The following is a 55,871-nucleotide window of genomic DNA, read 5'->3' as shown; positions in this document are numbered from 1 at the left end:
GCGGGCCAGCTCCACCGCCCGCGCGCCGTCGCCCGCCTCGCCGACCACCTCGAAGCCGTCCTCGGTGTCCAGCAGCAACCGGAACCCGGCGCGCACCAGCGCCTGGTCGTCGGCCAGCACCACCCTGATCACGCGACCCCCTTCCGCGCCGCGCCCAGCGGCAGCACCGCCCTGACCTCGAACCCGCCGCCCGCCACCGGCCCCGCCCGCAGCGTGCCGCCCAGCGCCTCCACCCGCTCCCGCATCCCCGCCAGCCCGCTGCCCGAACCGACCGGGGCGGTGGCGGCGCTCCCGTTGTCGACCACCGACAGCACCAGCCCCTCGTCCGTCCGGTCGAACCCGATCGTGATGGCGGTGGCGTCCGGCGCGTACCGCAGGGCGTTGGTCAGCGCCTCCTGCACCACCCGGTAGGCCGCCGCGTCGACCGGCGCGGGCAGCTCGCCGGGCTCCCCCACCACCCGCGCCCTGGCCACCGGCGCGACCAGGTCGTCCAGCCTGCGCAGCGAGGGGACGGGGGCGGCGCCCTCGCCGGAGCGCAGCATCCCCAGCGTGGCGCGCAGGTCGGCCAGCGCGTGCCCGCTGGCCTCCTTGATCGCCCGCAGCGCCTTGACCGCCTCCTCCGGCCGCCGGTCGGCCACGTGCGCGGCCACCCCGGCCTGGACGTTGATCATCGCCAGGCTGTGCGCCACCACGTCGTGCACCTCCCGCGCGATCCGCAGCCGCTCCTGCGCCACCTGCTGCCCGCGCCGCTCGACCGCCCGCTGGTGGCGCAGCGACAGCACCGCCAGCGCGGGCGCGGCCATGAGCGGGCCCCAGTGGCCGGTGGCGTAGTACAGCCAGGTCGACCCGCCCGTCACCGCGATCACCGCGACGGGAAAGCGCTTGCGCCACAGCAGCGGGACGAACGTCGCGACGAACCAGAGCGGGCCCAACCACGCCATGCTGCGACCGTACGGCAGCGCGCGGCGGGTCGCGTCCGCCCGGGAGCGGCAGTCCCGCGTACGCGCGGGAGCGCGAGTGGCAAAATTACTTCGTGAAGCTCACCAAATATGTGCACGCCTGCGTCACCCTGGAGAAGCGGGGCACCACCATCGCCGTGGACCCCGGTCTGCTCACCCCTGACGCGGCCGAGGTCGTGGCGGGCGCGGACGCCGTGCTGATCACCCACGACCACTTCGACCACTTCGCCGAGGAGCTCATCGCCCAGGCCGTGGCCGCCCGCCCCGAACTGCGGGTCTTCGGCCCGGCGTCGGTGGCGGCCAAGCTCGGCGACCGGGCCACCGCGGTGGCCGCGGGCCAGTCGTTCACCATCGGCGACTTCGAGGTGGAGGTGCACGGCGAGCACCACGCGCTCATCCACCCGGACATCCCGACGATCGACAACGTCGGCTACCTGGTCGACGGCTCGCTCTACCACCCCGGCGACGCCTACCACGTCCCCGACGGCGAGGTGGAGACGCTGCTGCTGCCCACCAGCGGGCCGTGGACCAAGGTCGCCGAGGCCGTCGACTACGTCCGGGCGGTCAAGCCGCGGCGGCTGATCCAGATCCACGAGCTGATGCTCAGCGACCTGGGGCAGCAGAGCTTGGCGCGGTTCCTCGGCGAGGGCGGCCTGCCCGGCGTCGGGCCCGGCGGACTGACCGGCATCCCGCTGACCATCCTCCCGGCAGGCGACAGCCTCGACCTCTGATCCACCTGAGCAGGTGAAGTAGTTCACCCGGTGGCATTACGGAGCTTGATCAGAACCCGCCGAAAGCGAAAGTCTCGCGCCCATGCACCCCAGGAAGACCGCCGCGGCAGCCGCGAGCGCGCCGCGCCCCGGCACCTGAGGCCCCGGACAGGAGCGGTCCCGACCCCCTCCCCCTCGGGCCGGGACCGCTCCTCTGTGTTGGATGGCCGCTGCTCCGCAGCCGGCGGCTCGGCCGCCTGGAAGTCGGCCCATCGGCACGCGTTTCGCGGAAGATCGAAGAGCGTGATCTTCCGCGAAAGGCATGCCGACAGACCGACGCGGCCTCGCGTGGTGGTCGCCGGGGGCGGTACGAGAAGGGGGCGGCTGGATTCAGCTCAGGAGCAGGAGTGCGCTGATCACGAGCATCACGGCGGCGGTGGCGCCGTGGACGCCGTAGGCGGCGGCCTTGGGGCCGTCGCTGCGCCGCACGATCAGCGCGTCGCCGATCGGGATGCCGCTGGCGGCCAGCATGAACCAGCCCAGCAGCTGGGGTGTCCCGGCGACCAGCAGGATGAACGTGAACAGGCCGGAGGCGATGTCGCGCACGGCCTTGACGGCCAGCCACGACCGGAAGGTCGGGTCCTGGACGGGCGTGTCGGGGATGCCGAAGCCGCCCGCGAACCGCGGGTTCAGCAGGCCGAGCGCCCCGATGACGGTGATGCCCAGGCCGATCAGCCCGGCGAGCACGGTGGCGGTGGTGGTGAGCACGACTGCTTCCTCCCCAGTAGCGGCGACCGCTGTCCTAGCGGCGCTAGATGTTGTGCCAACGATAACCATGCCATCGACAGGATGTCTAGCGTTGCTAGGATCGGCGCGTGTCCGCCATCGAGAAGCGCCGTGAGCGCGAACGCGCCCAGCGCCACCAGCTGATCATCGCCGCGGCCCGCGAGCTCGCCGAGGCCGAGGGCTGGGACGCGGTGACGACGCGGCGGCTCGCCGAGCGCGTCGAGTACAGCCAGCCCGTGCTCTACAGCCACTTCAGCGGCAAGGACGCCATCGTCCGGGCGGTCGCGCTCGACGGCTTCGTCGAGCTGTCCACCCACCTGCGACGTGCCCGGCTGGCCAACCCCGAACCCCCGCACGCCCTGCGCGCCACCGGCCGCGCCTACCTGGCCTTCGCCGCCGAGCGGCCCGCGCTCTACCAGGCCATGTTCGTCATGCCGACCGACGTGAAGTTCGCGCACGCCGAAACCCCGCCCCCGCTGCGCGCGTGCTTCGAGGAGTTCGTCAGCTGCTTCCGCCCGGACAACGCGCGGCGCGAGCTGTTCGCCGAAGTCGTCTGGAGCGCGCTGCACGGCACAGCCGTCCTGGCGGACAGCGGCCGCATCCCCCCGGAGGGCCAGGAGGAGCGGCTCGACCTGCTCGTCACCCGGTTCGCCGACGCCCCCGGCTGAACCGGCCCGGCTGAACCGGTCCGGCTGAACCGGCCCGGCCGCTACCGGCCCACGGCGTAGCCCTGGGCGCCGCGCGGGTTGGCGCCCGCGCGCAGCAGCCCGGTGCGGGCGTCCCTGGCCACCGCGGACATCCGGCCCAGCGCCCACGGGCCCGCGTCGACCACCGCGTGGCCCCGGTCGCGCAGCTCGTCCAAGCCGGTCAGCCGCGACTCGGCGACCAGCTCGCCCGGCGTCCACGCGCGCGGGTAGAAGGAGCTGGGGAAGGCGTTCGAGTGCCACATCGGCGAGTCGATGGCCGCCTGGAGGTCCAGTCCGCCCACGGTGTGCGCGAGCCAGAAGCCGAGCTGCCACTGGTCCTGCTGGTCCCCGCCGGGCGTGCCGAACGCCAGCGCGGGCTCGCCGTCGCGCAGCGCCAGCGACGGCGACAGCGTGATGCGCGGGCGCTTGCCCGGCGCCAGCGAGTTGGGCAGTCCCTCGTCCAGCCAGAACATCTGCGCCCGGCTGCCGAGGCAGAACCCCAGCGACGGGATGGCGGGCGAGGACTGCAGCCAGCCGCCGGAGGGCGTGGCCGAGACGATGTTGCCCCAGCGGTCCACCACGTCCACGTGCACGGTGTCGCCCTTGGTGGTGCCGGTCCGCGACACGGTCGGCTCGCCCAGCGCGCCGCCCAGGTCGCCCAGCGGCCGAGGACCGCGGGTGATGTGCTGGGCCAGCACCGCCGCCACGCCGCCGGGGGTGCCGGGGCGCAGCTCCAGCGACGCCTCCTCGGTCACCAGCTTGCGGCGCTCCTCGGCGTACTCGCGGGACAGCAGCACGTCCAGCGGCACGTCGCCGGTGTCGCCGTACCACGCCTCGCGGTCGGCGAACGCCAGCTTCGCGCACTCCACGGCCAGGTGCACGGTCTCCGCGGTGGGCACGCCGTCGACGTAGGACAGCCGGTCGGCGAAGCCCTCCAGCAGCCGCAGCTGCTGCGCCAGCACCGGCCCCTGCGTCCACGCGCCCGGCTTGACCAGCGCCCACTCGCCGAAGTCCACCACCAGCGGGTCCTCGTAGCTCGCCTGCCAGGACGCCATGTCCTCGCCGGTCAGCACGCCCGCGTGGTCGCGGCCGGAGTCGTCGCGGAAGGCGTTGCGGGCGAAATCGTCGACCTGCGCCGCGACGAAGCCCTGCGACCAGGCCCGCCGGGCCGACTCGATCTGCGCCTCGCGGTCGGCGCCCGCCGCCTCCCCCGCCGCCAGCAGCCACTCCCAGGTCTCGGCCAGCTTGGGGTTGCGGAACCGCTCGCCGGGCTTGGGCGGCTTGCCGCCGGGCAGCCACAGCGCGGCCGAGGAGGGCCAGTGGTCGCGGAACAGGTCCGCGACCGTCCCGATGGTCGCCGAGACCCGCTCCAGCAGGGGGAACCCGTCGCGCGCGTAGCCGATGGCGTAGCCCAGCACGTCGCGCAGCGACTTGGTGCCGTAGTCGCGCAGCAGGGTCAGCCAGGCGTCCCACGCGCCGGGGACGGTCGCCGCGAGCAGGCCGCTGCCGGGCACCAGGTCCAGGCCGAGGCCGCGGTAGTGCCCGATGGTGGCCCCGGCGGGCGCGACTCCCTGCCCGCACAGCACGCGCGGCGCGGACTCGCCCGCCGCGGCGAACACGACCGGCACCTCGCCGCCCGGCCCGTTCAGGTGCGGCTCGACCACTTGCAGCACGAAACCGACCGCGACGGCCGCGTCGAACGCGTTGCCGCCGTCCTCCAGCACGGCCATGCCGGTGCTGGAGGCGAGCCAGTGGGTGGAGGCGACCATGCCGTGCGTGCCGACGAGTTCAGGACGGGTGGTGAACACGCGGACAACTTACGTCGCCGAACGACGTTTGGTTACCCCCGGCTAACTAAAACACACCCGTCCGCCGTGTGCGCAGCGTGAACGTGGGTAGTCCCCTGGTCGTAGGCGGAAACCCCACCTGCGGCGGACGCGGGCGCACCCCGCAGGGAGGCACTGTTCAAGCTATGGAACTCGTCGTGTTCGCGATGCTGTTCGTCGGACTGGCGCTGCTGGCGGCCGTGCCGTTGGTCGCAATGCTGCACCTCTCCGAGCGCAGGGGCCTGAACGACCGTTAACCTCCTGACCCGCACTGGGTCTTCAGGAGGATTGATGCAGATCTCGGGTACCGCGGCGATCGTCACCGGCGGCGCGTCCGGGCTGGGCGCGGCGACGGCCCGCGCGCTGGCCGAGCGCGGCGCGCGGGTGTTCGCCCTGGACATCTCGATCGACAGCGCCCCCGAGGTGCCGGGCGTGACCTACCTGGCCGCCGACGTGACCTCGGAGGAGGACGTCCAGGCGGCGGTGGACACCGCGGCCGACTCCGGCGTGCCGCTGCGCGTCGCGGTGAACTGCGCGGGCATCGGCCCGTCGACCCGCACGGTGGGCAAGTCCGGCCCGCACCCGCTGGACCTGTACCGCAAGGTCATCGACATCAACCTGGTCGGCACCTTCAACGTGATGCGGCTGGCCGCGGCGGCGATGGGCCGGACCGAGCCGCTGGAGCACGGGCAGCGCGGCGTCATCGTCAACACCGCCTCCATCGCCGCGTACGACGGCCAGATCGGCCAGGTCGCCTACGCCGCGTCCAAGGCCGCGGTGGTCGGCATGACCCTGCCCGCCGCGCGCGACCTGTCCTCGGTGGGCGTGCGGGTGATGACCATCGCGCCCGGCATCGTCGACACCCCGATGCTGGCCACCGTGTCGGAGGAGTTCCGGGCGGGCCTGGCCGCCGGGGTGCCGTTCCCGAAGCGGCTGGCGCAGCCGGAGGAGTACGCCCGGCTGGCCGTGGCCATCGTCGAGCACGACTACCTCAACGGCGAGGTCATCCGCATGGACGGCGCCCTCCGGATGGCACCGCGCTAGGCACCCGCTCCGCGGTCGTGCGGCCGGTCGTGCCGGGCTCTCCCGTGGAGTCGGGCACGGCCGACCCGTCAGCCGAGCACTGAGACCTGCTTGAACTCGGGTAGCATCCGGACCGCTTCACCGGGTTCAGCGTTCCGCGATCGCGCGGCGAATCCGCGACGCCTGAACGGCAGACCGGAAGCGGCCCATCACTGCAGGGCCCGTCACGTCGCAGGCGTCGAGCAAGGAACACGCACGGCACCACCCGCTTTCGCCGTCGCGGCGACGAAGGCTCTCGGCGTGCCAGGGAGTCGGCCACTTCGACTTGGCGGGCAGCGCAGCGGAACGCGCGAGGGCTGCCACCCGATCTGGTGATCCGCTATGGGTGGCCGTGACCGGGTTCCACCGGGCGCCGTATCCTCTCCCGGTCACCGCGATCGTCTCCCTTCTTGACGAAACAGCCATGCGATGACCATCGCAACCGCTGCCAGCACCATGGCCGGAATACCCTTCGCCGCAGGTGCGCCTCGCCGCGTCTCGACAATTTTGACGTCCTCGCCTCGCGCGGCATCGGGATGATGAGCGTGTATCTCGCGCAGCACTTCTTCGATCTTGGCCATCTGCTGCTGAGACGGATTCCTCCTGCTCAGCACCACCTGGAACAGCACGAAGGTCACCGCGGCACCGACCAGACCGGCGCCGACATTGGCGAAGGCACCGGCCAGGAAGGCGGGCGTGGTCTGGTTGTCCATCCGGGCGAAGACGAACCCGATAATTCCGGCGACAATCCCGGCTCCGAAAGTGACAGCCAGCAGCAAGGAATTAGTCTCCGCTTCTCTCTCCGCCGCGATGGCGTGTCCCCGTTGCCAGCTGGCGACGGCGAACAGAAGCATGAAGACGATCACGGCTAAAGCGTTGACGCCGAGTTCGAGCCCTTCGCTCACGGAGACAGGTTTACTCTTGACGAATCTCGAATGCACGTACCGCACTTCTGCGCCGTACTCTATCCGGGCCCACTTGTTCGATCCGTCGACCTCCTCACCGTCGACAACGTCGCGCAGCACCACTTGGCGGTTGCGGGTGAACTCCTCGCTCGACTCGCAACCGGTGAACGGGCACGTCCGGACATTCGCGGTTCCGGACAGGTAACCAACCGACTTTCCGTCGACGGACGTGATCGAATCGGAGAAACCTTGGTAGATCGCGAACGCGGAGATCGCGGAGCCGGTGACGAGCACGATGCTCAGCGCCTTCCAAGCTCGCGCCTTGAAGTTGGACAACGGCACTCCTTCGCACGCGACCGGCATGGCGAGGGCTGATGTTTTCAGCTGCTGCGGTCCGAAGTCGTGGGCCCTTCGGACGACATGCGCGGCGTTGACGGGTGGAGCGACATCACGATCCGCCCCCTCCCCCAGCCAGGAGCGATCACGGCGGTGACTGGCGATGACGCATGACGCGGGGTCATCGGGCCTCGGCACCAGGACCGACGCAGGAGAACGACGCAGGAGAACGCTGACCGCGGAGCTCAGAACGAGCCGGCCAACACGTGACGTTCGCAGTCCTGGTGGAGGTGCTAGAGGTCGCCCGCGTAGGGGAGGGTGGCCATGGCGTCGGAGGTCATCCACTCGCGGAGGGTGCGGGTGGCCAGGACGTCGTCCTCGTTGTACTCCAGCAGCCGCCGCCGCTGGGCCGGGTCCGGCGGCTGCCCGTCCATGCCCACCGCGTCGCGGTACCAGCGCATCGAGTTCTCGCCGCCCGCCTCCGGGTCGCGCCAGGTGAAGCCCGCCACCGGGGCGATGGTCTTGAGGCCCTTGCCGTGCGCGCACAGGAACTGCCGCTGCACGATGCCGAACAGGTCCACCCACGAGTCGGAGCTGATGAACTCCTTGACCTGCCCCACCGACGGGATGCCGGGTCTGCCCTTGAAGCGCTCGGCCGACGCCAGCAGCCAGCGGTTCTCCGCCAGCTCGTTGTAGCAGTAGGCGCGGAAGGTCAGGCCGCGCTCCTCCGCGCGCCGCCGGACCTCCGACAGCCAGCCCCAGAACTCGGCGAACGAGCGGGCCTCGTCGTCGCAGGGCAGCTTGTCCCAGGTGGCGAAGGCGCGGTAGCCGGGCTCCTGGCCGATGTCGGCCCCGGAGAGCAGGCAGCCCCACAGGTAGGCGCCCAGGTCGCCGAAGCTCTCCATGTCCACGTCGACCTCGACGTCGGCGCGCGGCACGTCCATGCGCTCCACCCGGCGCACCACGGTCAGGTCGCGCAGCCACGCCCGCGCCAGCACCACGGCGTCCTCGTGCGGCATCCCGACCAGCGGGGTGACCGGCTTGGCCGGGTCCAGCGCGGCGAGCTCGTCCACCGACCCGACGCCCACCCCGCGCAGCGCCACGGCGTCCTCGCCGCGCACCACCAGGCTCACGTCGCGGTCCTGCTTGAGGTCGTTCTCGCACACCGGCCACCAAGGGCAGCTGCGGCACTCCACGATCCTGGTCGGCCTGGCCAGCGCCGGTCCGCCGGTGGCCGCCGCGGCGGCCACCGCCAGCCGGTCGGAGAAGCGGGCGTCGTACTCGGCCAGCGCGGTCCGGCCGCCCGGCCAGGCCGGGGACTCCAGGTCGTGCCAAACCACCACGTCGGCGTCCATGCCGATCACGCCGCCGGTCGCGCGGCCGGGCAGCGCGTGGCCCGCGGCCTGGAGCTGGCGCTGCGCGTGGGCCAGCCGGAGCTGGTCGCGCGGCTGCGGGCGGACCTTGCGCGCCGGGTCCGTGCGCGCGGCGGTCAACCTCGGGGTGAGCAGCGGGGACGTGCGCGCGCCCTGGCCGGGATCGGAGACCTTGTGCCGGACCACGAGCACCGGCACGTACCCGGCGGGCTCCTTGACCAGCAGGTCGATGCCGCCGCGCCTGCCGCCCAGCGGGTCGCGCGGCAGCGCCGCGCCCCAGATGAAGGGCACGCCCGCGCGCATCGCCTCCTCGGTGATCCGCTCGCGGTCGGCGCCGGGCACGTCGGTGGGCACCGCCAGCAGGTCCGCGCCGACCACCCCGGCCAGCGCGGTCATCACCGCGCGGCGGTGGTCGGTGGCGTCGGCCTTGCGCTGCTGACCGGTCGGGTCGGGCGCGGCCCTGGGGACCTCGCGCATGGCCGGGTCGTGTTCGAGGTGCACCCGCCGCCGGCAACGAGTGACCACACCGGCGTCGAGCTGCACCTGGGAAGTCACCGGAGCAGGGTATGTCTTCGGCGATGCGCTTGTACCGGCAACCTGGTCGACCGCGATCGATCTTTTGCCGGACGGCCTCTACTGTTCGTCCCGGAGGTGGGTGGAGATGGCGCGCAGGAAGGGCGGCGGGCTCACCCCGTCGAAGGCGAAGAACCTGGTGAGCGTGGCCAAGGTGGTGGTCCCCGCGCTCATCCCGGTGCTCGCGCCGTTCGCGGCCAGGGCGGCGGCCGCGGTGGGCGACCGGGTCGACCACTTCCGGGCCCGCAGGCTGGGCGTCCCGGTCGACGAGCTGACCCGCTACTCCGGCCGGGGCGCGCGGCTGCACGCCCGCGCCGCCGGGTTCGCCGAGGCGCTGGAGCAGCTGCGGGCCGCCGACCGCGAGTACGTGGCGGCCACCGAGACCCGGCTGCACCAGCTGGTCGCCGCGGTGCGGGCGGCCGAGCGGATGCCCGCGGCGCGGCGCAAGGCCGCGCACCGCGCCGTCTCGACCGACCTGGACGCGCTGGAGGCGGAGCTGCTGCGCCGCCTCGGGGTGCCCCCTAGCGCTTGAGCTCCCGCACCGCGCGCCGGGCCGCCTCCTCGGGGCCGAGCCGGGCGGTGACCTCCTCCATCACCTCGGCCACCCGGTCCTCCCGGCGCACCAGCGGGTCGCTGCGCAGGTCGCGCGCCAGCGACACGCACAGCCCCACCATGACCAGGGCGAACGGGCAGGCGGCGATGACGGTCAGGTTCTGCAGGCCGGTCAGCGCGTTGGAGCCGCCCACCAGCAGCATCACCGCGGCCACCGCGCCGGTGAGCACGCCCCAGAACACCACCACGCCCTTGGCGGGCTTGATCGAGCCGCGCTGCGACAGGGTGCCCATCACCACCGACGCGGCGTCCGCGCCGGAGATGAAGAACACGCCCACCAGGACCATCACCAGCACGACCGCGACCCCGGCCAGCGGGAAGTGGTCGAGCAGGGCGAACAGCTGGCCCTCCGGGGTGGACCGGCCCGCCAGGTCCACCCCGTCGCGCTGCAGCGAGATGGCGGTGCCGCCGAAGATCGCGAACCACACCAGGCTGACCGCGCTGGGCACGCCGATCACGCCCGCCACGAACTGGCGGATCGTGCGGCCCCGGCTGATCCGCGCGATGAACATGCCGACGAACGGCGTCCAGGAGATCCACCACGCCCAGTAGAAGACCGTCCAGCCCGCCAGCCAGGTCTCGGTCGGGTCGCCGCCGGAGGCGGCGGTGCGGCCCGCCATGTCGGCCAGGTCGCGGAAGTACTGGCCGATCGAGGCGGGCACCAGGTTGAGGATGAACACGGTCGGGCCGATGACGAACACGAACACCGCCAGCACCACGGCCAGCACCATGTTCGTGTTGGACAGCCACTGGATGCCCTTGGCCACGCCGGACACCGCGGACACCACGAACGCCGCGGTCAGCACCGCGATGACGCCCACCAGCACGGCGTTGCCCACCTCGCCCGCCCAGCCCGCGACCTCGAGGCCGCTGCCGATCTGCAGCGCGCCCAGGCCCAGCGAGGCGGCCGAGCCGAACAGCGTGGCGAACACGGCCAGCACGTCGATGGCCCGGCCCGCCGCGCCGCCTGCCCGCCGGGCGCCCAGCAGCGGGGCGAACGCGGCGCTGATCAGCTGGCTGCGGCCACGCCGGAAGCTGCCGTAGGCGATGGCCAGGCCGACCACGGCGTAGATGGCCCACGGGTGCACCGTCCAGTGGAACAGCGTCGTGGCCATCGCGGTGCGCACCGCCCGGTGGGTCTCCCCCGGCACGGTCTGCGGCGGCGGCGTGACGAAGTGCGACAGCGGCTCGTTGACGCCGTAGAACATCAGCCCGATGCCCATGCCCGCGCTGAACATCATGGCCACCCAGGACGCGGTGCGGAACTCCGGCCGCTCGTCGTCGTGGCCCAGCGGCACGCGGCCGTAGCGGCTGAGCGCCAGCCACAGCGCGAACACCACGAAACCGGACGCGAGCAGCACGAACATCCAGCCCAGGTTGGTGATCACCCAGCCGAGGGCGGCGTCGGAGGCGGCGGCCAGCGAGTCGGTGTGGGCGATCCCCCACACCACGAACGCGAGGGTGACCGCGGCGGCCACGCCGAACACCACCCAGTCGGTGCGTCCGGGGGAGTCAGCGCGCGGCTCGCCCGGCAGGGGCTGCTCGATCTGAGGTTTCCGGGACATCACAACGGGCTAACATACCTACCGCCGAACGGTCCAAGCCCGCCAGCGCGGGTAGCGGCTGCCACCGCCGCGCGCTGTTCTCCTACGCTCAGCACGTGACCACACGACCAGCACCGACCCGTCTCGCGCGGGCCGTCCTGCTGGCCGTCACCTCCGCCGCGCTCAGCGTGGCCGCGCACGGCGCGGCGGGCGGCGAGGTCACCGACTTCGCGCCCGCTCTCCCGCTGACGCTGCTCATCGCGTTCGCGGGCACCGTGCTGGCGGAACGCGGTCGCAGCCCGTGGACGCTGCTGGCCACCCTCGGCGTCGCCCAGGTCGGCCAGCACGTGCTGCTGAACCTGGGGGGCCACGACCACACGCGCGCACCGGGCCTGGACATCGACCCGGCGGCGATGACCGCCGCGCACGCGGTGGCCGCGCTGCTCACCGGCCTGCTGCTGGCCAGGGCCGACGCCGTGCTCACCGCGCTGGCCAGGGCGCTGGCCGGGGTGCTGTCCCGGCTGCTGCCGGTGCCGGGGGCACTGCCCCGGCCCGCCTCCCGCGTTCCCGCCCCCGTCCCGTCGACCGCGGCGAACGCGCTGGTCGACGTGCTGCTGCGGCGCGTGCACGGCCGCCGCGGCCCCCCGTCGCCCCTGATCACCCGAGTCCACTGACACCTCCGGCAATCAGGAGCCACCCCCCATGTCCCCCCACCGTTCCGGCGTGCGCGCGCTCGCCAAGGGCTCGGCCGTGCTCGCCACCGCGGGTTTCCTGGCGCTGAGCACGGCGGGCGCGGCCTCCGCGCACGTCACCGCCTCCACCCCGAAGGACGCCGTCCAGGGCGGCTACACCAAGGTCACCTTCCGGGTGCCCAACGAGCGCCCCGACGCGGGCACGGTCAAGCTGGAGCTGACCCTGCCCGCCGAGTACCCGCTGGCCTCGGTCAGCACCCGGCCGCTGCCCGGCTGGAAGGTCGAGGCGGTCAAGGCCGCGCTGGACAAGCCGGTGCGCAGCCACGGCCGCGAGATCACCGAGGCGGTGCGCACCGTGGTGTGGACCGCCGAGCCGGGTGTGCGCATCGAGCCCGGCCAGTTCAACGAGTTCGACCTGTCCATCGGGCCGCTGCCGGACAACACCGAGCAGCTGCTGCTGCCCGCCAAGCAGACCTACGACAGCGGCGAGGTCGTGGACTGGAACGCCCCGCCGCCCGCCGAGGGCGCCGAGGAGCCCGAGCGGCCCGCGCCGGTGCTCAAGCTGGTCAAGGCCGACGATGACGACGACCACGGCACCGCCACGGCGTCCACCGAGAGCGACGACCAGGACTCCGCGTCCGCCTCGGGCCGGGACGACACCGCCCGCTGGCTGGGCGGCGCGGGCCTGGCGGTCGGCGCGCTGGGCCTCGGGCTGGGTGCGGGCGCGGTGCTGCGCTCCCGCCGCGCGGGCAAGCCGGTCGCATGAGCCGGGTCGTCTCGCTGCTGCTGTCCTGCCTGGTCGCGCTGACCGCGGCGGTGCTGACCGCGCCTGCCGCGCTCGCCCACAACGTGCTGATCAGCAGCGACCCCAAGGACGGGGCCGCGCTGGAGACCGGTCCGCAGTCGATCACGCTGACGTTCGACCAGCCCGTGAACGCGGGCGAGCGGTTCAACACCATCAGCGTGCTCGGCCCGGACGGCACGCACTGGGAGGCGGCGGGCGAGCCGACCGTGCGCGACAACTCGGTGGTGTTCCCGGTGCTCCCGCTCGGCCCCGCCGCCGAGTACACCGCGAACTACCGCGTCCTCTCCGCCGACGGCCACCCGGTGTCCGGGCAGCTGAAGTTCACGCTGACCAAGGCGGGCACCGGCACCCCGGCGCCCACCCCGGCGCAGGCCGCCGACGCGGTGGCCCCGGCCGGTGACGGCGGCGGCGTGCCGATCTGGGTGTGGATCGCCGGTGCCGCGCTCCTGCTGGGCGGCGGCGTGTTCTTCGCGCTGCGCGGCGGGGGCGGGAGCAAGGAGGACGCGGGCCGATGACCCTGAACCGGACCACCACCCCCGCCCGGCACCGGGTGCTCGGCGGCCTGCTGCTCGGCGGGCTGGCGGGCGTGCTGCTGGGCCTGGGGCTGTCGACCACCTCGGCGGTGGTCGGCGATCCGGGGGTGGTGGTCCAGGTCGGTCAGCCGGTCGTGCGGACCCTGCTGGACCTGGCCGCCACCGCCGTGGTCGGGTTGTCGCTGCTGCCCAAGCTGCTCGGCTTCAGCCGCCCGGCGCTCACCGAGCCGGTGATGCGGGTGGCCCGCCCGGCCGCGGTGGTGTTCGCCGCGGTGTGGGCGTTCACGGCGCTGCTGTCGATCGTCGTGCGCGCCTACGAGACGCGGCCGGACGTGCCGCTGACGCTCGGCGCGGTGGTCGACTACGTGCAGCGCGTCGGCGCGGGGCAGGGCCTGCTGTTCAGCGCGGTGTGCGCGCTGGCCTACGTCTGGATCGGCGTGCTGGCCGCGCGCAACGGCGAGTCCGTGCCCGCCGAGCTGCGCATCCTGGTGTCGATGTTCGGCCTGCTGCCGCTGCCGATCACCGGGCACGCGGCGAACTGGAAGTACCACGACTACTCCATGATCTCCATGGAGCTGCACGTGCTCGGCGCGGCCGCGTGGACCGGCGGGCTGGCCGCGCTGGTCGCCCTGGTCGCGCACCGGCGCGGACTGCTGGCCGAGGCGCTGCCGAAGTTCTCCAAGCTGGCCACCGCGTGCCTGGCCCTGGTGTCGGTGACCGGGGTGTTCAACGGGGTGCTGGAGCTGGCGCTCAACCCGGTGGTGACGCTGCCGGGGTCGCTGTTCACCACCTCGTACGGGCTGGTGCTGGTGGCCAAGGTGGTGTGCGCGGGGCTGCTGGCGGCGCTGGGGGCGAACATCCGCTGGCGGCTGCTGCCGCACATCGCGCGGCACAAGCCCACCGCGCTGGTGGGCTGGGCGTGCGTCGAGGTGACCGTCATGGGCGTCGCGTTCGGCCTGGCCGTGGTGCTCTCCCGCGCGCCGGTCGCCTGAACCGGGAGCAGGGGCGGCGGGAGTCCCGCCGCCCCTGCGGCTCACCTGGTGCCGCAGAGCGCGTGGTCGACCAGCTCGCGCACCGGGTCGCCGGTCACCGCCGGGGCGCCCGGCCGGGGCACCATCGAGTCGGTGTTGACCGACACCACGACGCTGCGGCTGCCGTCGGAGGTGACGCCGTTGCGGGTCATGAAGCCCATGATGTCGCCGCCGTGCGACCAGAGGCCGCCGCACTCGTTGGGCATCCACATGATGCCCAGCCCGTAGCGCACGCCCGGCCACGCCGCCTCGAAGGCGGGCGCGGGCACCGTCCTGGTCATCTCGGCGAACTGCGCCGGGCGCAGCACCCTGCCGCTGAACAGGGCGCGCAGGAACTTGTTGCCGTCCTCGGTGGTGGTGATCATCTCGCCCGCCGCGCCGCCCCACGACGGGTTCTGCAGGGTCACGTCGACGGCCTCGCCGTAGCGCGGGTCCTCCGGGTCGGCTTCGATCCCCTTCTCCGGGAACCGCTCGTAGCCCCTGGCGTGCGGGGCGGGCAGGTGCGGGGAGGTGCCGGGCAGGGAGGTGCCGTGCAGCCCGAGGGGCTTGACGATGCGGTCGCGCACCTCCTGCTGCCAGGTGCGGCCGGTGACCCGCTCGATGATCATGCCCGCCAGCGCGTAGCCGGTGTTGGAGTACAGCCAGTCCTGCCCCGGCTGGAACGTCGGCGGCTTGGCCACCGCCTTGGCGACCGCCTCCCGCGCGGTCATCGTGGTGAAGCGGTTGCGCAGGAAGCCCTCCTCCGCGAACAGGTGGGGGAACTCCAGGACGTAGTTGCGCAGTCCGCTGGTGTGCTGGAGCAGCTGCCGCACGGTGATCTTCGAGCCGTCGTTGCCGTTGCCCGCGACGACGCCGGGCAGCCAGCGCTCGACGGTGTCGTCCAGCGACAGCCTGCCCTCGCCGACCAGCTGGAGCACGGTCACCGCGACGAAGGGCTTGGTGAAGCTGCCCGCGCGGAACTTCGCCTCCCACGGCACCGGCGTCCGGCGGCGCACGTCGCCGTGGCCGCTGCGCACCCTGACCTCGCCGCGCGGGGTGTCCAGCTCGACCAGCACGCCGGGCGCGCCCTGGGCCAGCAGGGCGTCCGCGTCCCGCTGGAGGACCTTCGCCTCCGGGCGGTGCGCGCCCGCCGTCCCGGCTGTCGCGCTCACCGCCGTGGTGCCCAGCACCGCCGTCATCGCCACCATCACCGCAACCGTTCGCTTCATGGGAGCAACGCTATGGACGGCAAAGCCGCTGGTCGTCGCCCCGCGACGGGATCTTGGTCTACCCAGGAGGAGGTAGCGGGGGCAGTCTTACGGCGTATCCGGCGGGGGTTCTCGTACTCCTGCGGTCTACCGGAGCCCCTAGGGTTCGCTGCTCCCGGCCGGCGTAGCAGGCCCAGCGGAATTTCCGAGCCGGGCGGGTATTCGGCGCGGGCCGCCTGCCGAACCACCTGGCGTCACAGTTGTCGTACCCCTTTGGTGAACTGACCCCATGAGCGAGAAGCCGATCTTGGTACTGGGGGCCACCGGCACGACCGGCAGGCGGGTCGCCGCGCTGCTCACCGGCGCGGGCCACGAGGTCCGGGCCGCCTCGCGCGCGGGCGGCGCGCGGTTCGACTGGACCGACCGCGACACCTGGACCGCCGCGCTCGACGGCGTCGAGCGGGTGTACCTGATGGCGCCGCACGAGCTGCCCGTCGACCCCGAGTTCGTCCACGCCGCGGTGCGCGGCGGCGTGCGGCGGCTGGTGCTGCTGTCCAGCCGGGGCATCGAGGAGATGCGCGACGAGCGGCTGCTGGCCGCCGAGCGGACCGTGCGCGAGTCCGGCGCGGACTGGACCGTCGTGCGGGCGGACTGGTTCAACCAGAACTTCGACGAGGGGTTCTTCCGGCCCGCCGTGCTGGCGGGCGAGCTGGTGCTGCCCGTCGGCGACACCAAGCAGGGGTTCGTGGACGCCGACGACATCGCCGCGGTCGCCGCCGCGGCGCTCACCGAACCGGGGCACGAGGGGCGCTCCTACGAGCTGACCGGCCCGCAGGCGCTGTCGTTCCGCGAGGCGCTGGACGTCATCGGCGAGGTGACCGGTCGGGAGATCGCCTTCCGCGGCGAGTCCGACGGGACCGGCCCGTGGGACGCGCTGACCGACACCACGCCCACCGACGCGGTGACGCGGGTCACCGGACGCGAGCCGAGGAGCTTCCGCGAGTACGCCGAGCGGGCCGCCGCCACCGGGGCGTGGCGCCGCTGACCGGTCGGTGAACGGCGCTCACCGTGCGACGAGCTGCGCCGATCGGTCTAATCCTTGATCACCCGAGTTGTCCGGTCCGCGCGCAGGTGGGTGAGCTGGGTCACCACCCGCCTGCCGCGCCGGTCCAGCTCGCGGCCGTCGATCCAGCCGTTGGCGTAGTAGCGGTAGTCCTGGGCCAGCTTGACCAGCTCGGCCAGGTAGTCCGCGGAGCGGCGGCGGCGCTGCTCGTCGAACGAGGCCAGCAGCGGCAGCTGGGTGTCGACCACCTGGTCGAGCATCCGGGCGGCCTTCAAGGCGCGGCGCGCGCGCCACCGCCTCGTCCCCAGGGCCTGTCCGATCCCACGCACCGGCAGCTCACCTCGCCCTCGAGTCGGCACCCGAACCTAGGGCACCGACAACTCCCCGTCGATGGCCCAGTCGCAAACACAGGGGTCGTCGTTACCCGTTCGTGTTACCGATCACGTGCGATCAGCGGTATGGGGACCACGGCGTGGCGGTGTCGCCGTCGCGCAGCGCCCGCAGGCGTCGCCGCAGCTCGGCCCGCACCTCCGGGTGGCTGCGCAGGATCGGCAGCACGCTGGTGGTCAGCTTCAGCTCGCGCACGTCCCGCAGCAGCCCGAACCCCGGCCACCGGGTCACGTCGAAGCCGTACTCGTCGGCCAGCTGCCGGTACCACCGCTCCGGGTGGCCGAACCGGGCGACGCCCACCGGCAGCGTGCTCAGGTCCCACTCCCTCGGCCCGACGCTGGTGGAGTCGAAGTCGCAGATCACCGGCCCGTCCGGGCTCGGGATCAGGTTGCCCAGGTGCGCGTCGCCGTGCAGCACGCCCACCGGCAGCGCGGGCTCCAGCCCGGCCAGCCGCCCGGCCAGGTCGGCGCAGCGCTCCTCCAGGAACCGGCGGTCGCCCGGCGCCAGCTCCTCGGCGTCGGCGATGCGCCGGTGCACGTCGTCCAGCGGCGCCCAGCGGGGCAGCTCGAAGTCCGGCTCGGGCAGCTGGTGCACCAGGCACAGCAGCCTGCCCAGGTCGCGGCCGTCCACCGGCCGACCGCCGGAGGGCACGGTGTGCCACAGCGTCGCCAGGTGCTCCCCCACGGCCACCGGCTGCGGCACGTCGACCAGCCGGACCGCGGGCACGCCGTGGTCGGCCAGCCAGCGGGCCACCCGGACCACCTTGTGCGCGCGGTGGCGCAGCGCCATCGACCCGACGATGCGCACCACCACCCGGTCCTCGGGCAGGTCGTACACGGCGTTGCTGGTGAACTTGACCAGCCGCGCGCCGCGGTGCGACAGCCCCAGGTCGGCGCAGAGCTGCTCCAGCACCGCCGTCAGCGCGGCGGGGGTGAACCGGCCGTCCAGCGGATCAGGCCGCGCTGTCGCTGCCGGTGAACCTGGCCACGCGCTCGGCCAGCTCACGGGCGTCGGGGTTGTTGCGGCGCTTCTCCGCCTCGTGCTGCAGCGGCCGCATCCGGTCCTTGGTGCGCACCGACTTCAACCCCTCGGACAGCTCGATCGCCTGGCGGCCGACCCTGGCGCCGTGGTCGATGTCGCCCTCCAGCAGGTGGTTGATCGACAGCGAGGTGAGGTTGAACGAGCGGCTGCGGCTCATGTCCTCGCCGTACCCGCTGATCGCCTTGGTCAGCGCCGGGATGGCCAGCCGGGTGTACTTCTTCGCGTCCACGGTCTGCGCCAGCTCGGTGTGCACCGTGCCGATCATCGCCGACAGGTCGTTGGCGTCGAAGAACTTGGCCCAGGCGGGCGCCTCGGCGACGTTGGCCCTGGCGAACTCGTCGCGCGCCCGGCCGAGCAGCTTGATCGCCTGGTCGTCGGCGCCCATCTTGGCGTAGGCCCACGCCTCGTTGGCGCACAGGATGCCCACCGCCAGCTCGGAGCCGGAGTCCAGCGCGGCCAGCTGGCCGAGCTGGAAGACCTTCAGCGCGTCGTCGGGGGCGTTCTGGTGCAGGTAGACCCGGCCCATCCGGTACAGGATGTTGGCCACCAGCTCTTCCTTGCGGCCCTGCTTGGCCAGCCCGAGCGCCTGCCCGAAGTGGTTGCGGGCCGAGTCGTACAGACCGGTGTCGAACGAGGTCCAGCCCGCGAGGTTGTGCAGGTCGGCCAGCGCCACGTAGAGCCGCTCCTTGACCAGGTCGGTGGCGTTCGCGCCGAGCATCTGCTGCCCCCACGACAGCTGCGCCACCACCGCGTCGCGGCAGGAGCCGCCGCCGTACTGGTAGTCCAGCGTGCGCAACGCCCGTGTGGCCGCCTCGACCTGCCGGACGTCGGTCATGCCGATGCGCCCTGGAGCCGGAGTCTGCGCGGGCGACGAAGCCCAAGACCCGGAGTCCGTGCCGAACACGGCCGCGCCAACGGTGATGGCGGCGGCGTGCGCGAGGAACTTCCGACGCTTCACCGACTCGTCCTCCTCAGAATGGGGTGCCTCCGATGTGGCGGCCACCCGCACTGCCGTGGCCTCGTCGTAGGCGAGGCCCATGTATCCCCTGGGGACACCCAGTCCCTGGGCGATCCTGGCCAGGACGTCGTAGGCCATGACCTGACGACCCTTGAGGATCTCCGAGACCTCGGACTGCGACTGGCCCGTGAGCGCCGCGATCTGGCGCTGGGACACGCCGTGCCTGCGGAGCAGCCGGTACACCGAGCTGATCTCGCGCTTGGCCAGCGCGTCCCGCATCTCCTGCTGGTCCCACACCTCTGGTGTAACAGGAGAGCCTTGCGAACCGATGGTGTTCAATTGCGCCCCCTCACAGTCCTCTGGGCGTCAACGGCAGAGTAGGGGCATTCCGCCGGCGGCGAGAAGTGCCGATCGGCGAGGCTGATCGGCCCTGCCGAACTCCGTTGACCGCTTACCGTGGAACGGGCACCGGCCACCGCTGCGAGTCCCCGTTCCGCCGTGAATCATCGCAATCTGAGTTCCGGTAAGCGAGCGAGCACGGAGAGGAACACGGACGTGGACCTGATCGAGCGGGCGGTGACCACCTCGGGTGGACCGGCAGCGCCTGCCGTCGCCACGGCCGCGCACCCTCCGGCTCCCCTGTCCCTCCGCGAGTCGACCGACCTCGGCTCCGGATGGCGCGGCTCGACCGGGCAGCGCCGCTGGTGGCGAATCCGCTGCAGCGACGTGGTCGACCGGGAGCGCTGCCTCACCGTGCTGGTCGACCGGGGCCGCGTGGTCCTGGTCGGCCCGCCGGGTGAGACGGCGGTCCTGTCGGCCGACCAGCTGGCGCAGTTGCGGACCGCGCTACGCGAAGCCGCCGAGCAGGCGGAAAGGTGACGGTGACGTTTCGGTGGACGAGATCCTCGGACAAGTTCTTCGCAACGCGGTGTGGGAGCGGCTGGACCTGCTCACCGAGCTGGCCAACGAAGCCGACGCCCCGTCCCTGCTCTCGGTGGCCCGCTCCGAGCTGCCGAGGCTGACCGAGGGGTGGCGGGCCCTGCTCGCCGCGCACGAGCCGGACGAGAAGGGCAACTGCCCGGAGTGCTCCGGGCGGTGGCGGCAGCAGAAGAGCCCCTGCGCGGTGTGGCGGGCCGCTTACGAGCACCTGGTGGCGGGTGGTCTGGCCCCGCGCCCGGCCCGGCACCTGCGCTCGGCGATGACCCGCGCGCGCCGGGGGGCGGTGGCGAGAGCCCACTGACGGGCGGTCCCGACCGGTCGTTCCCCCGACGCGACCGGGTCGAGCACCCGCCTACTGACCGGCGGTCCGGTACGTGCGAACCCCCGACCGCGACGAACGGACCGCCGGTCAGCTCACCACGGCTCCACCCACAACTCCACACAGTCATCCGCGGGCCGGTGTCGTGCACACCCAACCCTCCCCCCGACCGGCGTCGGTCCGCGGGCACCAAGTCCGGCCCCGATGTCCGCTCCTCCCGCGCGGGCATCGGGGCCGGTTCCACGCCTACCGGTGGGTGCCGGTGCGCCAGGCCAGGTAGGACGTGAGACCGGGGGCCAGGCGGCCCGCCAGCTCGAAGGCCCTGAGCTGCCAGGGGAGCACCACTTCGGCGCGCTCGGCCGTCACCGCCCGCAGGACCGCGGCGGCCACCCGCTCCGGCGGGACGGTCGGGATCAGCCGGGCGATGGCCGGGATGCGCTCCTGCGCGCCGGGGTTGTTGGCGAAGTACCGCGAGCTGACCTTGCCCGGCACGACCTCGCTCACCCCGACCCCGGTCCCGCGCAGGTCCAGCCGCAGGGCGGCGGTCAGCCCGCGCAGCGCGTACCGGGAGGCCGCGTACCCGGTCGCGCCGGGGATCGGCAGCCGGGACACCGGCGAGTTCACGTTCACCACCCAGCCGGACCCGCGCTCCCGCATCCCCGGCAGCAACGCCCTGGTCAGCCAGAGCGCGGCGGTGAACGGCAGCGCCAGCATCCCGGCCAGCTCCTGCTCGGGGGTCTCGTCGAGGAACAGCCAGCGGCCCACCCCGGCGTTGTTGACCAGCACGTCCGGCACGCCCACCTCGGCCAGCACGCGCTCGCCCAGCTCCCGGACCCGCTCGGCGTCGGACAGGTCGGCGACGAGCACCGACGCCCGGCCGATCCGCTCCGCGAGCGCGTTCAGCGCGTCGCCGTCGCGCGCGACCAGCACGACGTGCGCCCCCGCCGCGCCCGCCGCCTCGGCGGTGGCCGCGCCGATGCCCTGCGACGCCCCGGTGACCAGCACCGTCCGACCGGCTACCCGCACCCCGACCTCCTCATCCCACCCAGCTCATCCCACCCGGCTCATCTCACCGAGCGGACCCGGCCGACCAGCAGCGCGGCGCTCACCGTGACCGCCGCCGAGACCAGGAACAGCCCGCGGTACCCGCCCAGGTGCGCCAGCACGGCGGGGGTCAGCAGCGGGGCGAGCACCTGCGGCAGGGAGTTGGCGACGTTGACCACCCCCAGGTCCCTGGCGCGGTCCTCGGCGGCGGGCAGCACCTGGGTCAGCAGGGCCAGCGCCACCGCCCAGTACCCGCCGAAGCCCGCGCCCAGCAGCGGCGCGGCCACCAGGGCGGCGGTCCAGGTCGGCCACACCGCCAGCAGCAGCGCCGCCAGCGCCATCGCCGCGGCGGCCAGGTGCACGTACCCACGCCGCTTCCCGGAGCGGTCGGACCGCGCGCCGAGCACCACCGCGCCCGCCACCAGCGCCACGCCGTAGAGCAGCATCAGCACCAGCAGGCCGTCGGCGGGCGAGGGGTGGCGCACCACGTCGTCGAGGAAGTACAGCAGGTACAGCGTGCCGAACCCGTTGCCCAGGTTGATCGCGAAGTGCGCGCCCCAGGCCCAGGCGAAGTCGGGGCGCCACCGGGGCAGGAGCGACCCGCCGCGCGGCGCGGGCCGGGCGGCCTCGGGCAGCCGGGCGTCCGGCGTGCGCAGCACGAACGCGGCGGCGCCCAGCACGACCGCCGCCGCGCAGGCCCAGTAGCCCGCCGACAGCCCGCTCACCAGCACCGTCACCAGCACGGCCCCGACCACGGTGCCGAGCATCTGGCTGATCCCGACCAGCCCGCCGACCCTGGCGCGCTGTCCCACCGGCACCCGGTCCGGCACCGCCGAGGTGAGGGCCGCCAGCATCCCGTTGAGCCCGGCCTGGGCCAGGCACCAGCCCGCCACCACGGCGGCGGTGCTCGCGGCCGAGGCCAGCACAGCCAGGCCCGCCGCGCCGACCAGCGCGCCCCCCAGCGTCCACGGGTGCCGCCGCCCCCACCGCGAGGTGGTCCGGTCCGAGCACCGCCCGACCAGCGGGTTGACCACCAGCGCCACCACCGCGCCCACGCCGGTGACCAGGCCGAACAGGAACTCCTTGCGCACCGGGTCGAGCAGTTCGACCTGCTGCGGCAGCAGCACCTGCAGCGGCGCGTAGATGCCCAGCCACAGGCCGAGGTTGGCCAGGAACAGCCAGGCCACCCACGGCCGCCGGACGGGTGCGACCGGCTCGGCCAGCGGGTCGGTCATCGCCCGGTCCGGTCACGCCTGATCCGGTCGCGGTACCAGCGGAACGAGTCGCGGGGCGTCCTGCGCTGGGTCTCGTAGTCGACGTGCACCAGGCCGAACCGCTGCGTGTAGCCCGAGTCCCACTCGAAGTTGTCCAGCAGCGACCACACGAAGTAGCCGCTGGCCCCGGCGCGCAGCGCGGCTTCGACGTGCGCGTCGAGGTAGGCGATCCGGGCGGTGTCGGCGATCTCGTGCGGGTAGCTGCACCCGTTCTCGGTGATGTGGACCGGCGGCAGGGCGGGGTGCCGCCGCCGCAGCTCGGCGACGATCTCCTCCAGCCCGGAGGGCACGACCGGCCAGCCGTACCCGGTCTTCGGGTGCTCGGCGATGTCGACCAGCTCGAACGGCAGCGGGTTGCCCTCGGACGGCGCCCGCAGGCGGGTGGGGTTGTAGTAGTTGACGCCGTAGAAGTCCAGCGGCTGGGCGATGGTCGCCAGGTCGCCGTCGCGGACCGGCAGGCGGTCGGCCAGCTCCTCGGGGTAGCGCCCGGCCAGCACGGGGTCGGCGTAGAGCCAGTTGTGCAGCGCGGAGTAGGCCGCTGCGGCGGCGCGATCGTCGTCGGAGGGCGAGGCGGGCCAGACGGGGGTGTGGTTGTTGGCGGTGCCGACCGCCGCCGCGCCCGCCGCCCGCAGCGCCCGCACGGCCAGCCCGTGCGCGAGGTTGAGGTGGTGCGCGGTGGGCAGGGCGTCGTACAGCAGCGCCTTGCCGGGCGCGTGCTGACCGATGGCGTAACCCAGAAGAGTGGTCATGGCTGGTTCGTTCAGGGGAATCCACATCGCGACCCGGTCGACCAGCCGGGCGGCGACCGCGGCGGCGTAGTCGGCGAACCGGCTCGCGGTGTCCCGGTTGAGCCACCCGCCCGCGTCCTCCACGTGCCGCGGCGTGTCCCAGTGGTACAGCGTGACCACGGGCCGGATGTCCGCGGCGAGCAGCTCGTCGACCAGCCGGTCGTAGAAGTCCAGGCCGGTGCCCTCGACGCGCGGCCACGACACGGAGAAGCGGTAGGCGTCCACGCCGAGGTCGCGCATCAGCGCCACGTCCTCGGCGTACCGATGCCGGTGGTCGCAGGCGATCTCGGCCGTGTGTCCCTCGATCGAGGGAAATTCGTCCCACACGGACGGCGCGCGACCATCCTCGGTGAAGGCACCCTCGATCTGGAACGCGGAGGTCGACACACCCCAGAGGAAGTCGGGCAGCGGCACGCGAGCCTCCCAGAATGTGAAAGGGATTCAGATCGTAGGACGCGCCGCCGGGTCGTGTGAAGTGCCGCGCCTCCGAACCCGGCACTATGGAGCCCCAACCCCAACGCAGGAGTCGCCGTGACCAGTACGACCCCGCTGCGCCGCCAACCGGTGCAACAGCGCAGTGCCAAGCGCGTCGAGCGGATGCTCGAGGCGTGCGCCTCCCTCATCGAGGAGGTCGGCTACGACGGGGTCACCACGACGCTGATCGCCGAGCGGGCGGGCGTCGCGGTCGGTTCGCTGTACCAGTTCTTCCCCGACAAGCGCGCCGTCGTCCAAGCGCTGACCATGCGCAACCTGGAGAAGTTCATCCAGACCGTGGACGAGCGGTTCACCTCGACCGCGCTGGAGCACTGGTGGGACGGGGTGGACACGATCTTCGACGTCTACGTGTCCATGCACCGCGAGGTGCCCGCCTTCAGCAAGCTGCACTTCGGCGACGTGGTGGACCTGCGCCTGCTCGACGACCAGCGGGACAACGACGCGGTCATCTCCGAGCGGATCGCGGAGATGATCGCGACCAAGTTCCAGATCCCGCTGGCGGACCTGCGGCTGCCCATCTCCGTGGCCGTCGCCGCCGCCGACGGCGTGCTCAACCTGGCGTTCAGCAGCGAGCAGGCGGGCGACCAGCAGATCATCGACGACGCCAAGACCATGATCCGGGGCTACCTGTCCGCGAAACTGCCGTGACGGCTCAGTCCTGGACGGTGGGGCGGATGGTGATGTCGCCGATCTCCACGTCGTCGGGCTGCTCGACGGCGAAGGCGATGGCCCGTGCGACGGCTTCGGGGCGGATGGCGAACTCGGCCATGTTCCGCCGAATGCTCCGGCGCAGGTCGGGGTCGTCGATGGAGTCGGGCAGGTCGGTGCTGACGTAGCCGGGGGAGACCGACGTCGTGCGCAGCACGCCGTCGGTCGACTCCTGCCGCAGCCCCTCCATGACGGTGCGCACGGCGTTCTTGGTGGCGGCGTAGACCGCCATGGTGGGCGTGATCTTCAGCCCCGCCGTGGACACCGTGGTCACGAAGTGGCCGCGGCCCTGGCGGCGGAACACCGGCATGGCGGCGGCGATGCCGTGCAGCACGCCGCGCACGTTCACGTCGAGCATGGCCGACCAGCCGTCGACGTCGAGGTCGGCCACGGGTCCGATCTTGCTGATGCCCGCGTTGCCCACCAGCACGTCGAGCCCGCCGAAGGCGGTCACCGCGCGGTGGACCAGCCGCTCCAGGTCCTCGCGGCGGGTGACGTCGACGGCGCACGCGACGGCACGGCCGCCCTCGGCGCGGATGTCCCGCGCGAGTTCCTCCAGGCGGTCCTCCCGACGCGCGCCGATGACGACGGCGGCGCCGCGCCGGGCCATGAGCCGCGCGGTCGCCTCCCCGATGCCGCTGCTGGCCCCCGTGATGGCGACGACCTTGCCGGTGATGGTCGACATGACTGCTCCCTCGACTAGAGTGGACACGTGTCCGCTTGACTCACGCTAGCGGACACGTGTCCGGTTGTCACGTCCCGCACCGCGGAGGGCAGATGAGCGAACCCCGGCTGCGAGCCGACGCCGCGGACAACCGCGCCCGGATCGTCGAGGTCGCGCGGGAGGTCGTCGCAGGCTCCGAGGAGCTGAAGCTCAACGCGATCGCCAAGCGGGCGGGCGTCGGCCAGGGCACCCTCTACCGGCACTTCCCGACGCGGGAGGCGCTGCTCGCCGAGGTCTACCGGCACGACGTCGAGGAGCTGGTCGCGACCGCGCCCGCCCTGCTCGCCGAGCACGACCCGATCACCGCGCTGGCCCGCTGGTTCGAGCGGTTGGCCGACTACGCGCGGGTCAAGCGCGGGGTGCTCGCCGCCGTCGAGGTGGGCGTGTGGCGGGACCTCACCGCGCGCAGCCTCGGCCCGATCGGCGAGGCGCTCACCGCGCTGCTGGACGCGGGCCGGGCCGCCGGGGTCGTCCGGCCCGACGTGGACGCCCGCGACGTCATCCTGCTCGTCGGCTACCTGGGCAGGCTCGAAGAGCAGGAGTGGGACACCCGCGCCCGGCACCTGCTGCAGGTGGTCCTGGACGGCCTGCGCGCCCGGCCGTGAGGCCGTCAGCCGAAGTTGCGGCCCTCGCCCCGGTAGGTGGGGGCGGTTCCCTCCAGCAGGTCGCCGCGCACCAGGTGGTAGTGGTCGAAGCGCTCGGCCAGCTCGCCCGCCTTGGCGTGCCGCAGCCACACCCGGTCGCCCAGGCGCAGCTCGTCGGCCGCCCGGCCCGCCACCGGGGTCTGCACCTCCCCCGCCCCCTCCAGCGCCAGCAGCTTGAGCCCCCTGGGCAGGTGGGGGCTGGGCTGGCGATCGGCGGTGGCCGTGCCCGAGGCGACGTAGCCGCCCGCGAACAGCGTGGCCACCCGGCGCGCGGGCCTGCGCACCACCGGCAGCGCGAACAGCGCGGCGGGCTCGGGCCGGAAGCCCCGGTAGCCGTCGAACAGGGTCGGCCCGACCAGGCCGGACCCGGCGGCCAGCTCGGTCACCGACGGGTCGGCCCCGGTGCTCTCCAGGCTGCCCGTGCCGCCCCCGTTGACGAACTCCAGCTCGGCCACCTCGCGCACCGCCGCCACGGCCGCCGCCCGGCGCTCCGCCAGCTCGGCGGCCGACCGGCGCTGCGCCCAGCGCAGCACCGCGCCGCGCAGCGGCCGTCCGGGCGGGGCGTCGCCCAGTCCGGCGATCTGGCCCTCGTAGGCCATCACCGCCACCAGCCGGAAGCCGCGCCGGGCGGCGACGAGGGCGGCCAGCGACCGCGCGTCGCGGGCGGTGTGCACCGGCGAGCGGCGCGGGCCGACGTGCAGGCCCGGCAGCGGCCGCCAGGAGACGTCCAGCTCGAGGCACACCCGGATGTCCGGGTGCGCCGGTCCCAGCGCGGCGTCGACCAGGTCCAGGTGCTCGGGCGAGTCGACCACCAGGGTGATCCGCCCGCGCGCCCGCTCGTCGCGGGCCAGCAGGCGCAGCGCGGTGTGGTCGACGGTCGGGTAGGCCACCAGCAGGTCGTCGCTGAGGTCGTGGCCGGACAGCCACAGCGCCTCGGGCAGCGAGTAGCACATCAGGCCGCGGAAGCCCGGCCGCGCCAGCACCCGCTCCAGCAGCGCGCGCACCCGCACCGACTTGCTGGCCACCCGGATCGGCTTGCCGCCCGCCCGGCGCACCAGCGCCGCCGCGTTGCGGTCGAAGGCGTCCAGGTCGACCACCGCGAACGGGGGCTCCAGCCCCTTGGTCGCGGCGTCGAAGCGGGTTCTGGGCTGCATGGCACCACGGTACGACGCCGACCCTTGAAAGGTGAATAGCTTTCACCTACCGTGCGTGGCACGCGCCACACCTGGAGGCTGCATGGGCACCACGTGGACGAACTGGTCACGCACCGCGTCCGCCACCCCGCACCGGGTCGAGCGCCCGACCAGCGCGGAGCAGATCGCCGAAGCGGTGGCCGCGGCGCCCGCCATCCGCCCGCGCGGCAGCGGCCACTCCTTCACCGGCATCGCCGTCGCCCCCGGCGCGGCGCTGGACCTGGACGCCTGGACCGGCCTGGTCGAGGTCTCCGGCACCCTGGTCACGGTCCGCTCCGGCACCACGCTGCGGCAGCTCAACGCCCTGCTCGACGACCTGGGCCTGGCCATGGCCAACCTCGGCGACATCGACGCCCAGACCATCGCCGGGGCCATCTCCACCGGCACCCACGGCACCGGCGCCGAGTTCGGCGGCCTGGCCACCCAGGTGGCCGCGCTGGAGCTGGTGCTCGCCGACGGCAGCCTGGTCCGCTGCTCCGCCGACGAGCGGCCCGAGCTGTTCCACGCCGCCCGCGTCGGCCTCGGCGCGCTCGGCGTGATCAGCACCGTGACGCTGCGCTGCGTGCCGTCGTTCGTGCTGCACGCCCGCGAGTACCGCGATCGGCTCGACCCGCTGCTGGAGCGGTTCGACCACCTCACCGCCGTGGAGGACCACGTCGAGTTCCACTGGTTCCCGCACGGCGACTGGGTGATGGTGAAGCGGAACAACCGGGTCGACGAGCCGCCCGCGCCGATGTCCGACCTGCGCCGCTTCTACGAGTACGAGCTCATGCAGAACGGCGCGTACGGGCTGGTGTGCGGCCTCGCGCGCGCCGTGCCGCCCGCGAGCAGGGCGCTGAGCTGGATGTGCGGCGCGCTGACCGGCAAGCGCGTCCACCGGGACGTCTCGCACCGGGTGTTCACCACCCCCCGGCGGGTCCGGTTCGTGGAGACCGAGTACGCCGTCCCGCGCGCCGCCCTGCACGACGTGCTGCGCGAGCTGCGCGCGGTGGTGGCGCGGCTGGACCACGGCGTGCTGGTGCCGGTCGAGGTGCGGGTGGCGGCGGGCGACGACATCTGGCTGTCCACCGCGTTCGGCCGCGACACCGCCTACGTCGCGGTGCACCAGTTCCTGGGGATGCCCTACCGCCGGTACTTCGACGCCTTCGAGCGCATCGCGGGCGCGGTCGGCGGGCGTCCGCACTGGGGCAAGATGCACCGCTTGGACGCCGCCGCGCTGCGCGAGCGGTACCCGCACTTCGACGACTTCCGCCGGGTCCGGGCCGAGGTCGACCCCGAGGGCAAGTTCGGCAACGCCTACCTGGACCGCGTGCTGGGCTAGCCGATCTCCCCGATCGGGGTGTCGCCGCTGATCAGCGAGTACGTGCGGCGCACCGCGCCGGGCCGGTCCAGCAGCGCCACCACCACGGCGGCCACGTCCGCCCTGGGGACGGCCCCGCTCAGCTCCGACTCGGACAGCTCGACCAGGCCGGTCGGCTCGTCGTCGGTCAGCCGCCCCGGCCGCAGGATGGTCCAGTCCAGGTCGCGGGCCCGCAGGTCCTCCTCGGCCGCGCCCTTGGCCCGCAGGTAGGCGTCGAACACCTCGTCGCCCGTGGTGCGGCCGATGCCGGTGCTGCTGATCTGGACGAACCGGCGCACGCCCGCCCGCTGCGCGGCCTCGGCGAACAGCTGCGCCGCGGCGCGGTCGACGGTGTCCTTGCGGGCCACCCCGCTGCCCGGCCCGGCGCCCGCGGCGAACAGCGCCGCGTCCGCGCCCGCCAGGTGCCCGGCGACCGAGTCGACCTCCGCCGCCTCCAGGTCGCAGTGCACCGGGGTGCCGCCCGCGGCCCGCACGTCGTCGAAGTGGTCCGGGTTGCGCACCAGCGCGACCGCCGCGTCGCCCCTGGCGGCCAGCAGCCGCTGGACGTGCAGAGCGATCTTGCCGTGCCCACCCGCGATGACGATCCTCATGCGGGAACGGTAGGTCAGACCGCGGTCGCCAGCACCCGCTCGTAGACCAGCTCGTTGACCCAGCGGGTGGTGGCGGTGTCCTCCACCGGCACGGTCTCGTTGCGCCCGGCGACGTCGGTGGTCAGCTCGCGGTGCTGGTCGGCCAGGAGCACGCTCACCCCGTAGCGGCGCACGCGGGGCAGGCAGTTGGCCAGGTAGTCGTGGGTGAACGCCACGGACGTGGGCAGCACCGCGGCGGCGTTGCCGAAGCGGGCGAAGGGCACCGCGGAGGCCAGCGCGGTGCGCCAGTGCCGGGCGACCGCCAGCACGCCGACGATGCGGACCGCGGCGGGCGGCACGCGGCCGTCCATCTCCGGCCACACCCACGTGGACACGGTGGCCCGGTCGGGCTCGGGGCCCGCGCCCACGCACACCCGCTCGGCGTGCGCGTCGGCGAGCAGCTCGGCGACCACGACCACCTTGCGGCCCATCAGGACCATCTCCGGCAGCACCACACCGCGCCAGCCGAGGCGCTCCGCCGCGGCGGCGGCCAGCTCCTCGACCGGGCCGGGCAGTTCGGGGACCGGAACAGCCGCACCCGACGACACCCGCGAGCCGTCGGCTACCTCGATCCGTGCTGGTGTGCTGCTCACGCCAAAGCCTCCTCGGGAACCACGGCGGACGCTCCGCCGCGTTTCGACTCGTGCTCCGGGTATAGGCCTACCAGCCGGCCCTCTCGACTCCGCCGACCTGACACCACCCCTGCGATCGACGGCAACGACCAGTCGGTGACCGGTCGACAACCCCCGAGGGGAGTTCGGCCCGACCATGCTGCCGTCTGGGTGACACGACACCCCCGTTCACCCCCTCGCCGTGCACTCCCCGTGCCTGGCGGACCCCCCGGAAACCCTCACCCGACCGGGGTGGACGGTCGGGACCGACCGTTCATCGACCGCTCACCGCGCCAGAGCAACCGACCAACGAGCCGTGATCTCCTGAGACCTGACCGACACCGCGCCGAGACAAACGGAGACCCACAACACCCGTCGGCAGCCGCCACAACATCCCCAACCCCGAGCACCCCGATCGGCTCGCAACCACTCGGGTGACACACATCACGAGAAAATTCCGGGCCGCCGAACGCGGCCGGGCGGCAGGTGGGCGGGTGCGGCAGGCCCGACCGGGGTCGGGTGTGCGACCTCCGACACAACAACGAAGAACCCCCGTCCGGAGGGACGGGGGTTCTTCGTTATTCGGTGGGCGAGGGGGGAGTTGAACCCCCACGTCCTTTCGGACACACGGACCTGAACCGTGCGCGTCTGCCATTCCGCCACTCGCCCGGAGCGACGAGAAGAACCCTAGCACGATCATCCGCGCGATTGCCAATTGGGCCGTGTACCGGCACGTCACCCCGGATACGATCGGGTCAGAAGTCGACCGAGTCGGAGGGTTGCCGTGGGCCTCGTACAGCGCTTCGAGCGCCGTCTCGAAGGCATAGTCGGGAACACCTTCGCCCGCGTGTTCGGCGGGAACGTCGTCCCGCAGGAAGTGGCGCAGGCGCTGCAGCGGGAGGCGGAGGGCAACATCCGCGAGTTGGCGGGTGGCAGGCTGCTCGCACCGAACCACTACCAGGTCCTGCTGGGACCCCAGGACCACGATCGGCTTGCCGGTGACGGGCAGGATGAACTACGCATCACCCAGCTACTGGGGGACTCCATCCGGGAGCACCTCGAGGAGAGCGGATGGGATACCTATGGTGACGTCGTAGTCTCCCTGGAGCGCTCCGACGCGCTGCACACCGGACAGTTCCGAACCAGCTCGTCCGTCGACCCCGACGTGAAAGTTGCCAGCCGACGGTCAGCACCACCTCGCACTGCAGGAGACGGATCGATGAGCCAGCCTCCCGGCTACGGACAAGGACAGGGCCAGCCCGGCTACGACCCCTATGCGCAGGGCGGCTACGGCCAGCAGCAGGGCTACGACCAGGGTTACGGCCAGCAGCCCGGCTACGACCAGCAGGGTTACGGCGGCCAGCAGCCCGGCGGCTACGGCCAGCCCGGCTACGACCAGGGCTACGGCGGCCAGCAGCCCGGTTACGACCAGGGCTACGGCCAGCAGCCCCAGGGCTACGACCAGGGCTACGGCGGCCAGCAGCCCGGCTACGGCCAGCCCGGCTACGACCAGGGCTACGGCGGTCAGCAGCCCGGCTACGACCAGGGCTACGGCCAGCAGCCCCAGGGCTACGACCAGGGCTACGGCGGCCAGCAGCCCGGCTACGACCAGGGCTACGGCCAGCCGGGCTACGGGCAGCCGGGCTACGCCGACCCGGCCCAGGGCTACGCGCCGCCCGCGGTGCAGTCCGGTCCCCGCCAGCTCAACGCGACGCTGCACCTGGACGACGGCTCCAACCGCACCTACAACCTCAAGCAGGGCGGCAACGTGGTCGGCCGCGGCCAGGAGGCGGACTTCCGGCTGCCCGACACCGGCGTCTCCAGGAGGCACCTGGAGATCACCTGGGACGGGCACAGTGCCATGCTCGCTGATCTCGGTTCGACCAACGGCACCACGGTGAACGGCACTCCAGTGCAGACTTGGCAGCTCGCGGAAGGCGACGTCGTCCGCATCGGCCACTCCTCGCTGGTCTTCCGCACACAGGGCTGAGGTCGAGACGGCGTGGCGTGACGGCACTCAAGTCAGGAGCGGTTACAACCGGTGCCAGAGCTGGTGATGCAGCTGACCAGAGCGGGTTTCCTCATCCTGCTCTGGTTGTTCGTGTTGGCTGCGCTTCGAGTCGTCCGCTCGGACCTCTACGCGGCGTCGGGACTGCGCGTCCCGACACCGAGCTTCCGCAGAGGTGCGGGCAAGGCCGCCAAGGGCGGCAGAGCTCCCCGGCAACTCGTCGTCACGCACGGTGCGCTGGCAGGCACGCGCATCACGCTTGACGGCAAGCCGATCCTCATCGGCCGCGCGGACGACTCCACGCTCGTGCTGGACGACGACTTCGCGTCGACCAGGCACGCGCGGCTGTCCATGCGCGGGTCCGACTGGTACGTGGAAGACCTCGGCTCCACGAACGGCACGTACCTCGACCGGGCGAAAGTCACGGCCCCCCTCCGGGTCCCGCTCGGCTCCCCGATCCGAATCGGCAAAACGGTGATCGAGCTGCGCTCATGACCCTCGTCCTTCGATACGCGGCCCGCAGCGACCGGGGCCTGGTCCGCTCGAACAACCAGGACTCCGTGTACGCGGGTCCTCGACTGCTCGCGCTCGCCGACGGCATGGGCGGCCACGCCGCGGGCGAGGTGGCCAGCAAGGTCGTCATCGCCGCGCTCGCCCCGCTCGACGACGACGAGCCCGGCGACGACCTGCTCGGCCAGCTCCGCGAGGCGGTGATCGCGGGCAACGGCGCGATCTCCGAGCTCGTGCAGAGCGACCCCGACCTGGACGGCATGGGCACCACGCTCACCGCCGTGCTGTTCGCGGGCAGCAGGCTGGGCCTGGTGCACATCGGCGACTCGCGCGCCTACATGCTGCGCAACGGCACGTTCACGCAGATCACGCACGACGACACGTTCGTGCAGTCGCTGATCGACGAAGGCCGCATCACCGAGGAGGAGGCGGCCACGCACCCGCAGCGCTCGCTGCTGCTGCGCGCGCTGACCGGCCACGAGGTGGAGCCGCGGCTGATGGTCCGGGAGGCCCGGCCCGGCGACCGGTACCTGCTGTGCTCGGACGGCCTGTCCGGCGTGGTCAGCCAGGAGACGCTGGAAGAGGCCATCCGCATCCCCGACCCGCAGGCGTGCGCGGACCGGATGATCGAGCTGGCGCTCAAGGGCGGCGGCCCGGACAACGTCACGGTCGTGGTCGCCGACGTGGTCGACATCGACTTCGGCGAGGACGCGCCGATAGTGGGCGGCGCCGCCGGAGACGGCAGCGAAGACCCACCACCCCCCGACTCGCCCGCCTCGCGGGCGAGTTCCATCACCGGGCCCCGACCGGCGCCGCCGAGGGTCGAGCCGCCGCCGCCCGCCCCCGCGCCCAAGCGCCGGAGCAAGCTCAAGGCGCTGGGCCTGGTGGTGTTCCTGCTGCTGGTGCTGGCCGCCGCGGGCCTGGGCACCCGGTGGTACGTGCTGCGCCAGTACTACGTCGGGGCCACCGAGGACGGCCAGGTGTCGATCTTCCGCGGGGTCACCGGCAGCGTGCTCGGCTTCGAGCTGCACCGCGTGGTGGAGGGCTCCTGCCCGCCCGGCGCGCAGGCGTGCGAGCCGATCACCATCAACGACCTGAAGGTCTCCACCAGGGACGTGGTGCGCAACGGCATCACCAACGTGGACGGCCTGGAGGGCGCGCGCGAGGCCATCCGCAGGCTGCGCACCGAGCAGACGCTGCCGCTGTGCTCGGAGCAGACCGCCACGCCGACCTCCGAGACGACGACCACCACCACGACCACCACCACGGGCACGCCCAACCCGGACCCGTCGGCGTCCTCGTCGGCGCCGACCACCACGTCCACCACCACCGAGGGGACGCCGCTCCCCACGCTGGTGCCGGAGCCGGGCACCAACTGCCGGAAGGGTCAGTAGTCGATGGGTTCGCCGGTACCCGGCGCGGAAGGCACCCCTGTCTCCCCGGCGAGCAGCACCTCGCCGGGCCTGCGTCCGCCCACCAAGCGGAGCACCGAGCTGTTCATGCTCGCGTTCTCCGCGGTGCTGGTGACGCTCGCGCTGATCCTGGTCGAGGCCAACCAGGAGAAGGAGCTGAGCCTGCGCATCGTCTGGTACGGCCTGGCCTACCTGGCGCTGCTGTCGATCACGCACCTGGCGGTGCGCGCCTGGGCCCCGTACGCGGACCCGGTGATGCTGCCGTGCGTGGCGCTGCTCAACGGACTGGGGCTGGTGGTCATCCACCGCATCGACCTGGCCATGGAGGGCGTGGTGATGCCGGACGGCAGCGTCTGGTCGCCCGCCGCGCCCAAGCAGGTGCTGTGGACCGCGATCGCGCTGGTGCTGTTCATCGTGGCGCTCAAGGTGCTGTCCGACCACCGCACGCTGGCCCGCTACGGCTACACCTCCGGGCTGCTCGGCCTGGTGGCGCTGATGCTGCCCGGCGTGCTGCCCAGCTTCATCGCGCCGCCGATCAACGGCGCGAAGATCTGGCTGAACTTCGGCGCGTTCTCCATCCAGCCCGGTGAGTTCGCCAAGATCCTGCTGATGGTGTTCTTCGCGGCCTTCCTGGTCTCCAAGCGCGACCTGTTCACCACCGCGGGCCGTCGGGTGCTGGGGCTGGACCTGCCGCGCGCCCGCGACCTGGGCCCGCTGATCGCCGCGTGGGCGGTCGGCGTGAGCATCATGGTGCTGCAGCGCGACCTGGGCAGCTCGCTGCTGTTCTTCGGCATCGTGCTGGTGCTGCTGTACGTGGCCACCGAGCGGGCCGCGTGGGTGGTGCTGGGCGTGGGCATGTTCTGCGCGGGCGCGGTGGTGGCGTGGCGGCTGTTCGGCCACGTGCAGATCCGCGTGCAGAACTGGCTGGACCCGTTCGCCGACCCGGACGACGCCGGCTACCAGATCCTGCAGTCGCTGTTCGGCCTGGGCACCGGCGGCCTGTTCGGCGCGGGCCTGGGCAGCGGGCGGCCGGACGAGATCCCCGAGGCCAACACCGACTTCATCACCGCCGTGATCGGCGAGGAGCTGGGCTTCGTCGGGCTGGCCGCGGTGCTGCTGATCTACGCCGTGTTCGCGCTGCGCGGCCTGCGCAACGCGCTGGCGGTGCGCGACACGTTCGGCAAGCTGCTCGGCGGCGGCCTGGCGTTCGCGCTGTGCTTCCAGGTGTTCATCGTCGTCGGCGGGGTGACCAAGTTGATCCCGATGACCGGCATCACGGCCCCGTTCCTGTCCTACGGCGGCTCGTCGCTGCTGGCCAACTACATCCTGGTCGCGCTGCTGCTGCGGATCTCCGACGCGGCGCGGGCGCCCAAGTCCGCGCCCAAGCCGCGGCCCCAGCAGCCCGCGATCGCCGACCAGTTCACTGTGATGGTGGAGCGCCCGAAATGAACAAACCGCTCCGCAGGATCGGCATCGCCATGATGGCGATGATCCTGCTGCTGATGGGCAACGCCACCTACGTGCAGGTCATCAAGGCCGACGACTACCGCAAGAACCCGCACAACAGCCGGGTGCTGCTGGACACCTACTCCCGCGAGCGCGGCTCGATCATCGCCTCGGACGGCTCGCCGCTGGCCGGGGTGCAGGCCACCGACGACCGGCTGAAGTTCCTGCGCACCTACGCCAACGGCCCGGTGTACGCGCCGGTGACCGGCTACTTCTCGCTGCTCTACGGCGCGACCGGGATCGAGCGGGCCGAGGACGACCTGCTCAACGGCTCGGACGACCGGCTGATCACGCAGCGGGTGTCGGACCTGATCACCGGCCGCGACCCCAAGGGCGGCAGCGTGCAGGTGACCATCGACCCCAGGGTGCAGCAGGCGGCGTTCAACGCGCTGTCCGAGCGCGGCCTGACCGGCTCGGTGGTGGCGATCCGGCCGTCCACCGGCGAGATCCTGGCCATGGCCAGCACCCCGTCGTTCGACCCCAACCAGCTGGCCAGCCACGACACCGACGTGCAGCAGGAGACCTGGGCGGCGCTGAACAACGACGACGGGCAGCCCGCGCTCAACCGGTCGGTGGCCCAGATCTACCCGCCCGGCTCCACCTTCAAGCTGGTCGTGGCCGCCGCCGCGCTGGAGGAGGGCGCGAACAAGGAGACCCAGGTCGACGGCAGGCCGGTGATCACCCTGCCGGGCACCCAGACCACGCTGCCCAACTTCAACGACAGCAACTGCGGCGACGGGCAGAAGGCCACCCTGCAGGAGGCGCTGGCCAAGTCGTGCAACACCGCGTTCGCGGTGCTGGCCGACCAGCTCGGCCCGGACAAGCTGCGCGCCAAGGCCGCCCAGTTCGGCATCGGCCAGGAGGACCTGACCATCCCGCTGCCGGTGGAGCCGTCCACCCTGGGCCCGATGGCCGACCGGCCGTCGGTGTACCAGAGCGGCATCGGCCAGCGCGACGTGCGGGTCACCCCGCTGGCCAACGCCGTGATGGCGGCGACCATCGCCAACGGCGGCACCCGGATGCAGCCCCACCTGGTGCAGAAGGTGCTGGCCCCGGACCTGCAGGTGATCGACGAGACCGACCCGGAAGAGGTCGAGGAGGCGATGTCGCCGGAGCAGGCCCGGATGCTGCGGGAGATGATGGTCGCCTCGGAGGGCAACACCGCGGGCGGCGGCAAGCTCAGCGGCGTCACCATCGCCTCCAAGACCGGCACCGCCGAGCACGGCGAGGACGTCGGCTCGACCAAGCCGCACGCCTGGTACGTGGCGTTCGCCCCGGCGGAGAAGCCGGAGATCGCCGTCGCGGTCATCGTGGAGAACGGCGGTGACGTCGGCCAGGCCGCCACCGGCGGCAGGGTCGCCGCGCCGATCGGCCGCGCGGTGATCGGCGCGGCCCTCGGGGGACGTTGATGCTGACCTCCGGCCAGTTGCTCGCGCAGCGGTACCGCCTGTCCAGGCGGATCGCGGTGGGCGGCATGGGCGAGGTGTGGGAGGCCAGCGACACCCGGCTGGACCGCAACGTCGCGGTGAAGGTGCTCAAGGCCGAGCTCAGCGGGGACGCGGAGTTCCTGCACCGGTTCCGCACCGAGGCGCGCACCACCGCCTCGCTGAACCACCCCGGCATCGCCGCGGTGCACGACTACGGCGAGACCGCGTCGACCCCGGACGGCCCGGAGGACACCGCCTACCTGGTGATGGAGCTGGTCGAGGGCGAGCCGCTGGCGGCGGTCATCGCCAGGGGCAGGCTGACCCCGGACCGCACGCTGGACCTGCTGGAGCAGGCGGGCAACGCGCTGCAGGCCGCGCACGAGCGCGGGCTGGTGCACCGGGACGTCAAGCCGGGCAACATCATGGTCACGCCCACGGGCAAGGTGAAGATCACCGACTTCGGCATCGCGAAGGCGGCCGACGCGGCGCCGGTGACGCGCTCGGGGATGGTCATGGGCACCGCGCACTACATCGCGCCGGAGCAGGCGCTGGGGCACGAGGCCGAGCCCGCCAGCGACGTGTACGCGCTGGCGGTGTGCGGCTACGAGTGCCTGACCGGGCACCGGCCGTTCCTGTCGGAGAACGCGGTGACCGTGGCGATGATGCACATCCGCGACATCGCCCCGCCGCTGCCGCCGGACGTGCCGCCGGGTCCGCGCGCGCTGATCGAGGCGACCCTGGTCAAGGACCCCCGGCAGCGCTACCGCAACGGCGGCGAGTTCGCCGCGGCGGTGGCGGCGGTGCGCGCGGGCCAGCCGCTGCCCGCGCCCAGCGGGCTGGCGATGGCCGTGGGGCCGCCGCTGCCCCCGCCACCCCTGTCCCAGCCGCTGTCCCAGCCGCTGTCCCAGCCCCTGTCGCAGCCGCTGTCCCAGCCGGGCACCGGTCCCCCGGTGCCGCCCGCGCAACTGACCCACCCCGGCATCCCGGTGACCCACCCCGGCTCGCGCCCCGGCCTCCAGCCGGTGGGCGCGGCGCACACGGGTGCTTTCGGCCCGCTGCCCCCCGCTCCCCGCCCACCTGGGCGCGGTCGCGCTCTGCTGTGGGTTATGGTCGCCTTCCTGGTGGCCGCGCTGGTCGTGCTCGGCGTGGTCGTCTTGCGCTTGGTCATCAAGGACGACGAGGTGTCCGGTGGGGCTGGTCAGCAGGGCGGCACGAGCGCTCGACCCGCCGCTCGGGACGACTCCACCGACCGCATCCCCGGCCAGGCGGTGGCGCGGGTCGCCGAGGCGGACTTCGTCGACCTGCCCTCGGACGAGGCGGCGGCGAAGCTGTCCGGCTACGGCCTGGAGCCCGAGGTGCACACCGAGCGCGGTGGGGCGCCGCAGGACGCGAAGCGGTGCCTGGTGCGGGACGTGGCGCCGAGCGGGGACGTCGCGATCGGATCACGGGTGGTGGTCACGTGCGTGCCGACGTGATCGACCGGCCAGGCTGAACCGGCACGAACAAGCTTGAGGGTGAGACCGTTGACGAGGAGCGGGACGACGCACTGATGAGCACTCCGCGACTGCTCTCCAACCGCTACGAACTGGGCGAGACCCTCGGTTACGGCGGCATGTCGGAGGTGCACAAGGGTCGTGACGTCCGGCTCGGACGGGACGTGGCGATCAAGGTGCTGCGCGCCGACCTGGCCCGCGACGCCCAGTTCCAGGAGCGGTTTCGTCGGGAGGCGCAGAACTCCGCGGCGCTCAACCACCCGGCCATCGTCGCGGTCTACGACACCGGCGAGACCGAGACGCAGTACGGGCCGCTGCCCTACATCGTCATGGAGTACGTCGACGGCCGCACGCTGCGCGACATCGTCAAGACGCAGGGCCCGCTGTCGGGCAAGCGGGCGATGGAGGTCATGGCCGACGTGTCGGCCGCGCTGGACTTCAGCCACCGGCACGGGATCGTGCACCGGGACGTGAAGCCCGCGAACGTGATGATCACCAAGTCCGGCGCGGTGAAGGTGATGGACTTCGGCATCGCCCGCGCGGTGCACGACGGCCAGGCCGCGGTGACCCAGACGGCGGCGGTGATCGGCACGGCGCAGTACCTGTCGCCGGAGCAGGCCCGCGGCGAGTCGGTGGACGCGCGCAGCGACGTGTACGCCTCGGGCTGCGTGCTGTTCGAGCTGCTGACCGGGGAGCCCCCGTTCACCGGCGACTCGCCGGTGGCGGTGGCCTACCAGCACGTGCGGGAGGACCCCAAGCCCCCGTCGTCGCTGAACTCCAAGGTCACGCCCGCGCTGGACGCGATCGTGCTCAAGGCGATGGCCAAGAACCCGGCCAACCGCTACCAGTCGGCCGCGGAGATGCGCGCGGACCTGGTGCGCGTGCTGTCCGGACAGCGCCCGTCCGCGCCCGCGGTGATGACCGCGGAGGACCGGACCGCGGTGCTCAACCAGTCCTCGCCGCCGCAGCGCACCGAGGTCGTCACCGGTGGCAGGCACCGCCCGCAGGCGGTGCGCGCCGCCGAGACCTCCGACGAGTCGGGGCCGCTGGACGAGGACGAGGAGCGGCGCGCCCGGCGCAAGAGGGCGATCATGATCACCCTGGTCGTGCTGCTGTGCGTGGCGGTGCTGGCGCTGGCGACCTGGATCACCATGACGCTGATGGGCGGCGACGAGGAGGACCCCGGCGCGCAGCAGGTCAAGGTGCCCTCGGTGGTGGGCCTGAACTCCGCCGCCGCCCGCGGCATGATCGAGCAGGCGGGGCTGGAGTTCGAGCTGCAGCCGGTGCCCTGCCAGCCCGGCAGCACGCCCGCGTGCGACGCCGACGACATCGACAAGGTGCTGGAGATCAGCCCCGGCGCCAACCAGATGGTCAAGCGGCTGAGCAAGGTGGTCGCCAAGGTCGGCACCAACCCCGAGCAGGCGGCGGTGCCCAACCTGGTGGGCCTGACCGCCCAGGAGGCGCAGACCAGGCTGGGCACCGACTGGAAGCTCGACCCCAACCAGCAGACCATCGAGGTCCAGGACCCGGCGCTGGTGGGCAAGGTGGCCGAGCAGAACCCGCAGGCCAACACCCAGGTGCCCAAGGGCAGCCAGATCACCATCAAGATCGGCCGCGCCCCGGAGCAGGTGCAGCTGCCGGACGTGACCGGGCAGTCGGTGGAGAACGCCACCGAGACCCTGCGCGGCAGCGGCTTCCGGGTGCAGACCAAGGACGTGGACAGCGCGGAGGAAGAGGGCCAGGTCATCGCCCAGGACCCGCCCAGGGGCCGCGCGGAGAAGAACACCGTGGTGACGCTGAGCGTGTCCAAGGGCAACCAGTTCGTGATGCCGGACCTGACCGGGCTGACCGAGAACCAGGCCCGCAACAAGCTCGGGCAGCTGGGCTGGACCGGTGACCTCCAGGTGACCGCCGAGGAACCGGTCAACGAGATCGGCCAGGACAAGAAGATCCGCAGTCAGCAGATCAAGGCGGGCACGGCGACCTCGAAGACCCAGCGGATCAACGTGGTCGTCGGCGAGTTCCAGCTCGGCGGCTCGACACCGCCCAGCCGGTAGCGCCCCCGAACGCGCAAGCCCCCACCCGGCGCGATCCGGGTGGGGGCTTCGTCGTTCGGGCTCAGCGCACGCGCGCGGCGGCGGCGAGCTGCCGCATCCCGTTCTCCAGCTGCGCCACGGTGGACTCGGGCACCTCGTAGCCGCACACCCGCAGCCAGTTGGCCAGCATCCGGTGGCCGCCCTCGGTGAGCACGGACTCGGGGTGGAACTGGACGCCCTCCACCGGCAGCTCGCGGTGCCGCATGGCCATCACCACGCCCGACTCGGTGCGGCCGGTGACCTCGAACTCGTCCGGGATGGTGTCGGGCAGCACGGTCAGCGAGTGGTACCGGGTGGCGGTGAACGGGTCGGGCACGCCCGCCAGCACGCCCGCGCCGTTGTGGTGCACCACGCTGGTCTTGCCGTGCAGCAGCTCCGGGGCGAGGTCCACGGTGCCGCCCCACACCGCGCCGATGGCCTGGTGGCCGAGGCACACGCCGAGCACCGGCACGCCGGAGTCGGCGCAGCGCCGGATGACGTCCATGCTGCGACCGGCCTTGTCCGGGGTGCTGGGGCCGGGGCTGACCAGCACGCCGCCGACCTCGCCGACCTCGTCCAGCTCCACGGCGTCGTTGCGCCGCACCACGCACTCGACGCCGAGCTGGGCCAGGTACTGGACGAGGTTGTAGACGAAGCTGTCGTAGTTGTCGACCACCAGCACGCGCATCGGTCCAGCGTAGCCGTGACCAACCTCTCCCAAGAAGTGAGCTAAGGCTCACCTAACCTTAAGGGTATGAGTCGTTCCCTGCGCGTCGCGGTCGTCGGCGCGGGCCCCGCGGGCATCTACGCCGCCGACATCCTGACCAAGTCCGAGGTCGAGGTCAGCATCGACCTGTTCGAGCGGATGCCCGCTCCCTACGGGCTGATCAGGTACGGCGTCGCCCCCGACCACCCCCGCATCAAGGGCATCGTGACCGCGCTGCAGCGCGTGCTGGACCGCCCGGAGATCCGGTTCTTCGGCAACGTCGAGTACGGCGTCGACCTCAAGCTCGACGACCTGCGGCAGTTCTACGACGCGGTGATCTTCTCCACCGGCGCGGAGAAGGACCGCCCGCTGGACGTGCCCGGCATCGACCTGCCCGGCAGCTTCGGCGCCGCGGACTTCGTCTCCTGGTACGACGGCCACCCGGACGTGCCGCGCACCTGGCCGCTGACCGCGTCCTCGGTCGCCGTGCTGGGCGTGGGCAACGTCGCGCTGGACGTGGCGCGCATCCTCGCCAAGACCGCCGACGAGCTGCTGACCACCGAGATCCCGGACAACGTCTACCAGGGCCTCAAGGCCAGCCCGGTCACCGACGTGCACGTGTTCGGCCGCCGCGGTCCCGCGCAGGCCAAGTTCACCCCGCTGGAGCTGCGCGAACTGGACCACTCCCCCAACGTCGAGGTCGTCGTGCACCCCGAGGGCATCGACTTCGACGCCGCCAGCATGGCCGCCATCCGCTCCAACAAGCAGGTCGAGATGGTGGTCAGGACGCTGCAGGAGTGGGCCATCCGCGACGTCGGCGACCGGCCGCGCAAGCTGCACCTGCACTTCCTGGAAGCGCCCGTGGCGGTGCTCGGCGAGGACGCGGTGACCGGCCTGCGCACCGAGCGCATGGAGCTGACCGGCGACGGCGGCGTGCGCGGCACCGGCGAGTTCACCGACTGGCCCGTGCAGGCGGTGTACCGGGCGGTGGGCTACCTGTCCACCCAGCTGGCCGACCTGCCGTTCGACCACGCCACCGGCACCGTGCCGCACGCCGCCGGGCGCGTGCTCGACCTGGACGAGCAGGCCCTGCCCGGCGTGTACGTCACCGGCTGGATCAAGCGCGGCCCCATCGGGCTGATCGGGCACACCAAGGGCGACGCGCTGGAGACCATCACCAGCCTGCTCGCCGACGCCGACGCGCTGCCCGAGGCCGCCCACCCGGAAGCCGACGCGATCGTGCGGTTCCTGGAGCAGCGCGCGGTGCCGTTCACCACGGTCGAGGGCTGGCGCAAGCTCGACGCCCACGAGATCGCGCTGGGCGCCGAGCGCGGCCGGGAGCGGATCAAGGTCGTCGACCGGGAGAGCATGACCGCGATCTCCCGGTCCTAGTCGCGGCCGCCGCGCCCGTCGGGTAGTGGAAACCTGCCCCGGCGGGCGCGGCGGGTAGTACTTGCAGGTGCGGATCGGGGAGCACTGTCACGCGAAGGCGGCGCCGATGGCGTCGCCTATCTCGTTCAGCACGTCGCGCGAGACCTGGACGTCGCGGGTGAAGGACAGGAACGCGTGGGGCACCCCCTCGACCGGTCGGTGCGTCACCGGCACGCCGGCCTCGCGCAGCGCGTCCGCGTACCGGATGCCCTGGTCGCGCAGCAGGTCGAGCTCGGCGGTGACGATGAACGCGGCCGGGAGCCCGGCGAGGTCCTCCGCGCGCAGCGGGGAGACGCGGGGGTCGGCGCCCTCGTCGGGGGTGTTCAGGTAGGCGCCCCAGAACCACTCCAGCCAGTGGCGCGTCAGCAGGGGGCCCGCGGCGTGGTCGTACATCGACGCGCTGTCGTCGAAGCGGTCGGTCGCGGGGTAGGCGAGGGCCTGGAAGGTGACCGCCGGTCCGCCGCGGCGCTTCGCCTCCTGCGCGGTGACGGCGGCGAGGTTGCCTCCCGCGCTCTCCCCGAACAGGGCGATGCGCCGCGGATCGGCGCCGAAGGCGCCCGCGTTCCGCTCGACCCACCGCAGCGCCGCGCAGGCGTCCTCGACGGCTCCGGGGAACCGGTGCTCCGGCGCCAGGCGGTAGTCGACGGAGACGACGATGGTCTTCGACCGCGTCGCGACGACCCTGGCGTAGTGGTCCTGGCTGTCGAGGTCGCCGAACACCCAGCCGCCGCCGTGGAAGAACACCGTCACCGGAGCGGGCGAGCCCGGCGGGACCGTCTCGGGCGTGTAGACCCGGACCGGGACGTCGTGGTCACCGTTGCGGAAGCTCGTGTCGCGGACCTCGCGCACGGGGACGACGTCACCGGCGAACGAGGCGAACGCCAGGCCGGCGGCGCGGTTCTCCGCCACGGTGAGGGTGTTGGCCGCGGGGGTCGCGGCCAAGTCGTCGAGCACGGCCTGGATCTGCGGGTTGAGGGCCATGGGGGTCGCCTCTCGGGGTGCCGGAGCGGGCAGTTGGAATGATCTCTCCAAACGTAGGCAGCGCAAGATTGGAAAGTCAATTCCAATCCTTGCTAGGCTGGCTCGCATGCCGACCACAGGTGTCGAGACCAGGGTCAAGGCGGCGAGCACCGAAGGCGGTCGTCGCACGCGGGACCGCATCCTGCGCGCCGCCGCCGAGCTGATGTTCGAGCAGGGCGTCGCGGGCACGAGCATCCCCGACGTGCAGCGCCGCGCTCAGGTGAGCGCCTCGCAGATCTACCACTACTTCGGGGACAAGAAGGGCCTCACGGCGGCGGTGATCGAGTACCAGAGCACCGTCAAGCTCGAACAGCAGCGGCCCCTGCTCGACCACCTCGACAGCGTCGACGCGCTGCGCGAGTGGTGCGAACGCGCCGCCGTCCGCTTGGACGCGGTGCACTGCGCGGGCGGCTGCGAGATCGGCTCGCTCGCCAGCGAGCTGTCCGACATCGACCCCTCGGCCCGCCTCGGCCTGGCCACGGGATTCGCCGCGTGGCAGGCGGCGATCGAATCCGGGCTCGCCCGCATGCGCGAGCGCGGCGACCTCGGAGCCGACGAGGACGTCACGGCGCTCGCGGTCGCGCTGCTGGCCGCGATCCAGGGCGGCATGCTCCTGGCGCAGGTGAACCGGGACGCCACCCCCTACCGCCGCGCGGTCAACGTGGTCATCGACCACATCGCGGACCGCGTCGCGGCGGCCCGCGCTGCCCGGTCCACCGATCGCTGACCACGGGCGGTGCCCGTCGGGTGGTGGAAACCTGCCCCGACGGGCGCGGCGGGTAGTACTTGCCGGTGGTTACTGGGTGGTGACGTTGTTGAACGGCAGCAGCGGCTCCGCCCACGGGAACACCACGAACATCAGCAGGGCGACCACCCCGGCCACCAGCAGCAGCGCCTGGACCAGGCGCAGCGGCAGCGGGCCGGGCAGGTGCCGCCAGATCCACCCGTACATCACTGCTCCTTCAGCTCGGGCGGGAGGAAACCGGGCGCCTTGGGGTAGTTCATCGCCAGCACCGCGTGCACGATCAGCCGCTGCTTGTCGGAGAAGCGCGGGTGGCAGGTGGTCAGCGTCATCATCGCGATCTGCTCGGCCTTGGGCGTGGTGCCGTCGGCGACGTGCGGCACCTCGTTGATCACCTCGCCCTGGCTGGGCAGCACGATCTCCTGCCCCTGGGTCTGGGCGTAGGGCCCGCCCAGCGGCGCCACCTTCGCGCACTTGGGGTCGGACGCCTTGCTCGCCCAGTTCGCGACCTCGCTGTTCTTGGGCAGCATCCGGTAGACGAACCACTGGGTCTGCGTCTCCACCACGATCGCGTCGCAGGAGTTGAGCAGGTCCAGGTCGTTGAACGGCGCGCCCTTGCCCACCCGGTGGCCCGCCACCGAGAAGTTGCCGGGCTCACCGGGCAGCGCGGTGCCCACGTAGTGGCCGGGGCCGATCTCCAGGTGCTTGTCGGTGGTGCCCTCGACGATGGAGAACTTGAAGTCCGGCCCGAACACCGGGATGTACATCTTGGCGAACGCCTGGCCCTCGATCAGCTCGTACTGGGCTTGGCGCTGCTGGTCGCCGCCGACGGTGTTGGCGTTCCACTGGTCGTCCAGCGCGGCCGTGGCGTCGTCCTGCTTGCCCGCCGAGATCAGGTCGGTGACGTAGACCTCGTAGACCACGAACAGCAGCATCACCAGGCCTGCGGTGATCAGCAGCTCGCCGATGGCGCGCACGGTCTTGCGCCCCGGCCCGTCCGGGGGCGGCGGTGGCGGCTTCTCCTCCTCGCGGGCGTCGGCCTCGTAGTCGTCGCCGTAAGCGTCGCTGTAGTCGTCGCTGTACTTGTCGCCGTAGTCGTCGCCGTAGTCGTCCTCGTCCTCGTCCCGCACCGGCTCGATGACCTCGGTCGGCGGGTCCACCGGGAGCGGCCGGGGCCGCTGGTGCGGACGTTGGGGCGGGCGCTGGGACGGGTGCTGGACCGGGTGCTGGGGCCGGGGCGGCGGCAGGCTGCCGGAGAACGCGTTGGCGTTGTACTGCGTCGCCCCCGCCTGCGGCACCGGGGGCACGTAGCGGGTGGCCTCGGTGGAGTGCCGGGGCGGACCGGCGGGCACCGGCGCGGGGGGCACCGGGGCGGTGTACTGGGTCACGTCCGTCGGAGACGCGACGGGCACGTGCCGGGTTGCCCCCGGCGGCACGGGGCGCGGCCGGGGGCCGGTTTCCGGCGGTTGGCCCTGGGGAAACCGCGACACCGGGTGGGGCGCCGGGTAGGGCGTCGGGCGCGGCCCCCGAGGCGGCTGTCCCGGCGGGCCGCCCTGCGGCGCGGGCGGGTCGTAGCTCACCGAAGAAACCTCCCGAACCGAGCGTCCATGACTACACGGTGCTTCGCGGACCTGCTCGGTTACGTTAACGTGTTCCTCCAGCAGTGGACGTTAAGTCGTGCCACTGGAGACCTATCCACCCGTCAGGCGAGGACAGCATGCCCAAGTCCAAGGTCCGCAAGAAGGCCGTCTACACGGCGCCTGCCGATCGCCGCACCCCGGTGAAGGTCAAGGCGGCGGGTCCTTCGCACCCCGTCTACATCGCCGTGATGCTCGGCATGATGCTGCTCGGTCTGGCGTGGCTGGTGGTCAACTACATCGCGGGCGACCGCATCCCGGTGATGATGGACCTCGGGTCCTGGAACTTCGGCATCGGCTTCGCCCTGATGATCATCGGTCTGCTGATGACCATGCGGTGGCGCTGACCACGCGCTACGCCTCGCGCATGACGGCCCGGACGTGCTCCACGTCCGGGCCGTCGCACGTTCACCCGACCGTGGGGCGGCCGCGTCGGCGGGTGCTCGAAGCACAGCGCTGTAAGTCATCCCCAATGGGGACAACTCCTGTGGACAACTTTGCGCCAAAATGCACAAGCGCCGGTCGCGGGCGGGAGTTGTCCACAGCAGGCCGGCCGGATGCGGGACACTCGACCGCGTGACCACAACTCCGACCACCCGGTCCTGGGCACCGCGCCCGCAGGTCGTCGCCCTCGCGTGGGCGCTGGCCGCGGTGGTGCTGCTGGTGGTGCTGCTGAGCGAAGAAGCCACCACCCGGCTGCTGATGGGCAGCGCCACCGCACTGCTGCTGTTCCTGGGCGTGTACGGCACCTACGTGCGCCCCCGCCTGCTGGTGGACGACTCCGGCCTGACCGTGCGGACCCTGTTCGGCGCCCGCCACCTGCCGTGGCACGAGGTGAAGATCCGCCTGGCGCACACCCGCAGGCTGGGCCGGGAGAGCCGCACGCTGGAGCTGGACTGGCAGCGCGGCGAGGACGAGCACCTGGTGGTGCTGACCCAGCTCGACCTGGGCGCGGACCCGCGCGACGTGGCCGACGTCCTGCACGCGCTGAGGCCGTGAGCGGCGACCAGCGCGCCGATCAGCTCTGGCCGACGTCGACGACCAGGCCGGGGCGGGCCACCTCCAGCCGTCCCGCAAACGCTTGCGCCGCTGCCGCGAGGGACACTTCCGGGTCGGAGTCCGGCCACAGGTGGGTGAGCACGAGCCGGTCCGCGCCCGCCGCGGCGGCGTGCTCCCCCGCCTGTCGGGCAGTGGACAGCATCGGCGCGTTGTCGGCGGGGCGCACCCGCTCGGGGAAGGTCGCCTCGGCCAGGAAGACGTCCGCGTCGCGAGCCAGGGCCACCAGGTCCGGTGTCGGACCCGTGTCCCCGGTGTAGGACAGCACCCGCCCACCGGCGGTCAGCCGCAGGCCCGCGTTGGGCACGAAGTGCGGCAGCGACCAGGTCTCCACCCGGAACGGCCCGACCTCGAAGGGCGCGCCCGCGTCGAACTCGCGCAGGTCGTGCTCCAGCGGCACCTGGTCCAGGGCCAGCACGCGGTCCAGCGCGCCGGGCAGCGCGTGCACGGGCAGCGGCGGGGCCGGGACGTCGCCCAGCACGCGCGCCCGCAGCAGCGGGTTGAGGTCGGCGCAGTGGTCGGGATGGCCGTGGCTGACCAGCACGGCGTCCACGCGGTGCGCGGGCAGCAGCGCCAGCAGCCGGGGCAGCACCGCGTAACCGGGGTCCACCAGCAGCCGGAAGCCCTCGTGCTCGACCAGGTAACCACTGCACGGCTGGTGCGCGGTCGGCCACGCGCCCGCACCGCCCAGCACCGTCAACCGCACGGCTCAGCCCAGCAGCGCGGTCCGGGTGACCACCAGCAGCACCAGCACCAGCAGCGCCGCCACCACCGCCCCCGCCTGCCAGAACACCCGGCCCGGCTTCGGCGCGTAGACCAGCGCGGCGGCCATCGCCGCGCCCACGAACAGGCCACCCAGGTGGCCCAGCCAGGAGATGTTGGCGACGGTGAAGCTGAACACCACGTTCACGCCGAGCACCATCAGCACCGGCGTCAGGTTCGCCCGCAGCTTCAGCTGCGTCACCAGCAGCGCGCCCAGCAGGCCGTAGATCGCCCCCGAAGCACCCGCCACCGGCCGGTCCACCGAGTCGAACAGGTACACCGCCACCGAGCCGCCCAGCAGCGACAGCAGGTACACCGCCAGGAAGCGGGTCCGGCCGAACACCGGCTCCAGGAGCTGGCCCAGCACGTAGAGGGCGGCCATGTTGAGCAGCAGGTGCAGCGGGTCGTTGTGCAGGAAGCCCGAGGCGACCAGCCGCCACCACTCGCCGAAGTACACGCCGATCGGCCACATCACGAAGTCGGCGTACAGCTGCGACCCGCGCAGGTCCACGGCGCTGCCCGCCTGACCGGCGGTGACCAGGAACGCCACCGCGTTGAGCGCGATCAGGACCGGCGCGACCACCATGCGCCGGGGGTTGTCCTCCGCCCCGGCCACGGTGCGGGCCGTGCGCGTGGTCCGGTTGCCCTCCATGACGCAGTCCACGCACTGGTGGCCCACCGACGCCTCGCGCAGGCAGTCGGGGCAGGAGGGCCGGTCGCAGCGCGAGCACCGCAGCGCGGTGACCCGACCGGGGTGGCGCACGCAGACCTGGCGGTCCGGCTGCGCGCCGATCGGGTCACCGGGCGGCGGTGGGGTCGGGGACGAGGCCACTCAGCCCCGCTCGATCGAGACCTTCTCGATCACCACGTCGGTGACCGGGCGGTCACCCGCGCCCGTGCGGGTCGCGCCGATGGCGTCCACCACCTGACGCGACTCCTGGTCGGCCACCTCGCCGAAGATGGTGTGCTTGAAGTTCAGCCAGGTGGTCGGCGCCACCGTGATGAAGAACTGGGAGCCGTTGGTGTTCGCCCCCGCGTTGGCCATGGCCAGCAGGTACGGGCGGTTGAACTGCAGCTCCGGGTGGAACTCGTCGGCGAACCGGTAGCCGGGGCCGCCGCGGCCGGTGCCCGTGGGGTCACCGCCCTGGAGCATGAAGCCCGCGATCACCCGGTGGAAGATCGAGCCGTCGTAGAACGGGCCGCTGGTGCCGCCCTTGGCGTTGGGCTCGGAGTAGTCCTTGGTGCCCTCGGCGAGCCCGACGAAGTTCGCCACCGTCTTGGGGGCGTGGTCGGGGAACAGGTTGAGCCGGATGTCGCCCTGCGAGGTGTGCAGGGTCGCCGTCACCTTGGTCCCGACGAGGGATTCGTTGCTGTCTGCCACAGCACCATCGTGCCATCAGTGGGCCGTTCGCGAGCGGCGCGGTTGGGGAACGGGCAGGATGGGTACTGCCCAATCGTCACTGACCGACAGCTTGTGGAGCGCGATATGGATGAGGTACAGGCCATGACCCGTGCGGGCGAGTCGGTGGGCAAGGCCGTGGGCACGGGAATCCGCGCCGCCCGCCTCGGCGCCGTCCGCGCTGGCCACGCCGGTGCTGCCGGGGCCGCTCAGCTGGCGGAGCGGGCGGAGGCCAAGCTCGCGGAGCGCGGGGTCACCGCCGACCGCGTCCGAGGGGTCGTGGCCGACCGGGCCGTGGCGCTCGCCGAGCGCGCCGGTGAGGTCGAGAAGACCACCCGCCGCCAGCGCAAGCAGCTCGCGAAGAAGGCCGAGACCATGCGCAAGGACGTGGTCAAGGCCGCCGAGCGGGCCCGCAAGGAGGCCAAGGTGCGCGCCAAGGACGTCCGCAAGGCGGCCAAGAAGGCCCGCAAGGAGTTCGCGGTGGTGCCGCAGCCCAAGCGCCGCCGCTGGCCGTGGGTGCTCAGCGTGCTGGCCGCCGGTCTGGTGGCGGGCTACGTGGCGCTCACCCGCAGGCCGCAGGAGGTGCACCTGCAGGAGGAGGCCACCGAGGCGCCGACCCCGGTGACCGCCGACCAGGTGGCGCCCGCGACGGGCACCACCGCGGACAGCACGGCGGGGACCTCTGCGGGCACCGCGGGCGGCAGCACCGACACCACGCCGGGCAGCACGACCGCCGACGGCGACACGCCGCAGCAGACCGCGGCGCGCAACGGCCGCGTGTCCGACCGCGGCTGACCGGCTCACCACTCGGCCGCCGTCCCCCAGAGCCATCACACGGGGGCGGCGGCCCTGAGCGCGTCCGCTACAGGCCCAACTCCTCGATCGCCGTCGAGGCGACCTCACGCGCCTTGATGGTCTGCCGCTGGTTGCTGGTCACCACCACCGCGGCACCCCCCTTGGCCACCGCGTACACCGCGCCCTGCTCGCCCACCAGCGACCCGCCCTGCCAGCCCGCGGGCACGCTGGCCGGGCTGGAGTCGGCGACCGGCGCGGCCCGGTCCACCACCGCCTTGGCCGTGGCCTCCTCCCCCTGGAACACCCACACCGACAGCTGCACCTCGGTGGCGTTGGCGTAGAAGAAGCACGCCGGCGTGGGCTGGTCGGCGGACAGCCGCACCTTGCGCACCAGCTGCCCGTTGGCCTGGGCCACGTAGTCCGAGTCCAGGTAGGGGCAGTCGCCGTCGGCGGCGGGCTGCGGCATCGGCGGCGGCCCGGCGGGCGCGCTGGGCCGCTCGGTCGTGGTCTGCACCGCTTCGGGTGATTCGGACGTCGGCGCGGCCGTGGACCCGGTGTCGCCGCACGCGGACAGCGCAGCGGTGAGGACCAAGGTGGGCAGGGCGCTCAGCAGCACTCGGTTCATAGGCGCGTCAGTCAACCAGACGAGCGGACAGTAAATCGACAGGGTGACGATCTATGCACGTAACGTGAACACGGTTACCTTGATTCGTACCCTGCCGGCCGCCCGTACGACGTGAGGACTGAATCGAGATGACCTTGTTGGATCGCGGTCGTGACCACGCCTTGGCGGTGTTCCGGATCATCGTGGGCTTCCTGTTCGTCTGCCACGGGTTGCAGAAGGTGTTCGGGGTCCTGGGCTCCAAGGGAGCCGTCCCGCTGACCTCCTGGCCCGCTGGCCCTGCCGGGCTCATCGAGCTGATCGGCGGTCTGCTGATCATGCTCGGCCTGTGGACGAGGGTCGCCGCGCTGATCTCCTCGGGAGCGATGGCCTACGCCTACTTCGTGGTGCACCAGCCGAGGGGTCTGCTGCCCATCGAGAACGGCGGTGAACTGGCCGCCGCCTACTCGTGGGTGTTCCTGCTGCTGGCCTTCACCGGGCCCGGCGCCTGGGCGCTGGACCGGGTGATCGCCGCCCGCAAGGGCCAACCGGCCGAGCTGGCCACCGCGTAGCGACGGCGCAGCGGAACGGACGGGAAAGGCCCCGCACTCCACGGAGTGCGGGGCCTTTCCCGTTGACGCGGTCCCACCGGAGGCGGACAGGCGTCCCACCCCTCAACACAGAAGAGCGGAACCCGGTTCACCGGATTCCGCTCTTCCGCAATTCTTGGGCTTACTGGTGGTGGAGACGAGGGGAATCGAACCCCTAACCCCCGCCTTGCAAAGGCGGTGCTCTGCCAATTGAGCTACGTCCCCGTCCGAGGAGCGGCAGCTCGACCGCCCTCGCGGGCTCAGTCGTTCGGAGCAGTGGCCTCGCGCCACAGGTCCGCGTCGGCCTTGGCCGAACGGCTGCGCTTGACGAAGAACAGAACCGCACCGGCGACAGCGACAAGTGCGATGATCTTCTTCACGTCTGTTCCCCTCTGACAAATCCTGCGAACTTCCGGTGGGCCTAGGAGGACTCGAACCTCCGACCTCTTCGTTATCAGCGAAGCGCTCTAACCGTCTGAGCTATAGGCCCTCGGGGCGACGACGGCAACTCTACAACACCTGCCGCCGCAGCCCCAAATCGGGTCACTCCCGTTCGGACAAGGTCACTTCCAGCCCACCCGCGAGATCGGCCGAGACGTTGTAGACGAACGCCCCCACCGTGGCCAGCGCGGTGAACAGCACGATGTTGACCGCGCCGATGATCGCCGCCACGCCGAACACGCGCCCCGCGCTGATCAGCGGGTCACCCGTGGGCTCGTTGCCCTGCAGCAGGTCGTTCGCGGTGTTGTTGATCTTGTCCCACACGCCCATGCCGTTCAGCACGCCGTAGAGCACGCCGACCGCCACCAGCCACACGAAGAACAGCGCCACGCTCAGCACCAGCGCCAGCTTCAGCACCGACCACGGGTCCACCCGCTTGATCTGCAGGCTCGCCCGGCGCGGCCCCCGCCCCGGACGCCGCACCGCCGCGCTCGCCACCGGCCTGCCCGACGCCGCCCCCAGGTTCACCGACGTGCGACCCGCCGCCGCCTGGGCCGCCGCCTGGGCCGCCGTCGCGGGCGGCACCGGCCGCGGCACCGCCACCGTGTCCGGGTCCGACGCCGGGTAGGCGGGCTCCGCCCGCTGCTCCGGCCCCCGCACCTGGTCACCCGGCCCCACCTGCTGGGCCTCGCCGTACCGGGCCTCCCCCGGCTGGCCCGCGCCCGGCTGACCGTTTCCCTGCTGACCACTGCCCTGCGGGGCCTCGTCGTGCTGGACCTCACTGGTCGCCCGCAACCAGGGCGGCGGCGCCGCGGAGTGGCCGTCCGCCTTCTCCGCGGCCGCCTCGGCCTGCTCACGACCCTCACCCGCCGATGTGTCCACCGTCGGCTGTTCGGCGTTGTCGGTCGACCCCGCGGCACTCGGCCGCGTGATCACGGCGGTCTTGTCCGCTTCCCGACCTTCTGGGTTCTCGGGTGCAGTCACGAGCAGTCCTCAACCTCTCGTCGCGCTAGTTGGCAGGCTCAACCTGGTCGCCATCACCACTGGTGACGTCGGCGGGCTCGTCGGCGTTGCGCGCCACGGCGATCAGGGTGGTGCCTTCACCGAGGTTCATCAACCGGACACCCTTCGTCTGCCTGCCCGCCTTGCGCACCTCCTTCGCGCTGGTCCGGATGACCCCGCCCGAAGAAGTGATCGCGTAGAGCTCGTCCTCGACGTCGACGATGAGTGCCCCGACCAGCCTGCCACGCCTGCGGTCGTGCTGGATCGTCAACACCCCCTTGCCGCCACGCCCCTGGACCGGGTAGTCCTCGATCGGCGTGCGCTTGGCGTACCCGCCATCCGTGGCCACCAAAACGAACAACCCCTCCTGGACGACCCCCATCGACAGCAGCTCGTCCCCGGAGTTGAACCGCATCCCCTGCACACCCGACGTCGCCCGGCCCATCGGCCGCAGCACCTCGTCACTGGCGTGGAACCGGATCGACTGGCCATCGCGCGACACCAGCAGCAGGTCGTCCTCCGCGGCGCACAGCACCGCCCCCACCAGCTCGTCGTCCTCGCGCAGGTTGATGCCGATCAAACCACCCGACCGGTTGGAGTCGAAGTCCGACAGCTTCGACTTCTTCACCAGCCCCTTGCGCGTGGCCAGCACCAGGTACGGCGCCGCGTCGTAGTTCTTGATCTGGATGACCTGGGCGATCTCCTCGTCCGGCTGGAACGCCAGCAGGTTCGCCACGTGCTGCCCCCGCGCGTTGCGGTTGGCCTCCGGCAGCTCGTAGGCCTTCGCCCGGTACACCCGTCCCTTGTTGGTGAAGAACAGGATCCAGTCGTGCGTGGAGCACACGAAGAAGTGCTGCACGATGTCGTCCTGCTTCAGCTGGGCGCCCTGCACGCCCTTGCCGCCGCGCTTCTGCGACCGGTACAGATCCGTCTTCGTCCGCTTCGCGTAACCCGTCCGAGTGATCGTCACCACGACGTCCTCGACCGCGATCAAGTCCTCCATGGACACGTCGCCGTCGAACGGCACGATCTTGGTCCGCCGGTCGTCGCCGTGCTTGTCCACGATCGCCAGCAGCTCCTCGCGCACGATCGCGCGCTGCCGCTCCGGCTTGTCCAGGATGTCCCGGTAGTCCGCGATCTCCAGCTCGATCTCGGCCAGCTGGTCGATGATCTTCTGCCGCTCCAGCGCCGCCAACCGGCGCAGCTGCATCTCCAGGATCGCGTTCGCCTGGATCTCGTCGACCGCCAGCAGCTGCATCAACCCGGTCCGCGCCTCGTCCGGCGTCGGCGACCGGCGGATCAGCGCGATCACCTCGTCCAGCTGGTCCAGCGCCTTCACCAGACCGCGCAGGACGTGCGCCCGCTCCTCGGCCTTGCGCAGCCGGAACCGCGTCCGCCGGACGATGACCTCGATCTGGTGCTTCACGTAGTGCCGGATCATCTGGTCCAGGCGCAGCGTCCGCGGCACCCCGTCCACCAGCGCCAGCATGTTCACGCCGAACGAGTACTGCAGCTGGGTGTGCTTGTAGAGGTTGTTCAGCACCACCTTCGCGACCGCGTCCCGCTTCAGCGTGATCACGATCCGCATCCCGCTGCGCCCGCTGCGCCGGTTCGACTCGTCCGCGATGTTCGCGATCCCGGTCAGTTTCTGGTCGCGCACCAGCGTCGCGATGTTCTCCACCAGGTTGTCCGGGTTCACCTGGTAGGGCAGCTCCGACACCACGAGGATCGTCCGCCCCTTGGCGTCCTCGTCCACGTCCACCACCGCGCGCATCTTCACCGAACCGCGCCCGGTGCGGTACGCGTCCTGGATGCCCGCCGAACCCAGGATCTGCCCGTAAGTCGGGAAGTCCGGCCCCTTGATGCGCTCCAGCAGCGCGTCCAGCAGCTCCTCGTCGGACGCCTCCGGGTGGTCCAGCGCCCACACCACGCCGTCGGCCACCTCGCGCAGGTTGTGCGGCGGGATGTTCGTCGCCATGCCGACCGCGATGCCCGAGCTGCCGTTGATCAGCAGGTTCGGCACCCGCGACGGCAGCACCGTCGGCTCCTGGATGCGGCCGTCGTAGTTGTCCCGGAAGTCGACCGTGTCCTCCTCGATGTCGGCCAGCATCTGCATGGCCAACGGGGTGAGGCGGCACTCGGTGTTGTGGCTGACGAAGCCGTCGGTGATGAAGGCGTGGTCCTCGGTGTCCACCCGCAGGCTGTAGACCGGCCGGACACCCGCGTCGGTCACCGACTCCACGACCGCGTAGTAGAAGCGGCCGTCCACCAGCGGCTCCACCACGTCGAGCACCTCGCGGTTGGTGATCCGCGCGGCGATCTCGTCGTAGTCGCGCTCCCAGCGCTCCACCCGGTCCACGTTGTGGCGGCGCAGCCAGTCGCGCTCGGTCCACCGGTCCGCGCCGTGCGCCCGGACGTAGTCGCCCACGAACGGCACGTGGTCGCTGCTCATCGAGCGGCTCTCCACCGGCACGGCCGCCAGGATCGCCCGCAGCTTCTCCTGCTTCGCGCCCAGGAAGCCGACCCGGCTCGCGAACAGCCGGGCGTCGCGCCGGTTGGTGATGACGACCTTGATCTCGCCGTGCTCGTAGTTCACCAGCGTGCTGACCACGCCGAACTCCAGCAGCAGCTGCTGCACCTCGCGGGCCAGCCGCGCGCTGCGCGTGGAGTAGCTGACCTGCACGCTGCTGCGCGGCAGCGCCGACGCCGAGCCGTCGCCGGTGAACAGCGAGGACAGGAAGGCGCGCTTGGTGGTGGACTCGCTCTGCCAGATGAACTCGGGCACCCGCTTCGCCGCGCTGCGCAGGCCCACCATGTCACCCAGGACGCTGCTCCGCAGGCGGGTCAGGTCGTGGATGTCGAGCTCGTGCAGCAGGGAACCGGACTTGATGACGCGCGAGGACACGTACCTCGGACCGCCGACGAGCGCGTCGTAGGCGGCGAGCACCTGCCGGAAGTAGTCCCCGTCGGTGTTGTTGAAGCCCGCGCGGTTCTCGGAGACGAAGCCCTCGCTGACGAAGGCGCCCGCGAGCACCGCCGCGTCGTGCATCTCCGGGGAGAGCGCTTCGGCCTCGTCCTGCGGGGTGCGCTGGAGGACCACCCGGTCGCCCGGCTGGACCTCTTCCAGCAGCTTCCACAGCAGGGTCGGCACGCCCAGCACGCTCACCAGGCACAGCACCGGGTGGTTGTGCGTGCCGGTCAGCTCGTACCCGTTGCGAGTGCGCAGCTTGAGCGTCGGGTGCTCGCCGGAGTGGAACAGCATGTCGGCGCGCACCGGGTTGCCGTGCCGGTCGAGCACCTTCAGGTCGATCGGATTGTCGCTGTTCGGCAGCGCGCCCGGCACGATGTCGCCGATGCGCGGCGTCGAGCCGTCCGCCAGGCGAATCCGGGTTTCCGGAACGACGCAGTACCGCATGGCGGCTGCCGGGTCGTTGCCCTGGGAGCCGAAGTTGCCCTGC

55 protein-coding genes, 3 tRNA genes and 1 pseudogene (2 of these 59 only partly in view) are annotated in these 55,871 nt (G+C 72.4%); 27 read left to right on the top strand and 32 right to left on the bottom strand.

Annotated features, from left to right (window positions below):
• Positions 1–132: the 5' portion of a response regulator transcription factor gene (locus tag JOF41_RS30880; RefSeq protein ID WP_209623477.1), read on the bottom strand. Its footprint begins 528 nt before the window's first position; 132 of the gene's 660 nt are visible here — the first part of the coding sequence; its start codon is at positions 130–132; the stop codon falls past the left edge of the window.
• Entirely contained in the window at positions 129–941 is an 813-nt protein-coding gene (locus JOF41_RS30875) for a sensor histidine kinase (RefSeq protein WP_209623476.1), read from the bottom strand. The genes JOF41_RS30880 and JOF41_RS30875 overlap by 4 nt, the downstream gene beginning before the upstream one ends.
• A gap of 92 nt (positions 942–1,033) precedes the next feature.
• On the opposite strand from JOF41_RS30875, the gene JOF41_RS30870 reads away from it, so the two are divergent.
• The gene (locus tag JOF41_RS30870; RefSeq protein WP_209623475.1) at positions 1,034–1,690 is read left to right on the top strand and encodes an MBL fold metallo-hydrolase; all 657 of its coding nucleotides are present in this window, start codon (positions 1,034–1,036) and stop codon (positions 1,688–1,690) included.
• A 369-nt stretch (positions 1,691–2,059) separates the two neighbouring features.
• Here JOF41_RS30870 and JOF41_RS30865 read toward each other — a convergent pair whose 3' ends face one another.
• Complete coding sequence (locus JOF41_RS30865) at positions 2,060–2,437, bottom strand: DUF4267 domain-containing protein (RefSeq protein WP_209623474.1); 378 nt, start codon at positions 2,435–2,437, stop codon at positions 2,060–2,062.
• A 107-nt stretch (positions 2,438–2,544) separates the two neighbouring features.
• Between JOF41_RS30865 and JOF41_RS30860 the strand changes: the two genes are divergently transcribed.
• Entirely contained in the window at positions 2,545–3,123 is a 579-nt protein-coding gene (locus JOF41_RS30860) for a TetR/AcrR family transcriptional regulator (protein ID WP_209623473.1), read from the top strand.
• A 41-nt stretch (positions 3,124–3,164) separates the two neighbouring features.
• Here the strand turns inward: JOF41_RS30860 and JOF41_RS30855 are convergent, their stop codons facing one another.
• A complete protein-coding gene (locus JOF41_RS30855; RefSeq protein ID WP_189221495.1) occupies positions 3,165–4,949 on the bottom strand; it encodes a gamma-glutamyltransferase family protein in 1,785 nt (594 codons plus the stop codon).
• A gap of 309 nt (positions 4,950–5,258) precedes the next feature.
• Here JOF41_RS30855 and JOF41_RS30850 point away from each other — a divergent pair, with 309 nt between their 5' ends.
• Positions 5,259–6,011, top strand: coding sequence for an SDR family NAD(P)-dependent oxidoreductase (locus JOF41_RS30850; protein ID WP_189221496.1), 753 nt, complete (start codon positions 5,259–5,261; stop codon positions 6,009–6,011).
• 407 nt (positions 6,012–6,418) lie between these two features.
• Here the strand turns inward: JOF41_RS30850 and JOF41_RS30845 are convergent, their stop codons facing one another.
• Together JOF41_RS30845 and JOF41_RS30840 are read right to left on the bottom strand one after the other, a co-directional pair.
• Entirely contained in the window at positions 6,419–7,270 is an 852-nt protein-coding gene (locus JOF41_RS30845) for a hypothetical protein (RefSeq protein ID WP_189221497.1), read from the bottom strand.
• Between the two features lie 293 nt (positions 7,271–7,563).
• Positions 7,564–9,198: a TM0106 family RecB-like putative nuclease gene (locus JOF41_RS30840; RefSeq protein WP_189221498.1), complete on the bottom strand. Its 1,635-nt coding sequence runs from the start codon at positions 9,196–9,198 to the stop codon at positions 7,564–7,566.
• A 106-nt stretch (positions 9,199–9,304) separates the two neighbouring features.
• On the opposite strand from JOF41_RS30840, the gene JOF41_RS30835 reads away from it, so the two are divergent.
• On the top strand, positions 9,305–9,748 hold the full coding sequence (locus JOF41_RS30835) for a DUF6474 family protein (RefSeq protein WP_209623472.1): 444 nt from the start codon (positions 9,305–9,307) through the stop codon (positions 9,746–9,748).
• Here JOF41_RS30835 and JOF41_RS30830 read toward each other — a convergent pair.
• Positions 9,738–11,393, bottom strand: coding sequence for a BCCT family transporter (locus JOF41_RS30830; RefSeq protein WP_209623471.1), 1,656 nt, complete (start codon positions 11,391–11,393; stop codon positions 9,738–9,740). The two genes, JOF41_RS30835 and JOF41_RS30830, sit on opposite strands and share 11 nt — an antisense overlap.
• 95 nt (positions 11,394–11,488) lie before the next feature.
• Between JOF41_RS30830 and JOF41_RS30825 the strand changes: the two genes are divergently transcribed.
• The 4 genes from JOF41_RS30825 to JOF41_RS30810 are packed head-to-tail and all read left to right on the top strand — an operon-like array spanning position 11,489 to position 14,394.
• Positions 11,489–12,046, top strand: a complete 558-nt coding sequence (locus JOF41_RS30825; RefSeq protein WP_189221500.1) for a hypothetical protein — start codon at positions 11,489–11,491, stop codon at positions 12,044–12,046.
• Positions 12,047–12,074: 28 nt separating this feature from the next.
• Positions 12,075–12,830, top strand: a complete 756-nt coding sequence (locus JOF41_RS30820) for a YcnI family copper-binding membrane protein (RefSeq protein WP_189221501.1) — start codon at positions 12,075–12,077, stop codon at positions 12,828–12,830.
• Positions 12,827–13,384, top strand: a complete 558-nt coding sequence (locus JOF41_RS30815; RefSeq protein ID WP_209623470.1) for a copper resistance CopC family protein — start codon at positions 12,827–12,829, stop codon at positions 13,382–13,384. The genes JOF41_RS30820 and JOF41_RS30815 overlap by 4 nt, the downstream gene beginning before the upstream one ends.
• The gene (locus JOF41_RS30810) at positions 13,381–14,394 is read left to right on the top strand and encodes a CopD family protein (RefSeq protein ID WP_209623469.1); all 1,014 of its coding nucleotides are present in this window, start codon (positions 13,381–13,383) and stop codon (positions 14,392–14,394) included. The genes JOF41_RS30815 and JOF41_RS30810 overlap by 4 nt, the downstream gene beginning before the upstream one ends.
• Before the next feature lie 41 nt (positions 14,395–14,435).
• Here the strand turns inward: JOF41_RS30810 and JOF41_RS30805 are convergent, their stop codons facing one another.
• The gene (locus tag JOF41_RS30805) at positions 14,436–15,641 is read right to left on the bottom strand and encodes a serine hydrolase domain-containing protein (protein WP_244989734.1); all 1,206 of its coding nucleotides are present in this window, start codon (positions 15,639–15,641) and stop codon (positions 14,436–14,438) included.
• Positions 15,642–15,909: 268 nt separating this feature from the next.
• Between JOF41_RS30805 and JOF41_RS30800 the strand changes: the two genes are divergently transcribed.
• Positions 15,910–16,665, top strand: coding sequence for an SDR family oxidoreductase (locus tag JOF41_RS30800; protein ID WP_189221504.1), 756 nt, complete (start codon positions 15,910–15,912; stop codon positions 16,663–16,665).
• 47 nt (positions 16,666–16,712) lie between these two features.
• Here the strand turns inward: JOF41_RS30800 and JOF41_RS30795 are convergent, their stop codons facing one another.
• From JOF41_RS30795 to JOF41_RS30785, 3 genes are all read right to left on the bottom strand, one after another.
• Positions 16,713–17,012, bottom strand: a complete 300-nt coding sequence (locus JOF41_RS30795) for a hypothetical protein (protein WP_229794984.1) — start codon at positions 17,010–17,012, stop codon at positions 16,713–16,715.
• A 121-nt stretch (positions 17,013–17,133) separates the two neighbouring features.
• A complete protein-coding gene (locus JOF41_RS30790) occupies positions 17,134–18,021 on the bottom strand; it encodes an aminoglycoside phosphotransferase family protein (RefSeq protein WP_189221773.1) in 888 nt (295 codons plus the stop codon).
• Between the two features lie 4 nt (positions 18,022–18,025).
• Positions 18,026–19,351, bottom strand: a complete 1,326-nt coding sequence (locus JOF41_RS30785; protein ID WP_229795050.1) for a helix-turn-helix domain-containing protein — start codon at positions 19,349–19,351, stop codon at positions 18,026–18,028.
• A 276-nt stretch (positions 19,352–19,627) separates the two neighbouring features.
• On the opposite strand from JOF41_RS30785, the gene JOF41_RS30780 reads away from it, so the two are divergent.
• Together JOF41_RS30780 and JOF41_RS30775 are read left to right on the top strand one after the other, a co-directional pair.
• Positions 19,628–19,951, top strand: coding sequence for a hypothetical protein (locus JOF41_RS30780; protein ID WP_209624671.1), 324 nt, complete (start codon positions 19,628–19,630; stop codon positions 19,949–19,951).
• A 13-nt stretch (positions 19,952–19,964) separates the two neighbouring features.
• Positions 19,965–20,312, top strand: coding sequence for a hypothetical protein (locus JOF41_RS30775; protein WP_189221506.1), 348 nt, complete (start codon positions 19,965–19,967; stop codon positions 20,310–20,312).
• 264 nt (positions 20,313–20,576) lie between these two features.
• On the opposite strand, the gene JOF41_RS30770 is transcribed toward JOF41_RS30775, so the two are convergent.
• Genes JOF41_RS30770 through JOF41_RS30760 form a run of 3 tightly spaced genes read right to left on the bottom strand, consistent with a single transcriptional unit; the run spans position 20,577 to position 23,850 of the window.
• On the bottom strand, positions 20,577–21,356 hold the full coding sequence (locus tag JOF41_RS30770; protein WP_209623468.1) for an SDR family NAD(P)-dependent oxidoreductase: 780 nt from the start codon (positions 21,354–21,356) through the stop codon (positions 20,577–20,579).
• Between the two features lie 38 nt (positions 21,357–21,394).
• Positions 21,395–22,609, bottom strand: coding sequence for an MFS transporter (locus JOF41_RS30765; RefSeq protein WP_209623467.1), 1,215 nt, complete (start codon positions 22,607–22,609; stop codon positions 21,395–21,397).
• On the bottom strand, positions 22,606–23,850 hold the full coding sequence (locus JOF41_RS30760; protein ID WP_189221509.1) for a GH1 family beta-glucosidase: 1,245 nt from the start codon (positions 23,848–23,850) through the stop codon (positions 22,606–22,608). The genes JOF41_RS30765 and JOF41_RS30760 overlap by 4 nt, the downstream gene beginning before the upstream one ends.
• 117 nt (positions 23,851–23,967) lie before the next feature.
• Between JOF41_RS30760 and JOF41_RS30755 the strand changes: the two genes are divergently transcribed.
• Positions 23,968–24,579: a TetR/AcrR family transcriptional regulator gene (locus JOF41_RS30755; protein WP_189221510.1), complete on the top strand. Its 612-nt coding sequence runs from the start codon at positions 23,968–23,970 to the stop codon at positions 24,577–24,579.
• A gap of 4 nt (positions 24,580–24,583) precedes the next feature.
• Here the strand turns inward: JOF41_RS30755 and JOF41_RS30750 are convergent, their stop codons facing one another.
• Positions 24,584–25,324 (bottom strand): SDR family oxidoreductase, encoded by a 741-nt coding sequence (locus JOF41_RS30750; RefSeq protein WP_209623466.1) that lies wholly within the window; start codon positions 25,322–25,324, stop codon positions 24,584–24,586.
• Positions 25,325–25,416: 92 nt separating this feature from the next.
• Between JOF41_RS30750 and JOF41_RS30745 the strand changes: the two genes are divergently transcribed.
• Positions 25,417–25,968 carry a TetR/AcrR family transcriptional regulator gene (locus JOF41_RS30745; protein WP_189221512.1) on the top strand — a complete coding sequence of 184 codons (552 nt, stop codon included), beginning with the start codon at positions 25,417–25,419 and terminating at the stop codon, positions 25,966–25,968.
• A gap of 5 nt (positions 25,969–25,973) precedes the next feature.
• On the opposite strand, the gene JOF41_RS30740 is transcribed toward JOF41_RS30745, so the two are convergent.
• A complete protein-coding gene (locus JOF41_RS30740; protein ID WP_209623465.1) occupies positions 25,974–27,161 on the bottom strand; it encodes an amino acid deaminase/aldolase in 1,188 nt (395 codons plus the stop codon).
• Between the two features lie 82 nt (positions 27,162–27,243).
• On the opposite strand from JOF41_RS30740, the gene JOF41_RS30735 reads away from it, so the two are divergent.
• Complete coding sequence (locus tag JOF41_RS30735; RefSeq protein WP_209623464.1) at positions 27,244–28,521, top strand: D-arabinono-1,4-lactone oxidase; 1,278 nt, start codon at positions 27,244–27,246, stop codon at positions 28,519–28,521.
• On the opposite strand, the gene JOF41_RS30730 is transcribed toward JOF41_RS30735, so the two are convergent.
• The 3 genes from JOF41_RS30730 to JOF41_RS30720 form a co-directional block, all read right to left on the bottom strand.
• Complete coding sequence (locus JOF41_RS30730) at positions 28,518–29,150, bottom strand: NAD(P)H-binding protein (RefSeq protein ID WP_189221515.1); 633 nt, start codon at positions 29,148–29,150, stop codon at positions 28,518–28,520. The genes JOF41_RS30735 and JOF41_RS30730 overlap by 4 nt on opposite strands.
• A 14-nt stretch (positions 29,151–29,164) precedes the next feature.
• Positions 29,165–29,782 carry a hypothetical protein gene (locus JOF41_RS30725; protein WP_189221516.1) on the bottom strand — a complete coding sequence of 206 codons (618 nt, stop codon included), beginning with the start codon at positions 29,780–29,782 and terminating at the stop codon, positions 29,165–29,167.
• Positions 29,783–30,386: 604 nt separating this feature from the next.
• Positions 30,387–30,469, bottom strand: a tRNA-Leu gene (locus JOF41_RS30720).
• A gap of 115 nt (positions 30,470–30,584) precedes the next feature.
• Between JOF41_RS30720 and JOF41_RS30715 the strand changes: the two genes are divergently transcribed.
• The 7 genes from JOF41_RS30715 (at position 30,585) to pknB (ending at position 40,213) form a co-directional block, all read left to right on the top strand.
• Complete coding sequence (locus JOF41_RS30715; protein ID WP_209623463.1) at positions 30,585–31,790, top strand: FHA domain-containing protein; 1,206 nt, start codon at positions 30,585–30,587, stop codon at positions 31,788–31,790.
• Positions 31,791–31,841: 51 nt separating this feature from the next.
• Positions 31,842–32,303 (top strand): FHA domain-containing protein FhaB/FipA, encoded by a 462-nt coding sequence (locus JOF41_RS30710; protein ID WP_189221518.1) that lies wholly within the window; start codon positions 31,842–31,844, stop codon positions 32,301–32,303.
• Positions 32,300–33,712, top strand: coding sequence for a PP2C family protein-serine/threonine phosphatase (locus JOF41_RS30705; RefSeq protein ID WP_189221519.1), 1,413 nt, complete (start codon positions 32,300–32,302; stop codon positions 33,710–33,712). The genes JOF41_RS30710 and JOF41_RS30705 overlap by 4 nt, the downstream gene beginning before the upstream one ends.
• A 3-nt stretch (positions 33,713–33,715) precedes the next feature.
• The gene (locus JOF41_RS30700) at positions 33,716–35,179 is read left to right on the top strand and encodes an FtsW/RodA/SpoVE family cell cycle protein (protein ID WP_189221520.1); all 1,464 of its coding nucleotides are present in this window, start codon (positions 33,716–33,718) and stop codon (positions 35,177–35,179) included.
• Positions 35,176–36,645: a peptidoglycan D,D-transpeptidase FtsI family protein gene (locus JOF41_RS30695; RefSeq protein ID WP_189221521.1), complete on the top strand. Its 1,470-nt coding sequence runs from the start codon at positions 35,176–35,178 to the stop codon at positions 36,643–36,645. The genes JOF41_RS30700 and JOF41_RS30695 overlap by 4 nt, the downstream gene beginning before the upstream one ends.
• Positions 36,645–38,138 carry a serine/threonine-protein kinase gene (locus tag JOF41_RS37480; RefSeq protein ID WP_244989733.1) on the top strand — a complete coding sequence of 498 codons (1,494 nt, stop codon included), beginning with the start codon at positions 36,645–36,647 and terminating at the stop codon, positions 38,136–38,138. Before JOF41_RS30695 ends, JOF41_RS37480 begins: the two co-directional genes overlap by 1 nt.
• A gap of 74 nt (positions 38,139–38,212) precedes the next feature.
• A complete protein-coding gene (gene pknB / locus JOF41_RS30685) occupies positions 38,213–40,213 on the top strand; it encodes a Stk1 family PASTA domain-containing Ser/Thr kinase (RefSeq protein ID WP_189221523.1) in 2,001 nt (666 codons plus the stop codon).
• Between the two features lie 61 nt (positions 40,214–40,274).
• On the opposite strand, the gene JOF41_RS30680 is transcribed toward pknB, so the two are convergent.
• Positions 40,275–40,919 carry an aminodeoxychorismate/anthranilate synthase component II gene (locus tag JOF41_RS30680; protein ID WP_189221524.1) on the bottom strand — a complete coding sequence of 215 codons (645 nt, stop codon included), beginning with the start codon at positions 40,917–40,919 and terminating at the stop codon, positions 40,275–40,277.
• Between the two features lie 66 nt (positions 40,920–40,985).
• Between JOF41_RS30680 and JOF41_RS30675 the strand changes: the two genes are divergently transcribed.
• Entirely contained in the window at positions 40,986–42,329 is a 1,344-nt protein-coding gene (locus JOF41_RS30675) for an FAD-dependent oxidoreductase (protein ID WP_189221525.1), read from the top strand.
• A gap of 87 nt (positions 42,330–42,416) precedes the next feature.
• Here the strand turns inward: JOF41_RS30675 and JOF41_RS30670 are convergent, their stop codons facing one another.
• A complete protein-coding gene (locus JOF41_RS30670; protein ID WP_209623462.1) occupies positions 42,417–43,349 on the bottom strand; it encodes an alpha/beta hydrolase in 933 nt (310 codons plus the stop codon).
• A gap of 106 nt (positions 43,350–43,455) precedes the next feature.
• On the opposite strand from JOF41_RS30670, the gene JOF41_RS30665 reads away from it, so the two are divergent.
• Positions 43,456–44,115, top strand: a complete 660-nt coding sequence (locus JOF41_RS30665) for a TetR/AcrR family transcriptional regulator (protein ID WP_189221527.1) — start codon at positions 43,456–43,458, stop codon at positions 44,113–44,115.
• A 69-nt stretch (positions 44,116–44,184) separates the two neighbouring features.
• On the opposite strand, the gene JOF41_RS30660 is transcribed toward JOF41_RS30665, so the two are convergent.
• Together JOF41_RS30660 and JOF41_RS30655 are read right to left on the bottom strand one after the other, a co-directional pair.
• Positions 44,185–44,340, bottom strand: coding sequence for a hypothetical protein (locus JOF41_RS30660; RefSeq protein WP_189221528.1), 156 nt, complete (start codon positions 44,338–44,340; stop codon positions 44,185–44,187).
• Entirely contained in the window at positions 44,340–45,710 is a 1,371-nt protein-coding gene (locus tag JOF41_RS30655) for a class E sortase (protein WP_307867576.1), read from the bottom strand. Before JOF41_RS30655 ends, JOF41_RS30660 begins: the two co-directional genes overlap by 1 nt.
• A 137-nt stretch (positions 45,711–45,847) precedes the next feature.
• On the opposite strand from JOF41_RS30655, the gene crgA reads away from it, so the two are divergent.
• Positions 45,848–46,114 carry a cell division protein CrgA gene (crgA, locus tag JOF41_RS30650; protein ID WP_189221529.1) on the top strand — a complete coding sequence of 89 codons (267 nt, stop codon included), beginning with the start codon at positions 45,848–45,850 and terminating at the stop codon, positions 46,112–46,114.
• 229 nt (positions 46,115–46,343) lie between these two features.
• Entirely contained in the window at positions 46,344–46,766 is a 423-nt protein-coding gene (locus JOF41_RS30645; protein WP_189221530.1) for a PH domain-containing protein, read from the top strand.
• Between the two features lie 19 nt (positions 46,767–46,785).
• On the opposite strand, the gene JOF41_RS30640 is transcribed toward JOF41_RS30645, so the two are convergent.
• From JOF41_RS30640 to JOF41_RS30630, 3 genes are read right to left on the bottom strand one after another with little or no spacing between them, the layout of a single operon-like run.
• Positions 46,786–47,529 (bottom strand): MBL fold metallo-hydrolase, encoded by a 744-nt coding sequence (locus JOF41_RS30640; RefSeq protein ID WP_209623461.1) that lies wholly within the window; start codon positions 47,527–47,529, stop codon positions 46,786–46,788.
• A gap of 3 nt (positions 47,530–47,532) precedes the next feature.
• Positions 47,533–48,417 (bottom strand): rhomboid family intramembrane serine protease, encoded by an 885-nt coding sequence (locus JOF41_RS38445; protein ID WP_189221532.1) that lies wholly within the window; start codon positions 48,415–48,417, stop codon positions 47,533–47,535.
• Entirely contained in the window at positions 48,418–48,966 is a 549-nt protein-coding gene (locus JOF41_RS30630; RefSeq protein ID WP_189221533.1) for a peptidylprolyl isomerase, read from the bottom strand.
• 105 nt (positions 48,967–49,071) lie between these two features.
• Between JOF41_RS30630 and JOF41_RS30625 the strand changes: the two genes are divergently transcribed.
• Complete coding sequence (locus tag JOF41_RS30625) at positions 49,072–49,779, top strand: hypothetical protein (protein ID WP_209623460.1); 708 nt, start codon at positions 49,072–49,074, stop codon at positions 49,777–49,779.
• Positions 49,780–49,846: 67 nt separating this feature from the next.
• Here JOF41_RS30625 and JOF41_RS30620 read toward each other — a convergent pair whose 3' ends face one another.
• Complete coding sequence (locus JOF41_RS30620; protein WP_307867575.1) at positions 49,847–50,419, bottom strand: DUF2020 domain-containing protein; 573 nt, start codon at positions 50,417–50,419, stop codon at positions 49,847–49,849.
• Positions 50,420–50,532: 113 nt separating this feature from the next.
• On the opposite strand from JOF41_RS30620, the gene JOF41_RS30615 reads away from it, so the two are divergent.
• The gene (locus JOF41_RS30615) at positions 50,533–50,952 is read left to right on the top strand and encodes a DoxX family protein (protein WP_189221535.1); all 420 of its coding nucleotides are present in this window, start codon (positions 50,533–50,535) and stop codon (positions 50,950–50,952) included.
• A gap of 167 nt (positions 50,953–51,119) precedes the next feature.
• Here JOF41_RS30615 and JOF41_RS30610 read toward each other — a convergent pair.
• The 5 genes and pseudogenes from JOF41_RS30610 to gyrA form a co-directional block, all read right to left on the bottom strand.
• Positions 51,120–51,195 (bottom strand) — tRNA-Ala (locus JOF41_RS30610).
• Between the two features lie 38 nt (positions 51,196–51,233).
• Positions 51,234–51,350, bottom strand: a pseudogene (locus tag JOF41_RS30605) (DLW-39 family protein); the annotation flags it as partial.
• Positions 51,351–51,386: 36 nt separating this feature from the next.
• A tRNA-Ile gene (locus tag JOF41_RS30600) sits at positions 51,387–51,460 on the bottom strand.
• A gap of 53 nt (positions 51,461–51,513) precedes the next feature.
• Entirely contained in the window at positions 51,514–52,395 is an 882-nt protein-coding gene (locus JOF41_RS30595) for a DUF3566 domain-containing protein (protein ID WP_209623458.1), read from the bottom strand.
• A 25-nt stretch (positions 52,396–52,420) separates the two neighbouring features.
• Positions 52,421–55,871 carry the 3' portion of an intein-containing DNA gyrase subunit A gene (gene gyrA, locus JOF41_RS30590; protein WP_209623457.1) on the bottom strand. The gene runs 335 nt beyond the window's last position, so 3,451 of the gene's 3,786 nt are visible here — the last part of the coding sequence; its start codon lies beyond the right edge, outside the window; it ends in the stop codon at positions 52,421–52,423.

Source organism: Saccharothrix coeruleofusca, from assembly GCF_017876325.1.
Classification (GTDB): Bacteria; Actinomycetota; Actinomycetes; order Mycobacteriales; family Pseudonocardiaceae; genus Actinosynnema; species Actinosynnema coeruleofuscum.
This window is presented reverse-complemented; position numbering and strand designations above follow the sequence as displayed.

Coding starts and splice junctions, on each gene's coding strand:
- JOF41_RS30875 (WP_209623476.1), bottom strand. CDS start 941: ATGGCGTGGTTGGGCCCGCTCTGGTTCGTCGCGACGTTCGTCCCGCTG.
- JOF41_RS30850 (WP_189221496.1), top strand. CDS start 5,259: ATGCAGATCTCGGGTACCGCGGCGATCGTCACCGGCGGCGCGTCCGGG.
- JOF41_RS30835 (WP_209623472.1), top strand. CDS start 9,305: ATGGCGCGCAGGAAGGGCGGCGGGCTCACCCCGTCGAAGGCGAAGAAC.
- JOF41_RS30830 (WP_209623471.1), bottom strand. CDS start 11,393: ATGTCCCGGAAACCTCAGATCGAGCAGCCCCTGCCGGGCGAGCCGCGC.
- JOF41_RS30820 (WP_189221501.1), top strand. CDS start 12,075: ATGTCCCCCCACCGTTCCGGCGTGCGCGCGCTCGCCAAGGGCTCGGCC.
- JOF41_RS30815 (WP_209623470.1), top strand. CDS start 12,827: ATGAGCCGGGTCGTCTCGCTGCTGCTGTCCTGCCTGGTCGCGCTGACC.
- JOF41_RS30810 (WP_209623469.1), top strand. CDS start 13,381: ATGACCCTGAACCGGACCACCACCCCCGCCCGGCACCGGGTGCTCGGC.
- JOF41_RS30805 (WP_244989734.1), bottom strand. CDS start 15,641: ATGAAGCGAACGGTTGCGGTGATGGTGGCGATGACGGCGGTGCTGGGC.
- JOF41_RS30800 (WP_189221504.1), top strand. CDS start 15,910: ATGAGCGAGAAGCCGATCTTGGTACTGGGGGCCACCGGCACGACCGGC.
- JOF41_RS30785 (WP_229795050.1), bottom strand. CDS start 19,351: ATGCGGGACGCGCTGGCCAAGCGCGAGATCAGCTCGGTGTACCGGCTG.
- JOF41_RS30765 (WP_209623467.1), bottom strand. CDS start 22,609: ATGACCGACCCGCTGGCCGAGCCGGTCGCACCCGTCCGGCGGCCGTGG.
- JOF41_RS30750 (WP_209623466.1), bottom strand. CDS start 25,324: ATGTCGACCATCACCGGCAAGGTCGTCGCCATCACGGGGGCCAGCAGC.
- JOF41_RS30745 (WP_189221512.1), top strand. CDS start 25,417: ATGAGCGAACCCCGGCTGCGAGCCGACGCCGCGGACAACCGCGCCCGG.
- JOF41_RS30740 (WP_209623465.1), bottom strand. CDS start 27,161: ATGCAGCCCAGAACCCGCTTCGACGCCGCGACCAAGGGGCTGGAGCCC.
- JOF41_RS30735 (WP_209623464.1), top strand. CDS start 27,244: ATGGGCACCACGTGGACGAACTGGTCACGCACCGCGTCCGCCACCCCG.
- JOF41_RS30730 (WP_189221515.1), bottom strand. CDS start 29,150: ATGAGGATCGTCATCGCGGGTGGGCACGGCAAGATCGCTCTGCACGTC.
- JOF41_RS30705 (WP_189221519.1), top strand. CDS start 32,300: ATGACCCTCGTCCTTCGATACGCGGCCCGCAGCGACCGGGGCCTGGTC.
- JOF41_RS30700 (WP_189221520.1), top strand. CDS start 33,716: ATGGGTTCGCCGGTACCCGGCGCGGAAGGCACCCCTGTCTCCCCGGCG.
- JOF41_RS30695 (WP_189221521.1), top strand. CDS start 35,176: ATGAACAAACCGCTCCGCAGGATCGGCATCGCCATGATGGCGATGATC.
- JOF41_RS37480 (WP_244989733.1), top strand. CDS start 36,645: ATGCTGACCTCCGGCCAGTTGCTCGCGCAGCGGTACCGCCTGTCCAGG.
- pknB (WP_189221523.1), top strand. CDS start 38,213: ATGAGCACTCCGCGACTGCTCTCCAACCGCTACGAACTGGGCGAGACC.
- JOF41_RS30680 (WP_189221524.1), bottom strand. CDS start 40,919: ATGCGCGTGCTGGTGGTCGACAACTACGACAGCTTCGTCTACAACCTC.
- JOF41_RS30675 (WP_189221525.1), top strand. CDS start 40,986: ATGAGTCGTTCCCTGCGCGTCGCGGTCGTCGGCGCGGGCCCCGCGGGC.
- JOF41_RS30670 (WP_209623462.1), bottom strand. CDS start 43,349: ATGGCCCTCAACCCGCAGATCCAGGCCGTGCTCGACGACTTGGCCGCG.
- JOF41_RS30665 (WP_189221527.1), top strand. CDS start 43,456: ATGCCGACCACAGGTGTCGAGACCAGGGTCAAGGCGGCGAGCACCGAA.
- JOF41_RS30660 (WP_189221528.1), bottom strand. CDS start 44,340: ATGTACGGGTGGATCTGGCGGCACCTGCCCGGCCCGCTGCCGCTGCGC.
- crgA (WP_189221529.1), top strand. CDS start 45,848: ATGCCCAAGTCCAAGGTCCGCAAGAAGGCCGTCTACACGGCGCCTGCC.
- JOF41_RS30625 (WP_209623460.1), top strand. CDS start 49,072: ATGGATGAGGTACAGGCCATGACCCGTGCGGGCGAGTCGGTGGGCAAG.
- JOF41_RS30615 (WP_189221535.1), top strand. CDS start 50,533: ATGACCTTGTTGGATCGCGGTCGTGACCACGCCTTGGCGGTGTTCCGG.